We start from the raw sequence: 54,915 nt of genomic DNA on the forward strand, positions 1-54,915 counted from the left end.
CCGCGACGCGGCTCGGCCTCCGGGTCCGCGGCCCGCGCGCCGGGCCGCGTCCGGTGCGGCCCGGGGCGCAGCTCCAGCGCGGCGAGGGGCGCGGCGGCGAGGCTCGCGGCGGCGCCGGCGACCTTTTCGGCCGGCAGCGCGCGCATCATCTCCGGGAGGTCGTACACGAGCGGGGCCCGCCCGAAGAGCAGCTCCATGCGGCCGAGGGAGCGGGCGAGCCGCATGGGGTCGCCGTGCCGCCTGTGGTGGCGCAGGCCGAAGCGGTCGGCCGCCTCCGCCGCCAGGACGGCCGTCTCCGGCGAGGCCGCGCGTCCGGCCAGGAAGCCCCGGACCGCGTCGCGCACCCGGACCGCCTCGATGCCGTCCGGCAGCAGTGCGGTGGTCACGAGGGTGTCGGGATCGAGCGCGTCCAGCGGTTCGAAGAACCCGCATCCGCTCTCCAGCACCACCTCCGCGCCCGGGATCGGCCGGTGCCCGCCGAGCAGGTCGGCGAGGACCATGTGGGCGAGATAGCCGTCGAGGTCCGCACGCGGGTCGGGCAGCCGGTGGGCGAACGCCACCGCGGTGCGGCCGATGCCCGGCTCGGTGCCGGCGGCCCACCGGTCGCGCGTCCAGGCGCCCTCGGTCTCCGCGGGCCCCGCCGCGTGCGGCCGCGCGGGGATGTCCCCGAAGAGGCGCTCGACCCATGCCCGGGCCTGTTCCGCCCCGAACCCGCCCGCCACCGTGAGCACGGCGTTCCCGGGGGCGTAGTGGCGGTCGAAGAAGTCCGCGCATTCCTCGGGGGTCGTGGCGAGGAGGTCCTCGGTCCGGCCGTAGCCGTCGTGGGCATCGGCCCAGGTCCCGTAGGCGACGCCGGGGAGCGCCGGCCAGGGGAATCCGCCCAGCACCCGGCCCACGGTGGCCTCGGCGATCTCCCGTGCCACCCCCGCCACCTGCTCGCGCACAGCGGACTCGGTGAACAGCGGAGCCCGCATCCGGTCCGCTTCGCTGAACAGCGCGGGGCCGAGCTGCGCGGCGGGCACCTTCTGGAAGTACTCGGTGTAGTCCTGGCGGGTCGTCCCGTTGGCCTCGCCCCCGTTGCCGAGGATGTGGTCGTAGAAGCGGCCGTCGGGCAGGTTCTCACTGCCGCGGAACATCAGGTGCTCGAAGAGGTGGGCGAAGCCCGCCCGGCCCGGGGGCTCCGACCGGAACCCCACGCCGTAGTGGACGCTGACGCCGACGACGGGCACGCGGCCGTCCGGGGCGAGGACCACCCGCAGTCCGTTGCCGAGGGTCATCCGGTGGACGGGCGGTCGGGCCATGGGCGTCCCCTGGGGTCGCGGGTGAGCGGGCGGTGCGCAGGTCACAGGCCCGCCAGCACGGTGAGGAAGGCGCCGTAACGGGTGATCTCGCCGGGATCCCATGTCGCGGACGCGGTGTAGTCGTGCACGTGCAGCGCGATCCGCAGGGTGGCCGCTCGGTGGGCGGCGGCGCCGAGTTCGGCGCCGTACCCCTCTTCCAGGGCGTCGGCGAGCCGCTGCCACGCGCCGGCCTCGCCGCCGTGGCGCCAGCGCATCTCGATCAGCTCGCCGAGGACGAACCCGAGGTCGTATGCGCGCGCGGCGGTGCCGAGGTCGGCACCCGTCAGCAGCGCGGCGGAGGCGCGGTCCCCGTCGGGCACGAGGGTGCCGAGCATGGGCGCGCCGTGCACCCGCACCGGGTCCGCGGCCTCCAGCTCCTCGGCCGTCCACGACCGCAGTGCAGCCCACGCCTTCTCGCCCATCGTTCCGCGGAGCAGCCGCTCGGCAGCGGCGGCCTCGGGGATGGCGGCCCGCCCCGCCAGCCAGCGCTCCAGCCGGGCCAGCCCGGGAGGAGCCGATCCCGTGCGCGGGACCGGCGCGTTGTCGTGCAGGTGGCGCAGTGCCGCGCCGAGGCCGTTCAGCAGCCCGTCCAGGCCGGTGTCGGGCCCGTTCTCGATCAGCAGGCCGGCGACCGAGTCCCGGCCGGGAACGGTGTAGTCGCGCCGGGTGGGATCGGCGCCGCCGAAGGCGAAGCGCACGGGCCCGGGGGCGTCCGCGACCGCGTCCGCCAGGGCCGGGTCGGCCGGGGTGAACCCCGCGGGCAGGAGCGGGCCCGGCCGGTGCGTCCAGACGAACGCGTCTCCGGGGGCGCGCCGGATGGCGGTCCGCCGCAGCGCGGTGCCGAACGCCTCGACCGCGCCCCGGTCCGCGGGGTCCGGGGCGTCGGCCGCCAGGAGGGCGCGGCGCTCCTCCAGCCGGCGCAGCACGTCGTCCAGCGCCCCCGCGCCACCCATGTGGGTCCGTCCGGTCGTCGCGCTCGTGCCGTCCAGCGGGGGCACCATGACGATGCCGGGCCGGTCGACCAGCCGCGCCCAGTGCTCACGGTAGGCGTGGCCCTGAACGGCCCCCGGCGGAAGGGACGGGGCGATCGCCACCGGCGCCGCCGTGCATTGGAGGGACAGCAGTGCCGGCGTGTCCGCCAGCCCAAGCGAGAACCGGGCCATGAAGTTCAGCGTGGCGGGGAAGACGACGGCCGCCTGCGCCCATTCGCCGAGCCGCGCGTGCACCGCGTCGTGGGTGCCGTCGGCCCATTCGTCGGCGATGACCTCGCCGCCGGTGGCGGTCGCCAGCGCCGCGGGCGTCACGAACCGGCCGGCGCTGCGCGTCATCACCACCTTGACCTCCAGCCCGGGGGCCGCGCCGCGCAGCCAGGACAGCCAGCCCGGTGTGGCGCTCGCCGCCACGGCTCCGGTGACCACGAACAGCAGCCGGGTGAATCCCAAGTCGGGCATTCGCGGGGGTTCCTGGAGGGGCCGTTCGCTCACCGGGACACCGCCGATACGACGGCCTCGATCTCGGCGAGCGCGGCCGCGGCGCCGCTGAGCTGATGGACGCCCGTCATGTTGATCACCACTTCATCGACGCCGGCCGCGTGGAACGCGGCGATCTGCCCGGCGATCCCCTCGGCGTCGCCGACGAGGAACGCCCCTCCGCTGATGAGCCGGTCCGCGCTGCCCGGCAGGTCCTCGGGGTCGACCTCGATGCCGGCCCGGCGGAACATGTCGCGGTAGTGCGGCCCCATCAGGTGCGCGCCGTTGCCGGCCATGGCGACGCGCACCGGGTCGCGGTCACCGGCGTCCAGGCACCCGGAGACCACGGCCGCGAGGCGCGGGACGGGCCGTCCGGCGGCGGCCGCGCCCGCTTCCAGCTGGGGAGCCAGCACGTCGCCGATGTAGGACGCGGGCGCCAGCCAGGTGATCGCGACGTCGGCGACCTCGCCCGCCAGGCGCGCCATCCGCGGCCGGAGGACGCCCAAACCCACCTCGACACCCGGGTTGGGCACCGGGAACAGCGACATGTCGCACCGGATGTAGTCGCCGTCGAGGCCGACGTGCTCACCGGCCAGCAGCCGGCGGACGGTCGAGACGTACTCGCGCGACGCCGTGAGCGGGCTCGCGTACGGCCTGCCGAGCATCGCCCTCTGCAGCTCTATCTCGCCCGGCCCGAACCCGGCGACCACGGGGTGCCCGGTGGCGAGGGCGAGCGACCTGGCCTGGAGGGCCGCCTGGAGGGGATGGCGGAAGGGCATGAGCGTCACGCCGATCCCCGCGGGCACCCGGAAGCCGCTCCCCGCGGCGTGGGTGAACGAATCCAGCGGGTCCAGCAGCTGCGTCTGCCCCTGCCACAGGCGCCGCGCCGCCGTCCACTGGACCAGGGCCGCGTACGGCAGCATCTGCTCGTGACGCACAGGGACGAACGGCATCAGAACGGACACGGTACCCACGGCCTACACCTCCTGCCCCTCGGGCGCCGGCTCGTCGCGCGGACGCAGCATCTGCCCGTCGAGCAGGGCGGCGTAGGCGGCCGATGTGGCGGTGAGGTGCGGGTGGGTGCCCTGGCCGATGACGCGCCCCTCGTCGAGGACGACGATGTGGTCGGCGTCTTGGACGGTGGAGAGCCGGTGGGCGACGACGACGACCGCGCGGTCGCGTGCGAGCCGCTCGACCAGCCCCCGCAGGCGGTGCTCGTTGACGCTGTCGAGCTGCGACGAGGGCTCGTCCAACAGCACCAAAGGCGTGTCGGCCGCGAACGCGCGCGCCAGGGCGAGCCGCTGGCGCTGTCCGCCGGACAGGTCGGTCTCGCCGCCCAGCGGGGTGTCCAGCCCGGCGGGGAGCGCGCGCACGGCGTCGTCGAGTCCGACCTCCGCGAGAACGGCGTACAGCTCGTCGTCCCCGGGTACGCGGTCCACGCCCAGGGTGAGGTTGCTGCGCACGGTGTCGGCGAGCAGGGTGAACGTCTGGTCCACGAAGGTGATCCGGCCGCGCAGCTCCTCCAGCGGCAGCTCCGCGGCGGGTGTGCCCAGGATGCTCACCCGCCCCGACGAGGGGACCGCGAACCGCTCGATCAGGCTCAGCACCGTGCTCTTGCCCGCGCCGGAGCGGCCCACGATCGCGGTCAGCCCCCGGCGCGGCACGACCAGGTCGACCCCGTCCAGCGCCGGGCGGTCGTCGTAAGAGAAGGCGACGCGGTCGAACCGGACCGCCGGGGCGTCCGCGGCGCCCGGCCCCGGCACGTCGGCCGCCGCCGCAGCGGGGCCGGCGGACTCCAGGGGCAGCGCGAAGACCTCGTTGAAGCGCTGCTGAGCGACGACGCCGGCCTGGATCGACGCCAGGCTGGAGGCGGCCATCAGCAGCGGCGCGGCGAGCTGGAGCAGGTAGAGCAGGAAGGCGGCGAAGACCGCCAGGTCCAGCCGGCCGTCGATGACCCGCGCACCGCCGCCGATGATCACGGCCACCAGTGCGATCTGCTGGCCGAGCGTGATGGCGGGCACGACCAGCGATTCGAGGCGGGCCGCCTTGAGCTCCAGCCCGTAGACGCGTTCCGCGACGGCGCCCAGGTCGTCGCCGATGCGCTTCTCGGCGCGGTAGGCCTTGATGATGGTGATGGCGCCGAGCGCGGCCACGAACCGCTCGGCCAGGTGGGCGACGTCGTACTGCACGCTCAGGTAGGTGCCGCGCAGCGACCGCATGACCGCGACCACGATCATCGCCGCCACGGCGAAGGCGGCCGCGGTGATGAGCAGCAGCTGCCAGTCGAGGAACGCCATGACGGTGATGGTGCCGATCAGCGTGACGGCGGCGAGCGGCAGCTGCAATCCGGTCTCCACCGCGGCCTTCACCCGCGCCGCGTCCGCCGTGAGGCTCGCCGACAGGTCGCCGGCCCCCTTGCGGCGGGTCTCCTCGACCCAGGTGCCGAGGCTGTGCCGCATCACCCGGTCGCGCAGCCGGTAGATGAGCCCGTTGCCCATGCGCTGCAGCTGGTAGGTGGCCAGGGCGCCGGCGACCGCGCCCCCGAGGGCCGCCCCGACCATCCCGGCGACCCACCAGAAGACGGGATCGCCGGCCTGGACAGCGCTGATCACCTGGGCCATCAGCATGGGCAGCGCCAGCGTCCCGCCCGAGGAGAGCAGCGCGAGGACCACGACGACGCCCACCCGGCCCCGCTGGCGGACGAGGTCCCTGAACAGGTTCAGGCGTTCCGCAGGCGCGTCCGGGCCGTGGGCGGCGGGCGCGGAGGCGGTCGGGCGGCTCATGGGCGCACCGCGAACTCGATCAGCGACCGGGCGGCGGTCGCGGGCCCTTCCCAGGTCGGCCGCAGCCCCGCCGCGGCGGCGATCGCCTTCACCTCGTCGGCCCCGCGCACCGGAGCGGTGACGGTCGCGGCGACGTGGAGGTCGGCGCCGGTGGACGCCAGGTCCGCGGCGGCGCCGCCGACGGGGTGCAGGCTCACCTCGGCGAGCAGCACCCTGCCCTGCGGCCCGGCCGCGTCGGCGACCCTGCGCAGGATCGCCGCGGCCTGCTCGTCGGTCCAATCCGCCAGGACCGCCGACAGCACGTAGACGTCGGAGCCGCCGGGCAGCTCGTCGAAGAAGCTGGCGACGGCGGCCTCACAGCGATCGGCCAGCCCCGCTGCGGCGATCCGCCCTCGGGCGATGGAGACGGAGTTGGGCAGGTCGACGAGGCGGCCGCGCAGGTGCGCGTGCGCGCGCAGCAGCTCGATGAGCAGGGCCCCGTTGCCGCCGCCGACGTCGGTCACGTGGCGGACCCGCTCCCACGGGTACGCGTCGACGACGATGTCGGCGTCCCAGGCGATCCCGTCGCCCAGGACGAACTCCAGCGACGGGGCGTAGCGCGGATCGTGCTGGACATCGGTCCAGAAGTCGACGCCGAACACGCTCGCGTGGCTCGACCGCCCGGTGCGGAGGGTATCGAGCAGGTCGACCATCCCCAGCTCGGCGCGGCCGATCACGCCGTCGGAGTCCAGGAACGCGGCGACGCTCCCGGGGACGTCGCGGCGCAGCGGCTCGCCGAGCCCGGTCAGCGTGAACGTGTCGTCGCCGGCGCGGTCGAAGAGGCCGGCCGCGGCGAGGTAGCGCAGCAGCCGCAACAGCGCGTCGGGATCGGCCCCGACCGCCGCGGCCAGCTCGGCCGCCGAGGTCGTGCCGGCGGCGATGTGGTCGGCCACCCCCAGCGTCGCCGCCGCTCGGATCGCGGCCGGCCGCAGGATGCCGGCCATCTCGATGAGGGCTTGCCCCTGCATCACGTTCTCAGTCGCTGGTTCACTCGACACTGCGTCGCAACTCCTAGATCACCGAAGGGGGTGGCGGGCCGCGCCGCCCGGACCGCGGCGGTCCGGGCGGCGCGGAGCGGGATCAGCAGGTGAAGCGCAGCGTGTAGAGAGCGGAGTTGAAGCACGGGACCGAGCTGGCCGACGCACAGGGAATAGTGGTGGCGGGCGCGGCGGTCGCGGAGTCGACGCTCAGCTCCTCAGGGGTCGCATAGGCGTCGTAGCCTCCGACGAGCTCCATGATCGCGGCGGTCTTGTTGTCCATGACGGTCTCCTCATTCTTCGTCGCCCGGCTTGAGGTGCTGGGCTGGGGACGCAACGGTTTGCGCCCCCAGCGAGTACCTCAGCGCCGCTTCGTCCCTTGCGGACGCCGTGCGCGCGGCCGGCGGCGCCCGATCCCCGCGCTGGGGGTTCGGCCGCCGGCGGCCCGCTGGTCAGGGGTTGGGGTTCGGGGGTGAGTCGAGGTTGCGCGACGGGTCGGCGGGATCGATACCGGCGGCGGTCAGCGCGTCCGCCAGCGCTCGTTCCCGCGCAAGGCCGTCAACCGCGCTGGTGACGACGGCGCGGGCGACGGCCACCGCCCGGTGCTGGCCGAAGCTGAGGCCGCGCATCTCCGGACGCGGGTCAGCGGGCTCCCACGCGACCGCCGCGCCGGGCGCGATCCGGTGCGCGAAGGCCGACGTCTCCGCCCCCAGCCCGGGCAGCCCGCTGACGCGCTCGGCCAGCAGAGCGGGCACGTCGCGCTCCGCGCCCGCGAGGTAGACCACGATCGCGTCGCGCCGCGGGTAGAGCGCCGCTGACGACAGCACCTTGGCGCGGTAGCCGGCCGTTCCGGCCTCCAGCGCCTCCAGTACGGCCCGCCACACCTCCGTCGCCGATTCCGGGTCCGCGACGTGCAGGTAGAGGCGCAGGCGGTGCGGATCGGCCGTCTCGGGGCGGGAGCCGGTGACCATGAAGAAGCCCGGCGACACCGCCGGGCGCAGCGCCGGCACGGCGAGTCTCACGCGCGCTCCCGGCTCGGCGCCCCGCGCGTCCACGATGTCCTCCGCCGGTACCCAGGTCCGCACCCCGCCGCGCAGCACGAGCACCCGGGACGCGTCGGCGGGGTCCGCGACGTCCGCGGTGTCGCAGACCGTGACCTCCTCGTAGGACCTGCGGTGCGGGACCGCCCGCGCGAATCCGCGGTCGAGTTCCGGGGTGCGCAGCCGGAAGGGGACGTCGCCGTCGTCGGCCGCACCGCCCGAATGCAGGCTGCTGTAGAGCGCGCCCGAGAGCCGGCCGGGCAGCTCTCCGGGATGGCCGGCCGTGACCGACCGCCCCAAGACTTCGGCGCCGGTCCCCGCGGGGTCCACGCGCACCGCGTCGAGCGCCGCGAGTAGCGCCGGGCTGACCAGGGAGCCCGCCCCGACCGCGCTCACGACGGCTCCCCCAGACCCAGGGCCGCGGCGAACCGCTCGGGGCGCACCAGCGCCGCGCGGCCGACGCCGGCCGCGGCGCGCTCGATGCCGGCCACCCGCGACGAGCGGCCCGCGGCGGCGAGCAGCCGATCGAGCAGGTGCCAGCCCGCGAACGCGGTCGCGCGCTCGGCGAGCCCGGGATCGGCCCCGCCTCGCTGATCGCGGTAGGCCGCCCAGAAGCGTTCGATCAAGGGGCGCTGCCGCCGGAGAGCGGCCGCACCCCGTTCCATGATCACCTCGTGGGTGAGGTCGACACCGCGGAACACGGAATCGCCGTTGCCGGAGACGATGTCCAGCATCGCCTGCTGAAGCCACTGGCCGACGAAGTTCCCGATATCCCGCGCCGGGTCGGCCAGACGGAATTCCTCCCAGTCGGTGACGTAAAGCTTTTCTCCGACCACGAGGAATTGGTCGAGCCGCAGATCACAATGCGAAGGTACTTTGGGTGCGGCGCCCTCCGCGGCGCAGAGGGCGTCGATCGCCAGGCACACCTCCCTGTCCTGCTGGAGCATCCGCCAACTGTCCAGTTCGGCCATTGTCAGGTTTTCGTAGACACCCTCCGGAAGGCCCACGAGGAACCGCGGATCGGGCATGTGCGGCGGCGAATTGTCGAGCACCGCGAGCTCGGCGGCGGAGCTCGCGTGGACGGCCCCCAGCGCCCGCCCCGCCGCCCCCGTGAGCGCGGGGCCGAACCGGCCCTCCTCGGCCAGCCGATAGCCCGGCACGGCGTCGTCGACGTGCGCGAACGCGCACAGCGCGGTCGCCTCCTCAAGGGCGAGCAGCTCAGGAACGCGCAGGTGGAGGGGTGATATGGCCGGGCGGGCGCGCTCGAAGGCGGCCAGCCGGTCCAACCGCTCCCGCACGTTGCCGGGGCTGCCGACCAGCCGCTTCACGAAGGCGTGCCGCCCCGATTCGGTGGGCCCGATCCAGATGTCGTTGCGCCCCGGCGGCGCGGTGACCTCGGTGCGGCGGAAGGGCCCCATGCCCAGTCGCGTGAGCAGGGCGTCGACCTCGGGAACGAGATCCAGATCGACCGGCGCGAATTGCGGCGCACGGCGTTCTTCCATTCCCGCAAGAGCAGCCAAAACGGATCCCCTTTTCACGCTTTCCGCGCAATGATCATTCCCCGATTACGCATTCACAGGAGAACATCCCGCGCAATTTCCGGTCAAGCGTGATGTCCACATCAGGACATGGACGGGGGCTTTACGTCGCCGAATGGGCACGCAGAGTCCGGATTATCCGTGCAATTCGGCGCAGCGGCGCACGCTCGCCCGCGGATATTCGCCCGCCCGGCCCCGCGAGGAGGGGTTCCGGCATGCCGGCGCCGCCACCCCGCGATCACCCCCGGCCACCAGAGGGCCCCTTGGGCCGCGGGCGCCCTGAGGGGCACCAGGAGAGTCTGTCGCGCCCCTGAGTGTCCCGGGACCCACCGGCCCCGGGAAGGAGTTCACGCGCCGCCGTGTGGCCGCAGGAGGCCGTTGGCGCCCACGTGACGACCGTCGTGCAGCACCCCCCATGGGCACCCCGGGGCGTGTGCCGCGGTCGGGAACCGCCCGGGCCACCGCGAACCGATGACACCGCTCGTCGGGCGCACCCGGTCGGCAGCGGGAGATCCGGGGTGCCGCGGCACACCAGTGGGCGTGCCGCCCCTTGCGCACGTCGGCCGAGGACGAGCGCGAGCTGACGCTCGGGCCCCGTGTACGGCGTCGCGTTTCACGTGAAACATGCGGCGTTCTCTCAGGAGTCCAGGGCCGCAGGATTCCGTGCCCCGGGACTCCAGGACTCCAGAACTCCAGGACTCCAGGACTCCAGGCCCGGAAACGCCGCGACCCGGTCCGCGGTGCCCGTGCGAGGGGCCACCGCGGACCGGGTCGTCCCGGCAGGAAAGCCGGTCAGTTCTTCCCGGACTCCGGCGCCATTGCGGAGATGATGCGCTCCAGGTCCTCCATCGTCGCGAACTCCACGACGATCTTGCCCTTGTTGCGTCCCTGGTTGATCTTCACCCGGGTATCGAAAACGTCGGAAAGTCGACTTGCCCATTCGTCGATCTCCGGCGACGCCGCCGGGCGAGCGGCGCTGCGGCGAGCCGCCGTACGCTCATCGCCGGTCTCGCCCAGGGTGATGATCTCCTCCAGCGCCCGAACCGAGAGCCCTTCCTCGACGATGCGGCGCGCGAGGCGGTCCTGGGCCTCGGAGTCGTCCACCGACAGCAGGGCCCGTGCGTGCCCCGCGCTCAGCACCCCCGCGGCCACGCGGCGCTGTACCGAAGGCGAGAGGTTGAGCAGCCGGAGGGTGTTGGTGATGTGCGGGCGCGAGCGGCCGATCCTCCGGGCGAGCTCGTCGTGGGTCGCGCCGAAGTCGTCCAGCAGCTGCTGGTAGGCGGCGGCCTCCTCCAACGGGTTGAGCTGCTGGCGGTGCAGGTTCTCCAGGAGGGCATCGCGCAGCAGGTCGTCGTCGCCGGTCTCGCGCACGATCGCGGGGATGCGGTCGAGGCCGACCTCCTTGCTGGCGCGCCACCGCCGCTCCCCCATGATCAGCTCGTAGCGGTCAGGGCCGTTCTTGCGCACCACGATCGGCTGGAGCAGGCCGACTTCGGAGATGGAGGCGCGCAGCTCCTCCAGCGCCTCTTCGTCGAAGTACTGGCGCGGCTGCCGGGGGTTGGGGGCGACCGACCCGACGTCGATCTCCTCAAGGTAGGCGCCACCGACCGGCTCAGGGACGGATTCCGCTGTCGCGGGCGCCCCCTCGACACCGCTCATGCTGGGCCCCTGCGGGATAAGGGCGCCCAGCCCCTTGCCCAGCCCGCGCCGCTGCTGGCTCACCGACGTCTCCCTTCGCATCCCGTGTTCAGGTCCGGACACCCGTCTTCGCCCGGTAGGCGATCTCGCGGGCCGACTCCATGTAGGCGACGGCGCCGGTGGACCCGGGATCGTAGGTCATGACGGACTGCCCGTAGCTCGGCGCCTCGGACACACGGACGCTCCGCGGCACCAATGTCTTGAGTACCAGATCCCCGAAGTGCTGGCGCACTTCATCCGCAACCTGTGACGCCAGCCGGGTACGGCCGTCGTACATCGTCAGCAGGATGGTGGAGATGTCCAGCGTCGGGTTGAGGTGGGACTTCACGAGGTCGACGTTGCGGAGCAACTGACCCAGGCCCTCCAGCGCGTAGTACTCGCACTGGATCGGGATCAGCACCTCGTCGCAGGCGACCATCGCGTTGACGGTGAGCAGCCCAAGGGACGGGGGGCAGTCGATGAAGATGTAGTCCAGGCCGCTGACGTCGTAGGCCGCGAAAGCGCGCTTGAGCCGGGATTCGCGTGCCACGAGGGAGACGAGTTCGATCTCCGCGCCGGCGAGGTCGATGGTGGCGGGGACGCACCACAGGTTCTCGATATCGGGAACCGGCCGCGCGAGGTCGCGGATCTCCTCGTCCTCCACCAGGCAGTGGTAGATGGAACGGGCATCGGTACCGCGCTCCATCCCCAGGGCCGTGGACGCGTTGCCCTGGGGGTCCAGGTCCACGACGAGGACCCGGTTGCCGTGCATCGCCAGCGACGCGGCGATGTTGACGGTGGTGGTCGTCTTGCCCACCCCGCCCTTCTGGTTGGCGACGCTGATGATCCGGCACTCAGCGGGGCGTGGCCATACGTCGTCGCCGTGGCCGCGCACCGACATCGCCGCGCGTGCCGCGCGTGCGATCGGCGTATCGAGTCCGACATCGAGATCCGCAGGCGGTGCCATCACGTCGATATCGGTGTCCGACCACGACGATGTTTCACGTGAAACCGAAACACGGTCGCTGTCGGTGTGATTCTGGGACACGAATGAGTTCACCTCTTCCGTCCGCGCTTCTTCCTGCCGCCCGGCGCACGTCGCGTCCTGGGCTGAGTGGCATGGTCGCTCTCGGATGTGACCGTGACGCGAACAACCGTGGTAGCGGGTTCGACCTTACCGCGCCCAACCCGGATCACATCGGCAACGCAGGGACGTAGTGCCGACAAATCATCTTGCGATTCCGCCAACTCGGTCTCCGCCTGCTCTCCCTTGAGGGCGAGGAGGCTCCCTCCCTTGCGCAGCAACGGAAGGGCCCACCCGGCGAGCCGCGGGAGGGGGGCGACCGCCCGCGCGGTCACGATGTCCGCGCGCAACTCCCTCTTCACTTCTTCGGCGCGCCCGCGGAGCACCGTGACGTTCTCCAACTCCAGCAGGTCGACGCATTCCCGCAGGAACACCGTACGGCGCAACAGCGGCTCCAGCAGCGTCACCCTGATGTCGGGGCGGAGCAGCCCCAAGACGACGCCGGGGAGGCCGGCGCCCGAACCGATGTCCACGACATCGGAGCCCTCAGGGATCAATTCCTCGACGACGGCACAGTTCATCAGGTGCCGCTCCCACAGGCGCGGCACCTCCCGCGGACCGATCAGTCCGCGCTCCACACCGGCGTCGGCCAGCAGGTCCGCGTAGCGGACGACTCGGGGCAGGGCATCGGCGAACAGCACCCTCGCCTGCTCGGGCGGTGCCACACGCCGGTCAGCACCCGCGGTCATCAGTCACCACCTTGGCCAATTCATCCACGTATCTCTAGGTCGACTTCTCGATGAGTCGCTCAAACCACTCAGGGAAGTCGGGGGGAGGGAACACGAAAGCGCCCCCCACGATCCTATGTGTGGGGGGCGCCGATTGGTTCGTGCGCCGCCGTTTCACGTGAAACATGAGCCACAGTTTCAATCGGAAACGGACTTCTCCGTGATCTGGCGCGCTATCGCACGCCGACCCGGTCAGTCGACCGGGTGGACCACGACGTAGCGGTTGGGCTCCTCGCCCTCGGACTCACTCCGCAATCCGGCCGCCGCCACGGCGTCGTGCACGACCTTGCGCTCGAAGGGGGTCATCGGAGCGAGGGGCTTCACCTCACCGGACTTCTTCACCTCGTCGGCCGCCTCGGCACCGATCCGGGTGAGCGTCTTGCGCCGGGAGTCCCGGTACCCGCCGACGTCGAGCATCAGCCGGCTGCGGTTGCCGGTGCTGCGATGCACCGCGAGACGGGTGAGTTCCTGAAGCGCCTCCAGCACCTCGCCCTTGTCTCCGATGAGATCGTCGAGGGTGTCGCCGACGACCGCCACCATCGCGCGGTCGCCCTCGACGTCCATGTCGATGTCGCCGTCGAAGTCGGCGATGTCGAGCAGACCCTCGATGTAGTCGGCCGCGATGTCGCCTTCCGCTTCCAGCGCCTCCACGTCGACGCCGCCCTCGGGCCCGCTGTCGCGGTCCTCCGGTGCCTCCGCGACCGCGACACTGCCGCGGGTGTCCTCCGCGTCCTCGGTGTTGCTGCTCACAGCGAGCTGTCTCCTAACGTCTGGAATGGTGCCCGGAGGTGCGCTTCCAGGGCTGGCGCCTGCGCACGCATCCGGTACCGAAAGCACTATTTCTGCGGGTTGCCGCCGGAACGCTTGGCCCGCGACTGCTTCTTCGGCTGCCTACGCTCGATCTTAGGCTGTTCGACCGGCTCTGGCGCGGACTCCTTGCGCTTGCCCAGCAGACCCTTCGCGGATCCGTTCGGCGACGTACGCGCGGCGGGCTCGCCGCCTTCACCGGGCACCGGGTGCTTGCGGTACAGGAAGTGCTGCTGTCCCATCGTCCAGACGTTGGAGGTCACCCAGTAGATCAACACGCCGATGGGCATCCCCAGACCGAAGAGGCCGAAGGCCGGCGCCATGTACATCATGATCTTCTGCGACTGCATCATCGGGTTGTCCGCCATCTGCACGGACTGCATGGAGCTGCGCTTGATGCTCTGCCGCATGGTCAGGAACGTGGTCGCACCCATGATCACGCAGGCGATGACGATGACGACCTTCGCCATGATCGGGTCGGCGCCGTACCGGTCGAGCTCCTGGGTGGAGGTGGTGAACTGCGCCGCCAGCGGGGCGTGGAAGATCAGCGCCCCTTGCGCGCTGGCCACCAGCTGCTCGGTGAAGCCGTACTGCGCCTGCCCCTGGGCCACGCTGCGCAGCACGCTGAAGAGGGCGAAGAAGACCGGCATCTGCAACAGGAGGGGCAGGCAGCCCATGAGCGGGTTGACCCCGCTCTCCTGCTGGACCTTCATCATCTCCTGCTGCTGGCGCTGCTTGTCGTGCTTGTAACGCTCGCGCACCTTCTGCAGCTGCGGCTGGAGATCCGCCATCTTCCGCTGCGTGTGCATCTGCTTCACGAACAGCGGGACCATGATGAGCCGCACGACAACGGTCAGGGTGACGATGGACAGGCCCCACGCCCAGCCGCTGTCAGGATCCAGCCCCACAGCGGTCAGACCCGTGTGGATCTGGATCAGCACCCAGCCGACGATGTTGTAAAGCCAGTCCAGCACCGGCCAACTCCCTCTTACTTCGATTCAGCTACAGGCCCTCGGACGGGGAAACGACATCGCCATCTGCCCCTCGGCCCGGGTCATTCGCTTGTCCGTCGCCCGCGCCCCGGCGGGGCGGGACCGGATCCAGTCCGCCCGGATGGAACGGGTGGCAGCGGGCGATCCTCCGGACGGTCAGCCACAGCCCCCGGGGCGCCCCGTGGACCGCGAGCGCCTGCACGGCGTACGCGCTGCACGAGGGGTAGAACCGGCACACCGGCGGGAACAGGGGGCTGATGAATCGCTGGTACCCGCGGATGGGCACCGTCAGCAGCCGCGCCGCCGGGGTGGGTCTGTCATCGCTCATCGATCCGCCTGCTCCCCGCCGGATCGCGCGCCATCGGATGCGCCGGGCCCCCGGCGACGGCGTGTCGCGTTCGTCCGGGGGCGCATCGCCGAAGCGAGAGCACCGTCGAGCTGCGCGGCCAGCGTGTCGTACCGCAGAGACGCGGCCAGGGGTTTGGCCCGCACTACCAGCAGGCTACCTTCAGGGAGAGCGGACAGCCGATCGCGCATCAGGTGGCGGAGCCGGCGCTGCACGCGCTTGCGGACCACCGCGTTGCCGACCGCTTTGCTCACCACGAACCCGACACGCGGCGCCCCTTCCCCGGGGCCCGCTCCGGCCGGCGGGGGCGGGGCGTAGACGACGCCCAGCGCGTCGCGCCCGGCACGCCGGCCCGTGCGCATGACGAGGCCGAATTCGGCGCTGCGCCGCATGCGGTTGTGAGGCGACAACATCGGACCGGTCCCCGAACATGAGAAGAGGGCCGGCTGCCGAAGCGGGCAGCCGGCCCAAACGTCAACGATCGACTCGCCGCGGCTACTGGCTCACGGTCAGCCGCACGCGCCCCTTGCTCCGGCGCGCGGCGATGATCGCGCGTCCAGCACGGGTCCGCATGCGCAGCCGGAACCCGTGGACCTTCGCGCGACGGCGGTTGTTCGGCTGGAAAGTACGCTTGCTCACTGCTCGGCTCCAGGGGCGTGTCAGAAAAAGTACGGCACGGCCCCGCCGGCGCGGGGCCCAGGTATGTCTGCGCTCGTCGACGTCACGGGAACGTCGGAGGACATCACCCGCCCGCCTCCCCGTACCGCGCCCGCTAGACCGGTGCGCAGACGGATAGCGACTTAAGCATAAAGAACATACGGGCTGCCCGGACAGCGGTCAAATCGCGACGGCCCCACCAGCAGGGACACCGGTGCCTCGGTCCACAGAAAAGCGTACCTGTGGACAACACGTCCTCCACAGGCTGTGTGCGGCCTCCGGCCACCCCTAAGCTGTGGATAACCTCGGAACCTCGTTCCCCTCCCCCATGTGTGCGCCCGCGGCGGCGAACGGCCCCGCCACACGACCTTCACACAGCCCCTGATCAGGGATTTGTGGATAAGTCGACCGTGGTCGCGCGATTCTGTCAGGCTGTGTACAAGCCCGTGCACAACATGTGGATGATGCCGGAAAGTTGTGGAAGCCCGTTGGGACCCAGGAAACCAGAGCCCGCATCCGGGCGCGACACCGTACACAGCGAGATCCACAATTACACCGCCGGTTACCCACAGGGCACCCGTGGTGAGCGCGGCTTCCCGGCGTGTCCCGCCCGCCCCGCCTCCCGGGACAATGGGAGGTCCGGCGCAGGGCGGGACCGGCCGCCGCGCCAAGAGCAGCAGACCGTGAGAAGGGGACGAACCATGGCAGGTCACCGTGTCTGAGGCACAGGTCAACCTCGCAATGGTGTGGTCGAGCGTGCTGGACAGCCTCGACAACAGCGCCCTGCCCCCGCAGCAGAGAGCGTGGCTGCCGCAGACCCGGCCGCTGGGGCTGATCGAGGACACCGCCCTGCTCGCCGCCCCCAACGAGTTCGCCAAGGAAATCCTCGAGACCCGGCTGCGCCCGGCCATCAGCCAGGCGCTCTCCGCCGAGCTGGGCCGCGACATCCGGGTCGCGGTCACCGTCGACCCCGCCGCCGTGCAGCCGGCCCCGCCGCCCGCCCCCCAGCCCGGCGGCTACGGCCCGCCCGCTCCCGCCCCCCCGCCGGGGCACACCTGGCAGCCGGCCGTCCCCGATGACCTGCCCGGAGCTCCCGCGGCCGTCGAACCGCCCCTCAGCGACCGGTTCGGCGAGGCGGCCCACTCCGCGCACCGGCAGCACCCGGGCGAGCCCGCCCCGGTCGACCGCGACCGGCACGGGTACCCGCCCCACCCCGGCCATCTCCCGCAGCACGCCGCTCGCGGCGGCGCCGGCGACGACCTGCTCGCCCCACGCGCCGGGCACGACCCCTACCGCGGCTGGCAGGAGCCCCGGCACTGGGACCCGCCCAACCGGTGGGAGACCCCGTCGTGGGAGACGCCCTCGTGGGACGCCGCTCCGCCCCCGCACGCCGGGGCCGGCCGCCACGGCGTCCCCGACCACGGCGAACCCGGCCCGGGCCCCGGCGCCCCGCCCGACTCCCCCGGGGCCGGGGCGCCGCCGGGGCCTCCGCCCGGCGGCCCCGACCCGTCGGGCGCGGCCGCGGCCCGGCCGCACGCCGCCACGGAGCCGGCCCGGCTGAACCCGAAGTACACCTTCGACACGTTCGTCATCGGGTCCAGCAACCGGTTCGCGCACGCCGCGGCGGTCGCGGTCGCCGAGGCGCCGGCCAAGGCCTACAACCCGCTGTTCATCTACGGCGGCTCGGGGCTGGGCAAGACCCACCTGCTGCACGCCATCGGCCACTACGCCCAGCGCCTCTACGACGGCGCGCGGGTGCGCTACGTCAGCTCCGAGGAGTTCACCAACGAGTTCATCAACTCGATCCGCGACGGCAAGGCCGACGGCTTCCGCCGCCGCTACCGCGACATCGACGTCCTCCTGGTCGACGACATCCAGTTCCTGGAGAACAAGGAGCAGACCCAGGAGGAGTTCTTCCACACCTTCAACACGCTCCACAACTCCAATAAGCAGATCGTGATCTCCAGCGACCGGCCGCCCAAGCAGCTGGTCACGCTGGAGGACCGGCTGCGCAACCGGTTCGAGTGGGGGCTCATCACCGATGTGCAGCCCCCCGAACTCGAGACCCGGATCGCCATCCTGCGCAAGAAGGCAGCCCAGGAGGGGCTGGCCGCACCGCCCGAGGTCCTGGAGTTCATCGCGAGCAAGATCTCCACGAACATCCGCGAGCTGGAGGGCGCGCTCATCCGCGTGACCGCGTTCGCCAGCCTGAACCGGCAGTCGGTGGACCTGCACCTCACGGGGATCGTGCTGAAGGACCTCATCCCCGACGACGAGGGGCCCGAGATCACCGCCTCGGCGATCATGGCCCAGACCGCCTCCTACTTCGGGCTGAGCACCGAGGACCTGTGCGGGACGTCGCGCTCGCGGGTCCTGGTGACCGCGCGGCAGATCGCGATGTACCTGTGCCGCGAGCTCACCGACCTGTCGCTGCCCAAGATCGGGCAGCAATTCGGTGGCAGGGACCACACCACGGTGATGCACGCCGACCGCAAGATCCGGTCCCTCATGGCCGAGCGCCGGTCCATCTACAACCAAGTGACCGAGCTGACCAACCGGATCAAACAGCAGTCGCGAAATATCTGAGGACCTTTTTTCGGCCCGGCCAGGCGGAGTTATCCCCAGGCCGGGCCGATTTTCTGTGGACAACCCGTGGATAACCCTGCGGATAACCGCCCGGAGACGGTGGACAACCTGTGGGTGCCCTGTGGGTGGCCGCCCCGGCCCGTCCGCACACCGTCTCCCGCGCCTGTGGGCGAACCGTGGATAACCGGTGGATGAGCGGTGGATAACCCGTGGACGGTCTGTGGATGCAGAACCGGCGTCCACAGCGCACGTCGTTTCTCCCCAGCCCCACCCACAGGCCCGGTGGACAAAAATTCGCGGTCCGACCTGCGAAAACAATGGTTATCCACACTATCCACAGCCCCTACTACTACTGCGCCTCTATTGATGAGCATGTGGCGTGAAAAATCGGCTGGACCCCCAATCTGTGGACGACCGGGCTCCGGCAGGTCCGCGGCGTACCGGCGAGGCGGCGAACGCGTGTGGTGGGCAGCGCCGCCAGTGGAATCCGGGTACCGTGTGAACCCGCCCCCTTGACGCGCCCGGCGACCCCCGTGCCGCCGCCCCCGCCGCAGTGAGGGCTCCCAGGTTCCGAGGAAAGTGAGTCGGATTGTGAAGTTCCGGGTCGAACGCGACGTACTGGCCGACGCCGTGGCCTGGACCGCCCGCAGCCTTCCGGCGCGGCCATCGGTCCCCGTACTGGCGGGGATGCTGCTCGACGCCGGCGAGGGCGACGGACGGCAGAGGCTGAAGCTCTCCAGCTTCGACTACGAGGTCTCCGCGCAGGTCGCGGTCGACATCGACATCGAGGAGCCGGGCACCACCCTGGTCTCGGGTCGGTTGCTCGCCGAGATCACCCGCAACCTCCCTCCACAGACTGTGGAGATCGCCACCGACGGCGCCAAGGTCGTGGTCTCCTGCGGCAGCGCGAAGTTCACCCTCCTCACCCTGCCGGTCGAGGACTACCCCACGCTGCCGGAGATGCCCCGCCTCACCGGATCGGTCGGCAGTGACGCCTTCGCCGCCGCCGTGAGCCAGGTGGCCGTCGCCGCCGGGCGCGACGACACCCTGCCGATGCTCACCGGCGTGCGCGTCGAGATCGAGGGCGAGACCGTCACCCTGGCCTCCACCGACCGCTACCGCCTCGCGGTGCGCGAGCTGGCGTGGAAGCCCGAGAACCCCGACCTCTCCGCGGTCGCCCTGGTGCCCGCCAAGACCCTCGCCGACACCGCCAAGTCGCTCACCAGCGGCGCCGAGGTCTCCATCGCGCTCTCCGGCGCCGGAAGCGGCGAGGGCATGATCGGCTTCGAGGGCGGCGGACGCCGCACCACCACCCGCCTCCTCGACGGCGAGTTCCCGAAGTACCGCGCGCTGCTGCCCGATTCGTTCAACTCCGTGGCCGAGGTGCAGAAGTCGGAGTTCATCGAGGCCGTCAAGCGCGTCTCGCTGGTCGCCGAGCGCAACACGCCCCTGCGGCTGGCGTTCGGCTCCGGGCAGCTCGTCCTGGAGGCCGGGACCGGCGACGAAGCACAGGCGGTCGAGGTCCTCGACTCCTCGCTCGACGGCGACGACATCCAGATCGCCTTCAACTCCGCCTTCCTGCTCGACGGCCTCAACGCCATCGACTCCGACATCGCCCGGCTCCAGTTCACGACGTCGACCAAGCCGGCCATCATCACCGGCAAGCCCGCCGATGACGACGCGACCTCCGACTACCGGTACCTGATCATGCCGGTCCGGCTTTCGAGCTGACGACGACCGCGCCATCCACGTATCAAGTCGTTTGGGGGAATCACGGACATGCAACTAGGTATGGTCGGCCTGGGCAGAATGGGCGGCAACATGGCCCAGCGGCTGCGCGACAAGGGCCACGAGGTCGTGGGGTTCGACTTCAACCCCGAGGGCCGCGATGTCGAGTCCCTGGCCGACCTCGTCGACCGCCTCGACGCGCCGCGCGTCGTGTGGCTGATGGTCCCGGCCGGTGAAGCCACCGCGGCCACCATCACGTCGCTGGCGGAGCTGCTCTCCACCGGCGACCTCATCGTCGAGGGCGGCAACTCCCACTACGTCGACGACCGCCGCCGGGCCGACGACCTCAAGGCGCGCGGCATCGGCTACGTCGACGCCGGCGTCAGCGGCGGTGTCTGGGGCCGGCAGAACGGCTACGGGATCATGGTCGGCGGTACCGCCGAGGACATCGCCCGCGTCAAGCCCGTCCTCGACTCCCTGACCCCCGACGCCGGGGGCGGCTATGTGCACGCCGGCGGCGTCGGCGCGGGCCACTTCGTCAAGATGGTCCACAACGGCATCGAGTACGGCATGATGCAGGCGTTCGCCGAGGGCTATGAGCTCATGGCGGCCTCCGACATCGTCGACGACGTCCCCGGCACCTTCGACAGCTGGCGCGAGGGCACGGTCGTGCGCTCCTGGCTGCTCGACCTGCTCGTGCGCGCGCTGGAGGACGACCCCGACCTCGAAGGCATCCGCGGCTACGCCCAGGACTCCGGCGAGGGCCGCTGGACCGTCAAGGCCGCCGTCGACCACGCCGTCCCGGCTCCGGTCATCACCGCGGCGCTGTTCGCCCGGTTCGCCTCGCGCCAGGACGACAGCCCGGCAATGAAGGTCGTCGCCGCACTGCGCAACCAGTTCGGCGGGCACGCCGTCAGCAAGAGCACCGACGAGCCGGCGCACACGCCCCGTAGCTGACCACCCCCGGTCCCGTTTCACGTGAAACCGAGTCTCCTCGGTGTGCGGCGGGACCGGTCGTGTCGGTACCGCGTGTCCGGGCAGATCCGTAGGACAGGAGAGGCCGGATGTACGTTTCCCACCTGCAACTGGCCGACTACCGCTCCTATGAGGCCGCCGACCTCGCGCTGGAACCCGGCATCAGCACCTTCGTCGGCCCCAACGGCCAGGGCAAGACCAACCTCGTCGAAGCCATCGGCTACGTCGCGACGCTCGGCAGCCACCGGGTCGCCAACGACGCCCCCCTGGTCCGCAAGGGCGCCGAGCGCGCCATCGTGCGCGCCGCCGTCGTCAAGGACGACCGCCGGGCGATCATCGAGCTGGAGATCAACCCGGGCCGGGCCAACCGCGCGCGGCTCAACCGGGCCCCCGCCACCCGCCCCCGCGAGATCCTCGGCATCCTGCGCACGGTGCTCTTCGCCCCCGAGGACCTCGCCCTCGTCAAGGGCGACCCCGGCGAGCGCCGCCGCTTCCTCGACGAGCTCCTGGTCGCCCGGACCCCGCGCTACGCCGGCGTCCGGTCCGACTACGACCGCGTCCTCAAGCAGCGCAACGCCCTGTTGAAATCGGCGTCGGTCCAGCTGTTCAAGCGCCGCGAACCCGACCTCGCGACCCTGGACGTGTGGGACGACCACCTGGCCACCGCGGGCGCCGAGCTGCTCGCCGCCCGGCTGGCCCTGGTCTCGGAGCTCCAGCCGCTGGTCGCCAAGGCGTACGGCGAACTCACCTCCGCCGGCGGCCCCCCGGTACTCGGGTACCGCTGCTCGGCCTCTCCCGCGGGCGACGACGGCGTCCCGGCCGTCCCCGCCGACCGCGGCGGGATCGCCGACCTGATGCGCACCGCCATGGCCGAGGCGCGCCCCCAGGAGCTGCGGCGCGGCGTGAGCCTGGTGGGCCCGCACCGCGACGACCTCCAGCTCACCCTCGACGACCTGCCCGCCAAGGGCTACGCCAGCCAGGGCGAGGCGTGGTCCTACGCCCTCGCGCTCCGGCTCGCCGGGTTCGAGCTGCTGCGGGCCGACGGCGACGACCCGGTGCTGATCCTCGACGACGTCTTCGCCGAACTCGACGCCGAGCGCCGGCGCCGGCTCGCCGAACACGTGCGCCACGCCGAGCAGGTCCTCGTCAGCGCCGCGGTCCCCGATGACATCCCCGCCGAACTCCGGGGCACCCGGTTCCGGGTGGCCGAGGGGGCGGTCGCCCGTGACTGACGAGCACGACCCCGGCCGGCCGGCCGATCCGGCGGCGGCCGCGCCCACCGGCGCCGACCTCGCCCGCCAGGCCCTCGCCCAGGCCCGGGCCGCCGCGCGCGAGCGCGGGGCCGTCCCCGACTCCCGCCCCCGGCGGGTCCGCCGGGGCCCGCTCCGGTCGCGCAACGAGCCCCAGCTCTTCGGTGAGGCCGCGCGCGCCTGGCTGATCGACCACGGCTGGCAGGAGCAGGTGGCGATCGGCGGCGTCTTCGGCCGCTGGGCCGACATCGTGGGCGAGTTCAACGCCCAGCACCTGCGGCCGGTCACCTACGACGCCGGTGAGCTGGTCATCGCCGCCGATTCCGCGACCATGGCGGCGCACGCCCGCGCGATGACCCGCGATCTGCTGCGCCGGATCAACGAGGAACTGGGGCACGGCACCGTGCAGCGGATCAGGGTGCAGGGGCCGGGCCGCGGACGGGGCCCCGGCCCGCGCAGGGCGGGCTGACCGGCCGGAGAACCGCGCATTACCTCCGGCTGTCGTGCGCATCACCGGTCGTACCGCCTGAGCGGCGCTGAACGGCGCGGGGAATTGCTCGCGGGGGTGTCCGTGTGTGGGGAGTCATCTCCCCGCCCACTCACGCGTTCTGGGGCGGCACAGCGCCGCGAATGCCACTTTCCGGCTACGCGCGCGGTATCATGGAGACGGTTCTTCGGACGCTTCCGCCGGTATAGCCCGCCCCAAGAGTGGGCGGCGGGATTCGGAGCCGTGAGCGGTGTCCGGGCGGGTGCGCGCCTTCGGCCACATCACGCCTGTCACCGCTGCTCGGTCCCGGTTCCCCTCCCCACTCGGGGGCCGTCTGGCAGGCGTTCCCCAGCAGGAGGGTGTTTCCACTTGGCCTACGATGCTCGATCCATCACAGTCCTCGAAGGGCTCGAAGCGGTACGCAAGCGCCCGGGCATGTACATCGGCTCCACCGGCGAGCGGGGCCTGCACCACCTCGTGTCCGAGGTCGTCGACAACTCCGTCGACGAAGCGCTCGCCGGCCACGCCGACGCCATCGATGTCACCCTCATGGCCGACGGCGGCGTCCGCGTCGCCGACAACGGCCGCGGCATCCCGGTCGACCTCCACCCGGTCGAGAAGCGTCCGGGGGTCGAGCTGGTGCTCACCACCCTGCACGCGGGCGGCAAGTTCGACTCCAAGTCCTACGCCGTCTCCGGCGGCCTGCACGGTGTCGGCGTGTCCGTGGTCAACGCGCTGTCCACCGCGCTGGAGGTCGAGATCCGCCGCGACGGCCACGTCTGGCGGCAGCGCTATGAAATGACCCGGCCGGTCGCCGACCTCGACAAGGGCGAGGAGACCGCCGACACCGGCACCCAGACCACCTTCTGGGCCGACCCCTCGATCTTCGAGACCACCACCTACAGCTTCGAGACCCTCTCGCGGCGGATGCAGGAGATGGCGTTCCTGAACAAGGGGCTGTCCATCACCATCCGCGACGAGCGGCCGGAGTTCATCGGCGACTCCCCCGTGGTGCACACGTACCACTACGAGGAGGGGCTGGCGGACTTCGTCCGCCACATCAACAAGTCGAAGGAGCCGGCGCACGCGTCGATCATCTCCTTCGAGGAGGACGGCGACGGGATCTCCGCCGAGATCGCGCTCCAGTGGAACCAGTCCTACACCTCCTCGGTGCACACCTTCGCCAACACGATCAACACCACCGACGGCGGCACCCACGAAGAGGGCTTCCGGGCGGCGCTCACCTCGATCGTGAACCGCTACGCGCGCGAGCAGAAGCTGCTGCGGGAGAAAGAGGACAACCTCACGGGTGACGACATCCGCGAGGGCCTCACGGCGATCATCTCCGCCAAGCTCGCCGACCCCCAGTTCGAGGGGCAGACCAAGGCCAAGCTCGGCAACACCGAGGCGAAGTCGTTCGTGCAGCGGGTGACCAACGAGCACCTGCGCGACTGGTTCGAGCGCAACCCCGGCGAGGCCAAGGACATCGTCACCAAGGCCAGCTCGGCGGCGCGCGCCCGGATCGCGGCCCGCCAGGCGCGCGACCTCACCCGGCGCAAGACCCTCCTGGAGTCCACCTCCCTGCCGGGCAAGCTGTCGGACTGCCAGTCGACCGAGCCCGAGCGGTGCGAGGTCTACATCGTCGAGGGCGACTCCGCCGGCGGCTCCGCCAAGGGCGGCCGCGACCCGCACTACCAGGCGATCCTGCCCATCCGCGGCAAGATCCTCAACGTCGAGAAGTCGCGCATCGACCGGATCCTGCGCAACAACGAGGTCCAGGCGATCATCACCGCCCTGGGCACCGGGATCCACGACGACTTCGACCTGGCCAAGCTGCGGTACCACAAGATCATCCTGATGGCCGACGCCGACGTCGACGGCCAGCACATCCGCACGCTGCTGCTCACCCTGCTGTTCCGGTTCATGAAGCCGCTGATCGAGGCCGGCCACGTCTACCTCGCCCAGCCGCCCCTCTACAAGATCAAGTGGGACCAGCGCGGCAGCGACGCCGACTACGCCTACTCCGACCGCGAGCGCGACCAGGTCATCGCCGACGGCATCGCTGGCGGCAAGCGCGACCCCCGGCCCCGCGACCTCATCCAGCGCTTCAAGGGCCTGGGCGAGATGAACGCCGGAGAGCTGTGGGACACCACCATGGACCCGGCCCGGCGGGTGCTGCTCCAGGTGACACTCGACGATGCGGCACAGGCCGACGAGATGTTCAGCGTGCTCATGGGCGAGGACGTCGAATCCCGGCGCTCCTTCATCCAGCGCAACGCGCGGGATGTCCGCTTCCTGGACATCTGACCCCGCACATCCCGAGGCCAGCAAACGACTCAAGCGAAAAGGATCGACATCCAGTGACGGATGCGAACACTCCGGAAGCCCCAGAGAACACCGGCGGCGACCGCGTCGAACCCGTCGACATCCAGGTCGAGATGCAGCGCAGTTATCTCGACTACGCGATGTCGGTCATCGTCGGCCGGGCCCTGCCCGACGTCCGCGACGGCCTCAAGCCCGTCCACCAGCGCGTGATGTACGCCATGTACGACGGCGGGTACCGGCCCGACCGCGGCTACTTCAAGTGCGCCCGCGTGGTCGGTGACGTCATGGGTAACTACCATCCCCACGGCGACAGCCCGATCTACGACACCCTCGTGCGCCTCGCGCAGGGGTGGACGATGCGCATGCCGCTCGTCGACGGCAACGGCAACTTCGGCTCGCCGGGCAACGACCCCGCGGCGGCCATGCGGTACACCGAGTGCAAGCTCGCGCCGCTGGCCATGGAGATGCTCCGCGACATCGACAAGGACACGGTCGACTTCCGGCCCAACTACGACGGCCGCTCCCAGGAGCCCGTCGTCCTTCCGGCGCGGTTCCCCAACCTGCTGGTCAACGGGTCCGCCGGCATCGCGGTCGGCATGGCCACCAACATCCCGCCGCACAACCTGCGCGAGGTCGCCGCCGGCGTCAACTGGTACCTCGCGAACCCCGAGACCTCCGACGAAGATCTCCTCGAGGCGCTCATCGAGCGGATCAAGGGCCCCGACTTCCCCACCAACGGGCTGATCGTGGGCCGCCGCGGCATCGAGGACGCCTACCGCACCGGGCGCGGCTCCATCACGATGCGCGCGGTCGTCGAGGTCGAGGAGGACACCCGCGGCCGGCAGGCGCTGGTCGTCACGGAGCTGCCCTACCAGGTCAACCCCGACAACCTCGCGCAGAAGATCGCCGAGCTCGTCAAGGACGGCAAGGTCACCGGGATCGCCGACGTCAAGGACGAGACCAGCGGCCGCACCGGACAGCGCCTGATCATCGTCCTCAAGCGCGACGCCGTCGCCAAGGTCGTCCTGAACAACCTGTACAAGCACACGCAGCTCCAGGACACGTTCGGCGCCAACATGCTCGCCCTGGTCGACGGGGTGCCCCGCACCCTCCGCCTCGACCAGCTCATCCGGCACTGGGTCGCGCACCAGATCGAGGTCATCGTCCGGCGCACCCGGTACCTGCTGCGCAAGGCCGAGGAGCGTGCGCACATCCTGCGCGCCCTGCTCAAGGCGATCGACCGCATCGACGAGGTCATCGCGCTCATCCGCGGCAGCGCCTCCGCCGACGACGCCAAGACCGGGCTCATGGGGCTCCTGGAGATCGACGACATCCAGGCCCGCGCGATCCTCGACATGCAGCTCCGCAAGCTCGCCGCCCTGGAGCGCCAGCAGCTCACCGACGAGTACGACGAGCTGATGGCGCAGATCGAGGACTACAACGACATCCTCGGCTCGCCCGAGCGGCAGCGCACCATCGTCCGCGACGAACTCACCGAGATCGTCGAGAAGTACGGCGACGAGCGCCGCACCCACATCATCCCCTTCGAGGGCGACATGCGCATGGAGGACTTCATCGCCGAGGAGGACGTCGTCGTGACGATCTCCCGCGGTGGCTACGCCAAGCGCACCCGCCTCGACAACTACCGCGCCCAGAAGCGCGGCGGCAAGGGGGTGCGCGGCGCCCAGCTCAAGCAGGACGACATCGTCCAGCACTTCTTCGTGACCACCACCCACAACTGGATCCTGTGCTTCACGAACAAGGGCCGGGTGTACCGCACGAAGGCCTATGAGCTGCCTGAGGCCGCGCGCGACGCCCGCGGGCAGCACGTCGCCAACCTGCTGGAGTTCCAGCCGGACGAAGAGATCGCCCAGGTCATGGCGTTGCGCGACTACGACGACGCGCCGTACATGGTGCTCGCCACCCGCGAGGGCCTGGTGAAGAAGTCGCGGCTGGAGGACTTCGACTCCTCCCGGTCGGCCGGCATCATCGCCATCAACCTGCGGGAGAACGACGAGCTGATCGCCGCGCGGCTGGTGTTCCCCACCGACGACCTGCTGCTCATCAGCAGCGACGCCCAGGCGATCCGGTTCACGGCCTCGGACGAGTCGCTGCGTCCCATGGGGCGCGCGACCAGCGGGGTCATCGGCATGCGGTTCCTCGAGGGCGACTACCTGCTGAGCATGGACGTCATCCGTGAGACCGACGGCCCCACCGACGTCCTGGTGGCCACCGAGGGCGGCTACGCCAAGCGCACCCCGGCCGACCAGTACCCGCTGCAGAACCGGGGCGGCAAGGGCGTGCTGACCGCGAAGGTCGTCGAGGCCCGCGGGAAGCTCGTCGGCGCGCTGATGGTCTCGCCGGAGGAGGACGAGGTCTTCGCGATCACGTCCGTCGGCGGCGTCATCCGCACCCGCAGCTCCGAGATCAAGCAGTCGGGCCGCGCCACCATGGGCGTCCGGCTCATGAACCTCGGCAAGAACAACCACGTCGTCGCCATCGCGCGCAACGCCGAGGCCGCGGCCGAGGAGGTCGTGGACGAGGCCGGCGACACCGCCGAGGGCGGCCCCGCGGGTGACGAGGCCGTCACCGGCGCGGCCGTGCCGGGTTCGGGCGACACCGAAGACACCCGGGAGTGACCCCCGGCGCCGGGGAACCGCCTGGGACACGGAGCCGCGCTCCCCACCCCAGAACGGTCCCCCGGCGCCGCGCTCCACGCCTCCGGGCGCGCTCCGTGGGGCGCGAAGCCCCTCGGGCGCGGTCCGGGGGGGTGTGAAGCCCTTCGGGCACGAGCGGTTCCCCGGCAGCCGAACTCCACGCCCCTGGGCAGGGCCCGGGGGTGTGAAGCCCCTCGGGCACGGTCCGGCTCCCCGATAGCCGCCTTCCACACCCCTGGGCACGGTTCCGTCCTCCTGCGCCGCACTCGACGCCTCAGGACCGCCCCCGGCGCCCACGGTCGGCCCCAGGGCCCGCTGGGCCGACCGCTCTTCCCAAGGAACCGGCTGACCCTTCCAGGGCCTCTCGCGGTCCTTGGGCGCCCGCCCAAGGGGCCCGAGGCGGCCCGCACGGGCCTGGAGGGAGCCGCGGTCGTCCATCGACCCGTCGGCGCCCGCTTCGGGCTCCGGACGCACCCGCGGACCCGGCCGTGCACCACCGTCCGCGGGTCGTGGCGCCGGCCGTACGATGGGGGTCGGCCGACCTCGGCGCAGACCGGTATCATCCGCACCACCCGCACCATTTCCACCGGTGCGGCGCACGGCGGTGCGGCCGTCCCCGGCCGCCGCCACGCGCCACACCCGCCGATCCCCGCACCGCGCGGTAGGGGTGCCCGGCAGAGCGCCAGGGCACTGCGGCGCACCGCCGCCCGCGCCGGCCGGGGGCGGCCGTCATCCCCCTTGACCGGATCCACCGTCACACGGAAAGTCCAGCGGTAACGTGGCCATGTCTGACAACACGCAACGGGAATCCGCTGCTTCGGAGTCGACCACGGCGGTCGACGACGCCAACGATGCGGCGGTCGAGGACGCGCCCGCGTCCGCGTCCGCCGACGACCCCACCCCGAGCACCACCGAGTCCGCTCCCGGACCCGCCACCCCGGCGGGCGACGGGCCCGAGGGCACGACCGACACCAGCGGCGAAGGCGGCGCCGACGGTACCGACGCCACCGAGGCCGAGGACACCGCCGCGCCGACCACGACCGCCAAGGACGTCGGGACCAAGGCCGAGGTCACGGCCGAAACCGAGGCCGAGACCACGGCTGAGGCGAGGGCCGGAACCGGGGCCGCCGAGACCGAGGTTCGCGGGGCCGACGACGGAACCGGTACCGCGGACAAGGCCGAGGCCGGCAACGTGGACAAGGCCAGGGCCGGTACGGCGGACGAGGCCGGGACCGGCAAGGCGGACGAGGCCGGGACCGGCAAGGCGGAACCGGCGGATCCGGTGGAGGCGGCCGGTCGCGCCGAGAGGGCCGGCACGTCGGGTGTGCCAGGGGTGACGGCACGGGCAGCGGCGGAGGAAGCGGTGGAATCCGCGAGTCAACAAGGGGGCGTTCGGATGACGGTGCCGCAGGAGCAGCAGGCACAGCAGGCGCCGACGGTCAGAGCGACGAAGGCGAGCCGCAAGGCGCACCTGACCGTCGGCCGCGTGGAGCCGTGGTCGGTGATGAAGTTCAGCTTCGTCATCGCCCTGGTGTGTTTCATCATCCTGTTCGTCGCCATCGCCGTGATGTACGCGATCCTGTCGAGCCTCGGCGTCTTCGACGCCTTGACCGACCTGATCGCCTCGCTCACCGACGGCGGCGAGGGCGACGAGCTCGCGCTCAACCCTGAGAGCTGGTTCTCCCCCACCCGGGTGCTCGGCTACACGGGTCTCATCGGCGCGCTGAACATCATCCTGATCACCGCGCTCTCGACGGTCGGGGCGATGCTCTACAACCTCGCCGCGGACCTCGTGGGCGGCATCGACGTCACCCTGACCGAGTCCGAGTAACGGTCCCGACCACCGCCGAAAGGCGCTAAAATAGCGGAGGAAGAGGGCCGCGGTCCCCGCGTCCCTCCTCCCCGCAGCGCAGGTCAACCGGTTCGCCCCGACCCCCCGCATGCGGTAGAGTTCCCTCGGAACGAGGGCGTATAGCTCAGTCGGTTAGAGCGCATCCCTGATAAGGATGAGGCCCCAGGTTCAAGTCCTGGTACGCCCACCAGCGAAAAGACCTCCCGCAGGGGGTCTTTTTCTTTTTCGTGTTCATCGTATGTGCGTCGGGACCGGTCGTCCGGCGGGTGTGGGTGTCAGTGGTGTGCTGGAGCGGAATCGTCGGTGGCCCGGTCAGTGTGTCGCCGGTGCGGTTTCCGGTGAAACGCGTTGCAGGGGTATCTCCAGCGCCGGTACCCCTTCGGAGGACGGTGCTCCTGGCCGTTCTTTCCCGGATATATCCGGGACACCTGTCCAGGACTCGATCACCTGCGCGTCGCCCTGCGAGTCGATGTGCTCCACGTCGACGCGCGCTTCGACGCCGAATTTCGCGGACACCTTTCCCCGCAGCGTTCCCACCGCCGTCTCGTGTTCACCCTCCACCAGCGCTCGGGTGTCCCAATCCGCCGTGTTGATGGTGTACCCCTCGATATTCGCACCGTCCACCCAGGAGAAGACGTATGCCCAGTCCCCGTTCTGCATCGGCGACCATGTGCGGTCGTCATTCATGTATTTGTATCTGATCGCGGGTCCCGTTAATTGGACCTCGGCCGCCCAGTCTACTTCTTGGCTTTTCGTTCTGATCTTCATCGTCGCGCGGTAGTGCCGGTGCGGTGGAACCGTTATCTCCTGCCGCAGGCCCCATTCCACCTCGCGTGTGCTGGTGTGGGGGTCCGTCGTGCCCGCCCCGACCTTGATGGTGGCCTTGGCGCCCCCTTTGGTTCCGGGGATCGGGGCGGGGCCGCCCACCTCGCCCCCCACCCACAGTTCTCCGCCGAGTTCTTTCGGTTCGATGACCGACGTGCGTATGGAGTCGGTGACCTTCTCCGTGTGGGTGAAGGTCACCACCGCTTCCCCTTCGCTCGCCCGGTTGTCGTACTCCTGTGTGCGGACGGCAACCCATGCTTCGGTTTCCTTGAACGTGCCGCCGTCGTAGGTGAAGCTCCCGACCTGTTTGAGATCGGGCTCAGTCGGCAGTTTTTCCGCCTTTTGGAATTCCAGGGAATTCATGTAGTTCACGACGTCGGTGCGCACTTCGTCAGGAGGTGACCCGGGCATACGCGTCGGTCCTCTCGTTCGGTTTCACTTCGGTGGCGTCCGAAGAGGCGTCATATCCGAGCTTTCGGTGCCATGCCCATGTGCCGGGTAACCCGCCTGCGAGGGTTTACTCGCGGCTTTCCGAAGATCTACCGGCCGCTACTGATAATTCACACGTAGTTGACGACGCTTCGCATGGCCGGCCGCGTGCCCCGCCGTCCCTCAGGCGGCGGCCTGGTCGGTGACGCGCTGGATGGCCTCGATGGCGATGTCGGGCTGGTCGACGTGGATGTAGTGGCCGCTCTCGCCGGCCGTGCTGAGCCGGCTGTCACTGGAGACCTCCAGCCACTTCTCCTGGCCTTCGGCCCAGACGCGCTCCAGGTCGTCACCGTACTCGGGGACCTCGCCGAGGTATTGGACGCCGTGCTGGATGACCTCGGTCGGGATGTCGCCGGCGGAGCCGACCTCCGGGTCGCTCTCGATGGTGATGTTCTCCGGGTTCTCCCCCTGGAACAGGGCGAGGTTCTGCGCACGCACCTCAGCGCCAGGGCCGGTGGCCGACTCGGGGATCACGTCGGTGATGTCGTCGATCATCGTCGGGGACGTGGCGTCCAGCAGGACCAGCCCCGCGACCCTGTCCGGGTGGTCGGGAGCGTAGCGGGCGGCGATCAGTCCGCCGAGTGAGTGGCCGGACAGGACGACCGGGCCGTCAGGGGCGATGTCGTCGAGGACGGCCGTCAGGGTCTCCCCGCTGTCGGCGATGCTCTGCGGGCCGTCCGGCCGGTCGCTCTCGCCTTCGCCGAACCGGTCGTAGGAGCAGACCCGGTCGGTTTCGCTCAGGGTCTCCTGAAGGCCGGCCATGGTGTCCAGCCCGTCGCCCATCCCCGCCATGAGCACGATGACCGGCCGGTCGTCCGCCGGCGCGCCGGAGCAGGAGACGTTCACGGAACCGCCGTCGACACTGAGCATCTTCGTCCCGGTGAACAGCTCCCCCTCGGTCATGACCTCCTCCGCGGCGGATTCCAGGTCGGTCTGCACCTCGTCGAGGCCGGCACCCACCTCGGAGACCACCGTGCACCCGGCGAGCCCCATGCCGGCGACGGTGCAGCACAGTGCGGTCAAAGCGGTCGTCCGGATGATGCGGGACATGATTGCCTCCAGAAAGTGGATCGGGATGAGGGGGCGCGAGCGCCGCCGGCGGGCGGGGGAAGGTGCCGTCCCTGCCCCGCGAACCGGGCGCCGCGACTGGGGAAAACGCTACGGATCCGGAGAACCGGGGTCATCACCGCACAGTGGACACCTGCGCGTCCCCCGCATGGGGGACGGACGCCCTCTCCGTCGGATGGCGCGGCCCGCGTTCCCCGCGCCGATGTGCCTGCTTCCGGACGCCCGAGGCGCTCCGACGGCGCGGCCGGACGTGTCCACCCCCATGGAAGGACGAAGAAGGCGCGACGCTCGGCGCCGTTCCACCCCGTGACCCGTGCCCGGCGTGTCCCCCGGACGAGCTACGCGCAGGTGTCCACCTCGCGGTGACGACCCCGCACCACCTTGATCCGTAGCGTTCTCCCCAGTCGCACCGCCCCAATGAAGGAACCCCCATGAGACTCCTTTGGCAGCTCTCGGCCGTCGCCGCGGTCGCCTTCCTCGGCGGACAAGGACTCTTCGCGGTCGAGGACGACCCCTGGCTCACCCTGGCGCTGGGCGTCCTCGTCGCGGTCGCCTCGGTGTTCGTCTACCGGTGGGTGGTGCGCCGCACCGAGCACCGCACCGTGACGGAAATGGCCTGGAAGGGCGCCGCCGCCTCCACCGGCTGGGGCACCCTCCTGGGGGTCGGGCTGTTCGCCTTGGTCATCGTCGACATCGCCTTCCTCGGCGGCTACCGGCTCCACGGCCCGGGCTCCGCGATGAGCGCCCTTGCGCTGGTCGGCTTCATGGCCGCCGCCGCGGTGACCGAAGAGGTGATGTGGCGCGGCGTGCTGTTCCGGATCATCCAGGAGCGCACCGGCACGTGGGTCGCACTGGTCCTGACCGGCCTGGCCTTCGGCCTGGTGCACATGCTCAACCCCAACGCCGGTCTGTGGGGGGCCATCGCCATCGCGATCGAGGCCGGCGGCATGCTGACCGCCGCCTACGTCGCTACCCGCAGCCTGTGGCCGCCCATCGGCCTGCACTTCGGCTGGAACATCGCCGGATCCGCCATCTCCAGCACCGAGGTCTCCGGCAACGACACCCCTCAGGGGCTGCTGGACGCCACCATGTCGGGCCCGGCCCTGCTCACAGGTGGCGGCTTCGGCCCCGAAGGCAGCATGTACTCCGTGGTGTTCTGCGTCGTCACCACCCTGGTGTTCATGTGGATCGCCGGCCGCCGCGGCCGCATCGTCCCCGCCCGCCGGCGCGCCGGGCGGCCCGCCGCCACCGCTCCGCTTTCCCGGTGACCGGGCTCGGGCGGCTCGGCGACCTGTGGCGGCGACTCGACGTCACCCTCCGAGACCTGCCCCTGGGACTGCTGCTCCTGGCCGCCTCGCTCGTCCCGGCGCTGCACGGCAATGGGACCCAGGTCGGCGGGGTGGCGGACCGCCCCCTCGACGCTCTGGGCCTCGCCGCGGCCGCCCTGCAGTGCCTGCCACTGGCCGGGCGGCGGCGGTGGCCGGCCCTGTCCCCGGCCCTGGTGGCGAGCGGCTTCGCCCTCGACCAGCTGTTCGGCTACCACCTGTTCGCGGGCACCGCGATCGTCGTCGCTGTGATGAGCGCCGGTGCCCACCTCCACCGGTACCGGCGCACCGCCGTGCTGGCGGGTTCGGCGGCCTACGTGGTGCTGGCGGTCGCGCTGTCCCAGGCCGGTCCGGGCGAGACCCTGGCCGGGTACGTGCTGTTCTACTCGGCGATGGCCTTGTCCTGGGGAATCGGGTCGTGGCTGCGCTCCACGCGCATCGCCGAGGCCGAGTACCGCCTCCTCGTCGCCGCGGAGACCCGGGCCGCCGAACGCACGCGCATCGCGGGCGAGCTCCACGACGTCGTGACCCACCACGTGACCGCGATGGTCGTCCAGGCGGAGGCGGCACGCTACCTGACCGCCGCGCCCGATCGCCTGGACCAGACACTGGCCGCCGTCACCGACACCGGGCGGCGGGCCATCACCGACCTGCGCCACGTGCTCGACGTGCTCGACCCCGGCCGCACCGCCCCCGCTCCCGCGTCCGACGAAGGGCTGCTCTTCGTGGTGGAGCGGGCCCGCCGCGCCGGGCAGCCGGTGGAGTTCACCGAGGAGGGCACACCGGCCGCCTCGCGCGGCAGTGCCGATCTCGTCGCGCACCGCGTTGTGCAGGAGGCCCTGGCCAACGCCCTCAAGTACGCCAACGGCGGCCGCACCACCGTCCGCGTGCGCCACCGCCCCGAGGAGATCACCGTGCGGGTCGGCACCGACCGCGCCGGCCCTTCGGGCGTCTCCCCCGGCGGCAGCGGGCGCGGCCTGGCCGGCCTGCGCGAACGCGTCGAGGTCTTGGGCGGCGACTTCACCGCGGGCCCGCACGAAGGCGGCGGCTTCGCCGTGCACGCGCGCATCCCCGCACGCGCGCCGGTGGCCGGCCGGGCGTGAGCGTGCCGGTCCGGTCCGGCCGCGACAGCCGGGCGCTGGTCCGAACCGGTCAGCCGGCGCCGTAGCGGTGCATCCGACCGAGCGCGATCAGGTCCTGCACGAGGCTGTACGGAAGCTCGTCGTCGTCGGGCCACCACTGCGCCGCCGCGAATCCCTCGGGGTCGTCGACGGGGTCCGGCGTGAACACGGCGTGGTAGAGCGCGCGGCGGGCGGTGGGGACCAGCTTCCGCGTGTAGGCGCGGTGGAGGTCGCCGTACTCGATGCCGCGGCGGATCACGATGAGGTGCCCGCCGGGGACCTTCTGGCGGACGAAGGGCCGCCGTGGCGGAAGGTCGTCCATCGTGATGAAGATGCGGTCGCCCTTGGCGAGGAAAGGGTTCCGGGAGACCTGCGGGGTTGTGGTCTGCCCGAGAACGGGGATTGAGGATGGGTCGGAATAGGGGACGGGTTGCACGGCGGCTCCCCCCTGAGTGCTGCGTCCTACGGTGGTGAAGGGGAGACTATGTCGATCGGGCGGGCTTTGACCAGGAAAAACCACGCGTTGATCGCAATCACGACGATCTGTGGCGAATGAACCTGCGGCCCGGCGCGAACCGCATGATCCGGGATCGCCGGCCCACACGGCGTGAAAACGTTTTGCGCGGTTAAGGCGTCTTTTTCGCCGTTCGTCGTTTTTGTTGCTGGTCGCGTTCCCACTTGGCGCGTTCCGCGTGGATCTGCATGACGACCTGCGCACGCACGTTGGCGAGGACGCGGTCCAGCATCGCCCGCTCCTCCTCGGGGGACATCCCCTCGGCCGCCGCGTGCGTGTCCGTGATGATCTCGCCGACCAGTTCGCCCACCTCAGTGTCCAGCACGACGCCTTCGGCCGTGAACCGGCCTTCATCGGCGTCGGCATCGGCATCGGGTACGGCGGTCGGTCCGCCGGGCCGTGAGGTGGGGAATCCGGGATAGCCGGCCGCGTCGCCGATCCCCTGGACCAGGGCGAGGCGTTCGGGGGCCGTGCTGAGGATCGCGCGCTGGAGCCGCCTGATCGAGTCGTATCCGGGGCGGCTCCGGCCGCCGAGCCACCGTGAGACCTGCGGCGGCGACACCCCGGCCCACTCGGCCAGTTGTGTCTGGCGCACGTCCAGCCCGTCCCGGATGGCGTGGAGCGCCGTCCGGAAGCGGTCCGGATCCCATGCGTCGCCGGATCCCTTGTGTTGCATACACGCAAAATTAGCATGCCCTTTCTTGCGTGCGGCCGGGCGGTGGGTCCCCGGCCGGGCGGCGCTTTCACGCTCTCCGTGCCGTATCGCCTCTGGATAAGTCGACATCGCGGCCCTTGTCGTCGCAGGTGATGCGGCGGTCGCGCCCTTGCGCTCCCCTATCCCGCCTCCTAGCATTGCGTGCATGCAAGGCAAGAATTGCGGTCGGTTCACCCCACATGCGGCAGTCCGGCCGCGACGCCGGCGGTGCCCGGCGTATGCGCGCGGACGGCACCCCGCCGCGGACGTCGCCGCGACGGCGGCGGCCGCGGCGCCCGATCGCGCCGGCTTCACCCGGGCGGTGGGGCCCGGATCGCGGGTCGGCCCCGAAGGCGGATGAGCGTGGACGAGATGACCAGCGGGGAGATCTCCCGTGCGCTGGACCGCATCGAGAAGGGGTTCGCCGACCACCGCCGCGAGGTGGCCGAACACCTGGGGCAGATGGTGTCCGAGCAGGTGTACGACCTGGAGGTCGGCGCCCTCCGGAATGAGGTCGTCGCGCTGAAGGGGGAGCTGGCGCAGGCCCTCCAGGACGCCAAGGACTCCGACCACCAGAGGGTCGTCGACCGCAGGTGGTGGATCGCCGCCATCGCCGTCCCGATCCTCCTGTTCCTGCTGAACACGGCCCTGCCGATCCTCACCGGCGAGGGTCCGCCGTGACACGCCGCCGGAGGCCGCGCCCCGGCGCCGAAACCGTCCCGGCGGCCGGACCGCCCGCCGCCCCATGACCCGGACGCCCCGGGCCGGTCCCGACCCGGGCTCCCGGCCCCTCCGGCGTCGGGGCGCCTTGTCGCGTCGTCGCCGTATCGCCGTGTCGACATATCCACAAGCTGTGGACGGGCGGGATCCGGTGTCCGGCGGGGCGCGGGTCGCGCGGGGGCTTATACGCTGGGGGCGAGGCGTCCGCCCGGGGTGCGGCGCGGGTGTGTCACGTGGTGGGGAGATCATGGCGTCCGGAGTCGTCCAGCGGCGCGGCGGGGGCCGACGCTCCGCCGGCGACCTGTCGACCTCCATCGCCACCCAGATCATCGACCTCGCCCGGCGCAACGCCCTTCCCGAGGGGGCGCACCTGCGCGAGCAGTGGGTGGCCGACTCCCTGCGGGTCTCGCGGTCGCCCGTCCGGCGGGCCATGGCGTTCCTCGCCGAACTCGGCATCGTGGAGCAGGTCCCCAACCGCGGCTTCTTCCTCACCCGGGCGGCCGTGGACATCCCCGGCATCGACGTCGGCGAATCCGCCGACGCCGAGGAGGACGCCTACTTCCAGATCGCCGACGACCACCTCGGGGGCCGGTTCGGCGGCGAGTTCACCACCGCCGAGGTCGCCCGCCGCTACGGGCTGAGCCCGCGCGCCGCGCAGCGCGTGCTGACCCGGATGGAGGGCGAGGACCTGCTGCGCCGCCGGCCGGGCCGCGGCTGGGAGTTCCTGGGGGTCCTGTCCACCACCGAGGCCCACGACCAGAGCTACCGCTTCCGGATGATCGTCGAGCCGGCCGCCCTGCTGGAGCCGGGCTACCGCGTCGACCCGCAGGCGTTCGCCGAGCACCGCGCACGCCAGGAGTCCCTGCTCGGCGGCGACATCCTGACCTCGCCCCGCGCCCGGCTCTACCGGACGGGGGCGGAGTTCCACGAGATGCTCGTCGGATGCGCCGGCAACTCCTTCGTCTCCGAGGCGCTGCGCCGGCAGAACCGGGTGCGCCGGCTGATCGAGTACCGCCACCAGTTCGACCGGGCGCGCCTGCTCGACCAGGCGCGCGAGCACCTCGCGCTGCTCGACCTGGTCGAGGCCGGCCGGCTGGACGAGGCGTCGGCCCTGCTGCACGCGCACCTGGACCGCGTGCGGTGGCTGAAGACCGGCCACGGCCCCGAGCCCGAGGCACCGCGCCTGCCCGCCTGAGCTCCGCCGGCCGCCTTCCCGGGACCGGTTCCCGGCGGCCGCCCACCCGCATCAGACCCCGGCGAGCTCGCCTTGGTCCGTTGCGGGGTAGACCATGCAGTGCTCCGGCCTGATCGCCACCGATGCCGCCTCGGCGACGTCCGCCGACACGCTCTCGGCCTGGACCGTGCTCGCGCCGACGCGCAGGCGGTGCTCGTAGCGCGCACCCACGTAGGCGCTGGCCAGGACCTCCGCGTCCAGGCGGTTGTAGGCGTCGGAGGGGGCGGCGCCCGCCGCGTCCACGAGCACGTTCTCCGAGCGGACGGCGACGGTCACCCGGTCGCCGACAGCGGCCCATGCCGCGCGGGCGGTGCGGAGGCGGCCGTCGCCGGCGAGGGCGACGACCGTGTGCCGGTCCGTCTGCTCGTGCACGGTGCCGGCCAGGAAGTTGCAGCGGCCGATGAAGGCGGCGACTTCGGGGGTGGCCGGGGTCTCGTAGATCTCCCGGGGGGTGCCGACCTGGAGCATGTCGCCGTCCTTCATCACCGCGATGCGGTCGCTGAGGGCCAGCGCCTCGATCTGGTCGTGGGTGACGTAGACCGTGGTGATGCCGACCTGGGCCTGGAGGCGTTTGAGCCACGCGCGCGCCTGGTCGCGGAGCTGGGCGTCGAGGTTGGACAGCGGTTCGTCCAAGAGGAGGATGCTCGGCGCGTAGACGAGCGCGCGGGCGAGCGCGACGCGCTGCTGCTGGCCGCCGGAGAGCTGGTGGGGGTAGCGGCCCCGCAGGTGCTTCATCCCCACGTTGTCGAGCGCGTCGTCGATGAGCTCCCGCTGCCGCGCCCTGCCGACCCTGCGGATCTTCAGCGGGTAGGCGAGGTTGCCGGCGATGGTCATGTGCGGCCATAGCGCGTAGGACTGGAACACCAGCCCCAGGTTGCGGGCCTCGGGTTCGAGGAAGGCCCCGGTGGCGTGGTCGACGAAGGTGGTGTCGGCGACCCTGATGCTGCCTCCATCGGGGCGCTCCAGGCCGGCGACGCAGTTCAGGGTGGTCGACTTCCCGCACCCGCTGGGCCCCAGGAGGGTGAAGAACTCGCCGTCCCGCACCGTCAGCGAGATGCCGTTGAGGATCGTGTTCCCGCCGAACCGCTTGCGGAGTCCGTCGATGACGAGTTCAGGCATTGGTGCGTCCCTTCTCGATACGCCCGGCGATTGCGACGCACACGGCGGTGATGGCGATCTGGATGGTGGCCATGGCCGCCACGGGCCCGGTGGTGCCCTGCATCCACAGTTCGAAGGTGGTGGTGCCGATGACCTGGGTGGCCGCCGTGGCGATGAAGACGGCGGGGGCGAACTCCTTGATCATCTGCACGAAGACGAGCACGAAGGAGGAGAGGTACGCGGGGGTGAGCAGCCGCGCGAAGACGTGCACGACGGTGCGCCACCAGTCGGCTCCGGCGACGCGGGCGGCGCTGTCCAGCTCCGTCCCGATCTGCATGACGATCGGCGCGACCGCTCCGAAGGCCACCGGCAGCGAGCGGACGCTGAACACGATGACGATCGCGACCAGGCTCGCGCGGACCGCCGCCGTTCCCTCCGGCAGCAGGGTGAAGGCCCAGAAGAAGCCGACGCCCAGGACGACCCCGGGGATGGCCTGGGGCGCCAGGGCGAGCAGTTCCAGGGTCCGGGCGAAGCGGAAGCCCGAGCGGCGGGAGACCAGCACGACCAGCGTGGCGAAGACGGTGAGCAGCACGGCGCCGGCCAGCGAGACGATCAGGCTGTTGACGATCGACGTGGAGTAGACGGGATAGGTGAAGATCACCGCGAAGTTGTCCAGCGACAGGAACTCCAGCGGGGAGACCAGCGGGGTCAGGAGCGTGGTGAAGGCGCGCAGCAGCAGCCCCATGACCGGCAGGAACGGCCCGATCAGGACGTAGACCACGATCACCGCGAGCGCCGCCCAGCGGACCGCGCCGAGGTCGAGCGGGCGCTGCCGCACCGCCTTGCCCCGGACCGATACGAAGCGCTGGGAGTCGCGCAGCAGCCGGGTCTGCACCCACACGAGCGCCGCGGTGACGCCCAGGATGATGACCGACGCGGCGCCGAGGATCCCGTAGTCGGGGTCGATCGAGGCGATGCCGTTGGTGTAGAGGAAGCTGGAGAACATGTCGATGCCCGCGGGCTGGCCGTAGAGCAGCGGGACGCTCAGCGACTCCAGCGACGAGGTGAAGATCAGCAGGCCGCTGTAGACGAGGGGCGGGCGCAGGGTCGGCAGGATCACCGACCCCAGGATGCGCAGCGGGCCGGATCCGCAGGTGCGGGCGGCGCTCTCCAGCGAGGTGTCGGAGTAGCGCAGGGCGCTCGCGCAGTACAGGTAGGCCAGCGGGATCGCGGCGACGGCCTCGGTCAGCGCCATCCCGGGGATCGTGTACAGGTTCCAGGGGGTGAAGCCGACGGCATCGGCCACGACCAGGGTGATGAAGCCGGCCGGACCGTAGAGGATGATCCAGCCGAAGGCCAGCACCAGCGGTGAGATGTAGATCGGCCAGCGCAGGACCGCGGTGAGCACGCCGCCGCCGGGGATGCGGGTGCGCACCAGCAGGATCGCGAGCGCGGCGCCGCCGACCAGGGCGATGGCGGTGGTCAAGACCGCGAACACGAGGCTGTTGAGGACGACGCGCCCGAACCCCGCCTCCGTGAACAGCCGCACATAGTTGTCGGCGGTGAGCAGCCCGCCGGCCTCGTACAGCGGGCGGTCGGCGAAGGACTGGTAGAGAACGGGCAGGACCGGGGCGAGGACGAGGACGGCGGTGAGCAGCAGGACCCCGTAGTGGACGGCGGTCTCCCGGCCGACGCCCGCCGGGCGCCGGTAGTGGGGGACGCCGAGTTCGCCTGGTCGGAGCTGCCGCCGCGGCGGAGTGAGGGTCATCGAGGGGTCTCCAGGTGTGCCGGTGGGAGGGGGCGGAGGCGGGGCGGGCGGCGGGCTTATGCGCTCCGTGCCTGCTCCCACCGCTGCGTCAGTGCGTCGACGTCGGTGTCGTCGAGCTCCTCGTAGCCGACGAGGATGGCGTTGTCGGCGCCGACGGCCTCGACGATGGCGTCGTAGTGGCCGGGGGCGTCGTCGTCGCGCAGGTCGCCGCGGTGCGGGGTGAGCCCGCCCTCGCTGAGCTGGACCTGTCCCGCATACGACAGCGCGTGGTCGATGAAGAGCTTCGCGGTGTTGGCGTTGGGCGCGTCGCGCAGGATGGCGGCGCTGCGCGGGACCAGCGGGGTGCCGTCCTCGATGTAGGACCAGTCGATGAGCCCCTTGCTCTGCTCCGCGGTGAGGGCGATGACCCCGCCCGACTGGAAGTAGCTGATGGCGTACTCGCCCGAGACGAGCTTGTCGACCATCGCGCCGGCGGAGGTCTCGGCGCGCACGAACGGGATGAGCCGGTCCAGGGTCGCCCAGGGGTCGGCCGCCGTGGCGACGTAGGTGTGGTTGATGGCGAACCCGTAGGCGTTGCTCAGGGCGTAGGTGGTGATGTTGTCGCGGAATCGGCCGGGGTCGGATTCGCACAGCCGGGCGATGTCGGCGAGGCTGCGCGGCGGCGGCACGTCCTCCAGCAGCAGCGCGTTGTAGCCGATCACGACCGGGTCGACGGTGAGGGCGAAGACGCCCGGCAGTCCTTCGAGCTTGTCGTCGAAGAAGGGCCGCTCCGGGGTGTCGTAGGCCAGCGCGGCGTCGCGGTGGGCGAACCTCGCCCATTCCTGGGGGGCGTTGGCCACGAGCAGGTCCGCGGCGGAGCCGTGGCCGGCGTCCTCGCTGTAGAAGCGCTGGAAGACCTCGGTGCTGCCGAGCGCGGTGACCGCGAGGTTGTCGGCCCAGGGGTAGCGCTCCTGGAACCCGGCGAACAGCGGAGCCCAGTTCTCCTGGGAGGTGTTGGAGTAGATGGTCAGGCCGTTCTCGGCCCGGGACGTCTCGATGATCCGGTCGTAGTCGGCGGGGTAGTGGTCGGCGATGCGGCCCTGGAACCCCTCGGCCGCTCCCGTTCCCGGGGCGCACGCGGTGACGAGCGGCGCACCGGCGATCGCGGCCGATAGCGCGGCCGCGCCGCGGAGGAAGTCGCGGCGGCTTCCGGTGCGGTTTCCGGTGCCTGGGCTGTGCGGGCTCACGATTCTCCATCCGTCGGTCCTGCGGTGGCCGCGGCCCGGGGGTCGCGCCCGGTCGGCACCACTGCCGCCCGGGACGGCCGGCCGCATGACGCGGGCCGCACACCCCGGTGACGCAGGCCATATTGTCTCAATCGACACATGGATGCAATACATCGTCCGCAGGTTCTCTTGGTGTCCGAGGGTGCTCGCCGTTGCCGTCGGTGGACCCCGGGTGCGGGGCGACGGGTTCGATGTTCATCCACGTAGAAGCGTTTCCGGCGCACTGTGGACAGCGATGGGGGAGGTGCGGGGGCGGGGTCTGATCCGCCGCATCACAGTCGGACCCCGATGTTGTACTAATGTGCAACGGGAAACAAAAATCCGTGGTCCGGTCGCTCCGGCCGCACCACGCGCCGTAAGGGGAGCCGATGGCCCACCACCCCAGCCCCGCCGAAGCCCCGCTCCATGTCGCCGGGCGGACCTATCGCCATGTCGACTTGCGGTCACTGATGACCCGGGAGGAGCTGGACGCCACCCCCTATGTGCTCCGCGTGCTGATCGAGAACGTCGCGCGCCGCGCGCCGGAGGCGCTCGGGCGCGTGCTGGACCGCGCCCGCGGCAACGGGCCCGCCTGCGAGGTCCCGCTGCACCCGGGCCGGGTGATGCTGCACGACACCACGTGCCTGCCGACCCTCGCCGACTTCGCGGCGCTGCGCGACACCGTCCACGAACTCGGCGGCAGCGCCGGGGACATCAACCCCGTCATCCCCGCCGACCTGGTCGTGGACCACTCGGTGATCGTGGAGAGCCACGGGCGGCCCGATGCGCTCGAACGCAACCTCGACATCGACTTCCGCCGCAACGCGGAGCGCTACGCCTTCATCCGGTGGGCCGAGCGCGCCATCGCCGGTTTCCGGGTGGTGCCGCCGGGCAAGGGCATCATCCACCAGGTCAACATGGAGTCCCTGGCGCGCGTCGTGGAGGTCGACGACACCGGCGCCGAGCCCCGGCTGTACCCGGACACCCTCGTCGCGACCGACAGCCACACCCCCATGATCAACGCCATCGGCGTCCTGGGCTGGGGCGTCGGCGGCCTGGAGGCGCAGGCCGCCCTGCTCGGCGAGCCGGTCGCCATCGCCTTCCCCCGCACGGTCGGGGTGCGGCTGCTCGGCCGGCTGCGCGAGGGCGTGACAGGAACGGACCTCGTGCTCACCCTCACCCGGATCCTGCGCGGGATGGGGGTGGTCGACGAGTTCGTGGAGTTCACCGGCCCCGGAGCCGCCGCCCTGGGCTGGGCCGAGCGCGCCGCGGTCGCCAACATGGCCCCGGAGTACGGGGCGACCTGCGCGTTCTTCCCCTACGACGACGTGACGGCCGAGTACCTCCGGCTGACCGGCCGCCCGCCCGGCCACCGCGCCGTCGTCGACGCCTACCTCGCCGCCCAGGGGCTCAAGCGCGTGGCAGGCTCCCCCGAGCCGCACTACGACCGCACCGTCGAGGTCGACCTCGCGGCCGTCGAGGCGAGCGTGGCCGGCCCGCTCCGCCCCGACCAGCACCTGAGGCTCTCCGACGTCCCCCGTTCCTTCCGGGAGCACGCCCCGGCGCGATCCCCCGTTCCGGTCGGCCGGACGCCGGGCGACGCCGTTCCGGAGGCGGCGGTCGCGATCGCCGCGATCACGAGCTGCACCAACACCGCCAACCCGCGGCTGATGGTCCAGGCGGGGCTGCTGGCGCGCAACGCCGCGGCCGCCGGGCTCACCCCGAAACCGTGGGTGAAGACGTCCCTCTCGCCGGGGTCCCGTGTGGTCACCCGCTACCTGGAGGCCGCCGGCCTGCTGCCCGCTCTTGAGGAGATCGGCTTCCACACCGCGGGGTACGGCTGCATGACCTGCATCGGCAACTCCGGGCCGCTGCTCCCGCACATGGAGGACCTGGCCGGGCAGGGCCGCACCCTGGTCGCCGTGCTCTCCGGGAACCGGAACTTCCCCGGCCGCGTCAACCCCCGGACTCCGCTGGGCTACCTGGCCTCCCCGCCCCTGGTGGTGGCCTACGCGCTCGCCGGAACGGTGCTGCACGACTTCGCCGCCACCCCCCTGGGCACCGATGGCCGGGGCCGGCCGGTGTACCTCGCCGACCTGTGGCCCGATGACGCCGAGGTGGAACGGACGGTCGGCGCCGCCCTGGACCCCGGCGCCTTCGTGGCCAACACCGCGGCGATCCGCGAGGGCGACGCCCGCTGGACCTCGCTGCCGGCGCCCGAGGGCACGCGCTTCCCGTGGGCGGAGGCGTCCACCTACATCCGGCGCCCGCCCTACCTCCGCGACCTCTCCCGGATGCCCCCCGAAGAGCCGGACGTCCGCGGCGCCCGCCCGCTGCTGCGGCTCGGCGACTTCGTCACCACCGACCACATCTCGCCGGCCGGCGCCATCCCCCGGACCGGAGCCGCCGGCCGCTACCTCCGCGACCTCGGCACCGATCCGCGCGACCTCAACCAGTACGCCACGCGGCGCAGCAACCACGAGGTCATGCTGCGCGGCGCGTTCACCAACCCGGCGGTCGCCAACCTGCTCCTGCCCGAGCACGACCGCGGCCGCGGCGGCCACGCGATCTCCGCGGACGGCGCCGTCCGGCCGGTCTACGACGCCGCGCTGACCCATGCCCGTGCCGGAACCCCGCTGGTCGTCTTCGCCGGAAAGGGCTACGGGGCCGGCTCCAGCCGCGACTGGGCCGCCAAGGCGCAGGCGCTGCTGGGGGTCCGCGCGGTCGTCGCCGAGGGCTTCGAGCGCATCCACCGCAGCAACCTCATCGGCATGGGCGTGTACCCGTTGTGCTTCGCGGCCGGCGCCGACGCCGGGTCGCTGGAGCTGGACGGCACCGAGACCATCGACCTGGAGGGGCTGCGGGACCTGCGCGTAGGGACCAACCCGGTCGTCCTGCGGATCTCCCGCAACGGCGCGCCGCGGGAGTTCGCGGTGACCCTGCGGGTGGACTCGCGCAACGAGCTGGCCTACCTGCGCAACGGCGGGCTGCTGCCCTATGTGGTGCGGCGCGTGCTCGATCCCGCCGGGGCCGGCTGATCCGGGCGGCCGTGCGCGGCGGCCGGCCGGCCGGCGGTGTCACTCGCCGAGGGGCGAGGGAGACCAGTCGCCGGGGCGGACCCAGCCGTCCGGGACGATCTCGACCTCCATCTGCACGGTGCCCGAGTCGTCGATGCGGGCCTCGTGCACGACGTAGCGGGCCCCGCGGTCGATCAGGAACTCGGCCTCGCCGACGTGCGGGGTCAGGCTCTCGTCGCCGATGAAGGCCGCCGGGTAGCCCTCCGGCACCCGGACGCGCATGTGCACGGCGGCGGCCTGGTCCATCCGCTTGGCCGTTGTCGACATGTAGCCGCGCTCGTCCATGGTCGTGCCGACCAGCCCGCCGACGGAGGAGGGGTCGGTCTCGTCGATCCCCAGACTGCGCAGGAAGTCGGTGTTGAGGCTGCGGGAGAGGACCGCCGCGCGGGGAAGCCGGGTGCGGGCCATGACGCTGTCGATGTCGTCGATCGCGCGGGGGACGGCGGCCTCGTCCTCGGGGGTCATGTCCGCGTCCGGGAAGTGACCCCGCAGGCTGCCGTTGATGAACTCGTGCCCCCGCCCGTAGACGCCGGTGCCGTCGGGGCCGGTCCCCGTGTAATAGCGGATCGACGCCTCCTCGCCCGTGGAGACGTACCTGGGCAGGGGGAAGGCGTCGCGGGCCCACTCCTGGGCGTCGAACTCGTCCCGCGGCGGGACGTCGGCGTCGCCCATCCCCGTGCCGGGGACGTGGCCGTTGGGTTCCGGCCGGTGCGACCCGTCCCCTTCGCCGCCGCCGTCCTCGCCGTCGCCGCCGTCATCGGGCCGGCCGTCGCGGTCCGGCGTCCCGTCGCGGTCGGGCAGGGCCCGGAAGGGCCGCAGCAGGCCGCCGAAGACCCCGGCGATCGAGTAGCCGCCGTTCTGCCAGAACCCGCCCCGCTGCCCCGTCTCCTCGAACGGCTCGGTGAAGCCGTCCCACATCTCCCGTGCCGTGGTCAGCGGGTTCTGGGTGAACACGTGGGCGACACCGTCGAACGTGGCCGACCAGTTGTTCCGGAACCCGGAATGGCTGCACAGGTGCAGCAGGCAGGCCCCGTCGGCCACGCCCTCGAACGTCTCGAGCCCGCCGCGGGTCAGCCCCCCGCCGAGCTTGCACGCGAAGTCGACGATCCGCCCGCAGTCCCACGTGTAGCCGCCGCGGTCCTGGAAGCCGAACAGCGGCATGTCCTCCGACGGCGTGCCCCACGAGCCCTCGTCGTCCCACCAGGCCGGGTGGTCGCCGTTGCCCTCCCACGGGCCGCCGACGACCTCCGCGACGTCGCCGTGGGCCGGGCCGGTCCCGGTCCCGGCGGGGTCCTGATCGCCGGCCCCCGGATCGGCGGCACCACCGGAGGCGGCGGAGGGAACGGACGGGCCCCGCTCCGCATCGGCGGCGTCCGGTCCGGCCGCGGCGCCGACCGCGTCCACGGCACCGCCGAGGAGCGTGCCGGCCCTCGACGGGATCCCCGAGAAGACGACCCCGGCGGTGATCGCGGCGACCAGGAAGATCACGGCGGCGTATTCGGTGTACCCGGCACCGCGTTCGGGGTCGTGGATGGTGCGCAACACGGGGGGCGACCTTTCGGGGGCTGTGCGCGGACCGCGCGACGCCGATCGTAACCATGCTCTGACCAGGGCGGCCATAGGTCCACGGGCCCGGAAGGACGGTCCGGTGCAGGGCCCGGCGGCCCGTCGGCAGCCCCGGCGGTCAGCGCGTCCGGCTCCGTCGGGGGGTGCCGCGGTGTGGTGGGCGGAGCTCAGGGCGCCGGCCGGAAGTGCGCGCGGGTCCCCTTCAGGCAGAGGAGGACGAGCCCGACGACCGGGAAGAGGAGGCCGATGAGGGCCAGGGGATCGCCGCTCTGGAGCCGGCCGAGTTCGCCGAGGAGCATCGCGGTGTGCACCAGCACCACGGCGATGCGGACCCACCGCCGGCCGCCGCGGAGCGCGCGGGCGAGGACGGCGCAGAAGGCACCGGCCAACACAAGGGGCAGGCCGGCGCCGATGCCGAAGAATCCGCCGGCCGCGGCGACCGTCGTCACCGCGTTGAGCCACATCAGCACCGCGACGGCCCAGAGGAGGACGCGCTGGGCGCGCAGTGACGCGGGTAGCGGGGCGTGCGGGGAGCTCATATGGCCTCGATCGCGTGTCATCCCCCCATCGACACACGGGAGGGCACGGAACGTCATGAATGACGCAAATCGCGTCATGATAGTGATCAACGATGTCGGGCGGCAATAGGCCCCGGGGCCCATACCGTCGGCCCTCGCGGGGGTCCGGGCGCCCGTACCGGCGGAGATCTGGGAGCCGGAACCGCGGGATGCCGCCCGCGCGGCGGGGGTGCGGGCCGGGGCCGACATGTCGCCTCGGCGCTGTAGCGCGGGGTCGACATGTCACCGTGTCGCCGTATCGTCGTGTGCCGCGCGTCCCTGGTGGGGGCGGGCGGCGGAACGGAGGCGGCCCCGGGGAGCCGGCCCCGGGGAGCCGGCGGCGAGTGTCCGGCCGTCCCCAGGCCGGGTGCGCCCGCGGCGTTCGCGGGGGCCGGGCGGCGGGCCCGGCCCGGGCAGGCGGAAGGGTGGGGGCGATGACCGTCTATGTGGGGCTGCTGCGCGGGGTCAACGTGGGGGTCAGGCGGAAGATTGCAATGGCCGACCTTCGGGCCGTGCTCGCCGGGCTCGGCCATACCCGCGTCACGACCCTCCTCCAGAGCGGGAACGCGGTCTTCACCGCGCCCGACTCGGCCGGCGGCGAGGACGCGGTCGCCGCCGCCGTCGAGGAGCGGCTCCGCGCCGAGTTGGATCTCGACGCCGACGTCATCGTGCGCACGGCGGCCCACCTGCGCCGCGTCGTCGACGGTATCCCGTTCGACGTCCGCGACCCCGCCAAGTGCGCCGTCTGCTTCCTCAAGGAGCCGCCCGATCCCGATCGGCTCGCCGCGATCGACCCCGATGCCTTCGCCCCCGAGGAGATGGTGCCGGGCGAGCGCGAGCTGTACCTCTACTTCCCCGACGGGCTGGGGCGGGCGAAGCTGACCCCGCTCCTGGCACGCCGGCTCGGCACACCGGCGACCGTCCGCAACTGGAACACGACCACCCGCCTGCTCGCCCTGGCCGAGGGCTGAGAGCCGCCACCCCTCGTTCTTCTTCCGATCCGCCGGCCGCGCGCTCCGCTCCGCCGCGGCGGACGCCGTCGCCGGCATGAGCGGCCCGGCCCTTCCTGCGCGGCCAGGGGCGTCGCCGTGTCGACATAGTGTCCCGCGCCGTTGTCGACAAGCCGACCAAGCGCCTTGGGCCGCGGCGCGCATTCAGTCCGCCGCGGCCAAGGACCCTGACAGCGAGATTGCCCGATCAGGGTTCGATGAGCCGGCGCAGTCGGCAGCCGGCCGCCGAGAAGATGCCGACGACGAGGACGAGTGACCGACTCTCGCAGAGCAGGGGCCGTCTCGGGTATCAATGGAGCCGCTCGACTGTGTGACCAGCGATGACAAGGGGCGTACAGAAGCTTCCCAGCGTTGGTGAGCGCTACGATCCCGCCCGCACCCGCTATCCGGAGATGGCCTCCTGGCGGCTGTCCCCGGAACACGGAGCCGGGCTGATGGTGTCGGTGGCAGTCCCGGACCGATGACTGATCGACGCCGCACACGCCTCACCGGCCCGGTGCGCTTCGCGCTGATCACCCGGGCCGGCGTGCTCGTGCTCGCCGTGCGCTTCGGTGAGGCCGGCACCTGGATGGAGGGCGTGTGGCGGGACATGCGCCAGGACCCGGGCTACCCGGGGGCCGAGTAGGAACGGAACGGTGAGTCCCGGCGACTATCACATCAGTTGACGCTCTCTTGGTCACGTGTGCGCAGGACCGTCCTGCCGCGCGGCTGAACCGGCGGGCCGCCGGGGACGTCCTGACGTCGTCGGCTTACCAGGCGGGCGGCCCGTGGACCCCGTAGATGCTTTCCGTATACAGATCGCGTTGATGGATCTTCGAGAGGATTCGTCGGGACCGCCGACCGCGAGCTCGACGCCGGCGGGGTTTGCACATGACGTAGCGGCATGTGGTCCAGTGGACGGTGAGCACGACGCTGAGAGGCTTCCTTCATGCACCTGCCTGCGATTCCCCGCTGGGTCAAGATCGGCGACGCTGCCGCATTCACCGGGACCACCCCCCGAGCCATCCGCCACTACCACGCCATCGGGCTGCTCGCCGAACCGCAGCGGGGCGCCGACAACCGCCGCCGCTACGGCTACGACGACATGATCCGCCTGTTGTGGATCCGCAAAATGGCGGACGCCGGTATTCCCTTGGACGACATCCGTACCGCCGTCGCGGGTGACATCGACATCGAGCAGTCGCTCGCCCGGCTGGAGGAATCCCTCACCGCCAAGGCAGCCGCTATCGAACAGCAGCGGACCGCCGTGCGCCACCTGCGCGAGTCCGGCAACCCCCTTGGCCTGCTCTCCCCGTTGGTCACCGGTCGACTGCGCCACGTGCCGCCCGGGGCCCTGCGCCCTTCTGATCTCGAGACCCTCCTGGTCACCGAGCGCATCTTCGGCCCGCTCGGCGCCGCCGTTCAGGCCGACCGGTTCATCGTCCTGGCCACCCGGCCCGACCTGCGGGCCGAGGAGGACCGCCTGGCGGAGGCCGAGGCGGCCCTGGACGACAGTGTCTCTCCCGACGACCCCCGCGTGGACACCCTCGCCGGCCGGCGGTGCGCACACGAGACCGCGTTGCTCTCCGCCATCGAGGACGCCGAACGAGAAGAAGCGTACGACGACCCCTTTGAGCAGTACGACGAGACTGCGGACGAGAGCGAGACGACGATGAGCGTGTCGGATGCCATCGGCAAGATGCCGTACGACTTCTCCGCGGCCCGCATCCGCTACGAAGAACGCGCCTTCGAACTGCTGCACGGGGTGCCGTCAACGAACATGTCACCGGCCGCGAACGAGGCCGGTTCGGCCAATTGACCCCCGCGAACCGGGAGCGTTCGGCATGATGCGGTCATGGCGCGCCGATCCGTGGGGATGGACGAACCGGTCGATGCGCTCCCCCCGCCCTGTCGCCGCGTCGGTGACGGCCGCCGCCCACGCCTTGGGCACCACCCTCTCCACGGGCACGTCCTCGCCGCGGCCGTAGAACTTCTCCGACACGCTCCCGAACGGCTTCTCAGGGATTCCCCAGCGCCCGCACGGTCTTGAGCTCGTCGATCTCGGCCAGCAGGGTCTCCAGCCCCAGCGGCCCCGGGTCGGCCTTGACCACGGCCAGGGCGCCCTCGACGCCCAGCACCCGCTTCTGGAGCCGCGCGCCCCCGGCCCCGACCGCCGGCCCACCTCAGCGGTGAACGCCTGATCGAACCGGCGCAGCCCCGAGGTCACCACACGCTCGACCTGGCCCGGTGACGGCGGCTCGACGGCCTTGGTGCGGCACCGCCGCACCACCGCCTCGGCCGGCGCGTCGCGGCCGGCCTCCACCGGGCACCCCGTGGCCGCCAGCCATGCGGCGAGCTGTTCCTCGTCGTCCTCGGTGGGCGGACGGGTGCCGTAGTGGTCGCGGATCTGCCGGCGGTGGTACTTCACCGCCCGCGTGCCCCAGGGGTACTCGGCGAACAGTGCGGCGTCGACCCCGACCTCGGAGGCGACGTGATCGACGGCGGCCGCGGGGATCTCCTTGGCGTAGGCGGGGACGCGACCCTCGATCTGGAAGAACTTCAGCAGCAGCGCGAAGCCCAGCCGGGTCGCCCCGGACTTGTTCCCCAGCGGCTTGCGGTCGCCTTCTTCCAGGGCCCACGCGTCGACGGGTTCTTCGGGGGTCCACTCCTGCCGCATGCCCACTCCAGTGTGTCCGGTCCTGTTCGACACGCACACCCTGACCGGCGGTGTCCTCGTCACCGGCCAGTCCTCACGACTTGTGACCTCATGGGCACCGCTCGGGAGCCACCCGCGGGTTACTTCGCCCCTCGCCGTAGCTTCGGGAGAACCGGGCCTACACGGGGTCGGCGGCGGGCATCGCCCGGGCCGGCGATCGGAACACTTCCCGGGTGTGCCAGTCGACGTGCCCGGCGTCGACCGCGGAGAACCCCGGCTGCGGCCGGGCGGAGGGGCGCCCGCTGAGAGCGAGCACCACGTCGCGGGCGCTGCCGCCGCGGCCGACGAATCGCTGCGAGACCGTCACGGTGCGGTCGGCGGCCAGCCCCAGGACGCCCTTGTCGAACAGCTTGTGGTGCAGCGAGCACAGGCACAGCCCGTTGGCGGGATCGTCGGGGCCGCCATACGCCCGCCACCGCACGTGCGCCGCCTCCAACGCGACCGCGCTCCCGTCGAGCCAGCCGTCGAAGCCGCAGAAGGCGCACCGGTACTCGTAGGCCATCAGCAGCTGCTCGCGGAAGCGCGGGTCGCGCCTCCCGGCCGCCTCGTCCTCGCCGACGGCGTCCGCGGCGTCCAGGGCCAGCCCGGCCAGCACGCAGATGTCGGTGTGCAGGGACGGTGCGAAGTTCGCGTCCAGCAGAGACCGGGCGATCCGGCCGAGCAGCCGGGGATCGTCCGCGAGGGCGTCGGCCAGGTCCGGTGCCAGGCGCCCGCGGGCGTCGGTGGCGCGGAGCCGTCCGACGCGGGGGCCCGGAGACCCCGCTCCGTCCGCAGAGCGGACCGTCCACACCCCGTCCGCGGTGAGGTGGTGGAAGGGGTAGGCGGGCGTGGTGGGCCGCGGCGGTCCGAACTCCTTGAGCAGCCGGCCCAGCTGCTCTTCGGCGGCGCTGTAGACGATCGGCGCCGGGCCGTGGCGCTGGTAGTGCCCGAGCGCGTACAGGAGGAGGAGCGGTTTGTGCGGTGCCCGGTAGCCCGATCGGCTCCATTGCCGGATCCCGGCGATCCGCTCCACCCAGTCCACAACGGGAGTCTACGATCCGCCGCGATCGCCGTGCGGGCCGTGTGTTCCGGTTCCCGCGGGGAGGGCGGAGGGCGGACGCGAGGGGACCGCGCGGACGCGGTCCCCTCTCCCCTCCTCCGGGCACACCCGGGACGGCGGCGGCCTAGAGGCTGCCGTCGGTCTTCAGCGCGCGGGCGACGCGCACGACGCGCTTGGCCTGCACCCGGGCCGCGGCGCGGGTCGTCTCGTCGACCGGGAGGGAGCCTTGGGCGTCGACGTGCGAGGTGCCGTAGGGGTTGCCGTCGGCGAACTTGCTGCCGTCGGTGTAACCGGGCGGCACGATGATCCCGCCGAAGTGGTAGAAGGTGTTGCTCAGCGCGAGCAGGGTGGACTCCTGGCCGCCGTGCTGGGTGGCCGAGGAGGTGAAGCCGCTGTACACCTTGTCCGCGAGCAGCCCTTGCGCCCACTGCGGGCCGAGTGTGTCGATGAACTGCTTGAGCTGGGCGGCGACGTTGCCGTAGCGGGTCGGCGACCCGAAGACGACCCCGTCGGCCCACAGGATGTCGTCCGGGACCGCCTCGGCGATGTCCTTGGTGGCCTCGGCGTTGGCGACCCAGGCCGGGTTGCTCGCGATCGCGGCCGCGGGCGCCAGCTCGGCGACCTTGCGCAGGCGCACCTCCGCGCCCTCCTTCTCCGCGGTCTCGGCGATCTCGCGCGCGATCTCGTAGCCGGTGCCGGTGGCGGAGTAGTAGATGACGCTGAGCTTGACGCTTTCACTCATGGGGCGGTCCTCGTCCAGTCGGAAAATTTATCTTCCACGAAAGATAATACGAACGTATCTATTCCGCGATGGATCCCCGGTGTGAGGCCGACCACCCGGCCGGGCGGGCGTTCGCCGAGGTCGGCGACCCCGGGGCCCGGGCCGCGCTCCGCGGGCCGCCGCCGGCGACGCACCCGCACACATCGGCGCGGGCGCACCCGTGCCTGTTCGCCCCCTTGTCCCTCGGCGAAGGGCGCTCTACGTTCGTGGCGAACGAGCAGTGGTCCGCCGGGCAGCCCATAGCGACCTACGCCCCCGAGGTGCGCCATCGATCCCGTCCTCGCCACCATCGCCCTCCCCGCCGTCCTCGCCGTGATCATGCTCGGCCTCGGTATGTCGCTCACCGCGGCCGACTTCGCCCGGCTGCTCTCCCATCCGCGGGTCGTCCTGCTCTGCCTGGGCTGCCAGATCGTCGTCCTGCCCCTGGCCTGCCTCGGCCTGGTCCTGCTGTTCGACCCCGCTCCCCCGCTGGCCGTGGGCATGCTGCTGCTGGCCGCCTCACCCGGCGGGACCATGGCGAGCCTCTACAGCCACCTGTTCGGCGGAAACGTCGCCCTCAACGTCGCGCTCACCGCGGCGAACTCGCTGATCGCCGTCGTCACGCTGCCGATCATCACCAACCTGGCGCTGGCCCACTTCCTCGGCGACGACGGCACGCTCGGCCTTCAGGGCGACAAGGTCGTGCAGGTCTTCGCGGTGGTCCTCGTGCCGGTGGCCGTCGGCATGCTGATCCGCGCGCGCCGCGCGGGCTTCGCGGCCCGCATGGAGCGGCCGGTGAAGGCCGCCTCGGTCCTCGCGCTCGCCGCCCTCATCACGGGGGCCATCGCGCAGGAGTGGGCCCGCATCGGCGACTACATCGTCGCCGTGGGCGCCATGGTGCTGATCTTCAACGTCCTCAGCCTCGCCACCGGGTACTGGGTACCGCGCTGGGCGGGCGCCGGGCGGCCCGAGGCCATCGCGTCGAGCATGGAGATCGGGGTGCACAACAGCACGCTCGCGCTGGCCATCGCCCTCAGCCCGGCCCTGCTCGACAACACCGAGGTGGCCGTCCCGGTCGCGGTCTACGGCATCGTGATGCTGTTCACGGCGGCGGCCAACGGATTCATCCTCGACCGCCGGCACACGCGGCGCAGGGACCGACCAGGGAAGGAAGGCGCATCGTCTCACGATTCGGGAATGTGATCTCATGAAACGAAACGCATGAGTAGAGTGGCGCCATCGTGCCCTGCTGATTCGTGAGGAGCCCCGATGGCAGCCCCCGCACCTCCGTCCGCAGACCGGATCGCCGATGTCCGCAGCTCCCCGGTCCGCGAACTACTGGCCCTGGTGTCCCGGCCCGGGGTCATCTCCTTCGCCGGCGGGCTGCCCTCCCCCGACCTGTTCGACCACGAAGGGCTGCGCGCCGCATTCGACGAGGCCATCACCGCCGAGCCGCGACGCGTGCTCCAGTACTCCCCCACCGAGGGCGATCCCCGGCTGCGCCGGATCATCGCCGAGCGACGCGCGCGCCAAGGGCTCTCCGGCGACGAGTCGGGCATCATCGTCACCACCGGGTCCCAGCAGGGCCTGTCGCTGGTGGCCACCGTTCTGCTGGACCCGGGCGACACCGTCCTCGTCGAAGAGCCCGGGTACCTCGCAGCGCTGCAATGCTTCCGCCTCGCCGGCGCCCGGGTCGTCGCGGTGCCCACCGACGACGACGGGATCCTGCCGGATGCCCTCGCCGAAGCCGTTCGGCGAGAACGCCCGAAGCTGCTCTACCTGGTGCCGACCTTCCAGAACCCCACCGGACGCACGCTCACCGACAAGCGCCGCGACGCCGTCGCCGCGGTGGCGGCCGACGAGGGCCTGTGGATCGTCGAAGACGACCCCTATAGCGACCTCCGCTACAGCGGCGACCCGATCGTCCCCATCGCCGCCCGCGACGGGGTCCGGGACCGTGCCCTGCTGCTCGGGAGCTTCTCCAAGATCATGGCCCCCGGGCTGCGCCTCGGCTGGCTGCACGCCCCGGAGCCGGTGCGGCGGCAGTTCGCCATCGCCAAGCAGGCCGCGGACCTCCACACATCGACCATCGACCAGGCGGCGGCCGCCGCCTACCTCGCCTCCACCGACCTCGACGCCCACCTGAGCCGGCTGCGCGCCGCCTACCGCCCGCGCCGCGACGCCATGCTCGCCGGCCTGCCCGATGCCCTGCCCGAAGGCAGCACCTGGAACGAGCCCGATGGCGGCATGTTCGTGTGGGCCAGGCTCCCCGGGGGCACGGACACCGCACCCCTGCTGCGCACCGCCCTCGACCACGACGTCGCCTACGTGCCCGGGGCACCGTTCTTCGCGCAGACCCCGGACCCGGCGACCATGCGGCTCTCGTTCGCCACCCCCTCCCCGGAGGAGATCGGAGAGGGCCTGCGCCGACTGGGGCGGGCACTGCGCTCGTCCTGAAGGGGCGGGCGGGCCGGGCGGCGTGGGCCGGCCCGCGCCGGAGACGTCCCGCACGCGCGTGGACGGACTCAGGAGTACAGGGAAGAGGGAAGGTGGCAGGGGCGCAGGGGGCGGAGAGGACGCAGGGGACCGGGGGAACGCGGTGTCGGTCAGCTCACGTCCGGGCGAGTTGGTGCTTGCGTGGGTACCGGCTATAGTCGGTCGAGTCGCCTGGCGCGGGCTTGTGGGCCTGCGGGCCGGGCGGTGGTCTTCTCTCGGCCGATCCGCACACCGTCTGGTGGGCGGGGCCGCATCCGGTTGGTCGTTCTGGTCTTCGA

General features: G+C 71.8%; 46 protein-coding genes and 1 tRNA gene. 19 read left to right on the plus strand and 28 right to left on the minus strand.

All coding sequences use genetic code 11. The features are described 5' to 3' along the window. From ACFO4E_RS26840 to rpmH, 16 genes are all read right to left on the minus strand, one after another. The coding region (locus ACFO4E_RS26840; RefSeq protein WP_378579500.1) for a M16 family metallopeptidase at positions 1 to 1,301 on the minus strand (1,301 nt) is incomplete at its 3' end. 41 nt (positions 1,302 to 1,342) lie between these two features. Beyond that, positions 1,343 to 2,791, minus strand: coding sequence for a flavoprotein (locus ACFO4E_RS26845; RefSeq protein ID WP_378579502.1), 1,449 nt, complete (start codon positions 2,789 to 2,791; stop codon positions 1,343 to 1,345). A 29-nt stretch (positions 2,792 to 2,820) separates the two neighbouring features. Beyond that, a complete protein-coding gene (locus tag ACFO4E_RS26850; protein WP_378579505.1) occupies positions 2,821 to 3,762 on the minus strand; it encodes an LLM class flavin-dependent oxidoreductase in 942 nt (313 codons plus the stop codon). 24 nt (positions 3,763 to 3,786) lie between these two features. Next, positions 3,787 to 5,592: an ABC transporter ATP-binding protein gene (locus ACFO4E_RS26855; protein WP_378579507.1), complete on the minus strand. Its 1,806-nt coding sequence runs from the start codon at positions 5,590 to 5,592 to the stop codon at positions 3,787 to 3,789. Continuing rightward, positions 5,589 to 6,599: a methyltransferase gene (locus tag ACFO4E_RS26860; protein WP_378579511.1), complete on the minus strand. Its 1,011-nt coding sequence runs from the start codon at positions 6,597 to 6,599 to the stop codon at positions 5,589 to 5,591. Before ACFO4E_RS26860 ends, ACFO4E_RS26855 begins: the two co-directional genes overlap by 4 nt. 112 nt (positions 6,600 to 6,711) lie before the next feature. After that, complete coding sequence (locus ACFO4E_RS26865) at positions 6,712 to 6,891, minus strand: LxmA leader domain family RiPP (protein WP_378579513.1); 180 nt, start codon at positions 6,889 to 6,891, stop codon at positions 6,712 to 6,714. A gap of 169 nt (positions 6,892 to 7,060) precedes the next feature. Further along, positions 7,061 to 8,044: a T3SS effector HopA1 family protein gene (locus tag ACFO4E_RS26870; RefSeq protein ID WP_378579515.1), complete on the minus strand. Its 984-nt coding sequence runs from the start codon at positions 8,042 to 8,044 to the stop codon at positions 7,061 to 7,063. Next, a complete protein-coding gene (gene lxmK, locus ACFO4E_RS26875; protein ID WP_378579517.1) occupies positions 8,041 to 9,150 on the minus strand; it encodes a class V lanthionine synthetase subunit LxmK in 1,110 nt (369 codons plus the stop codon). Before lxmK ends, ACFO4E_RS26870 begins: the two co-directional genes overlap by 4 nt. An 828-nt stretch (positions 9,151 to 9,978) precedes the next feature. Beyond that, entirely contained in the window at positions 9,979 to 10,908 is a 930-nt protein-coding gene (locus tag ACFO4E_RS26880; protein ID WP_378579519.1) for a ParB/RepB/Spo0J family partition protein, read from the minus strand. 25 nt (positions 10,909 to 10,933) lie between these two features. Continuing rightward, positions 10,934 to 11,764 (minus strand): ParA family protein, encoded by an 831-nt coding sequence (locus ACFO4E_RS26885; RefSeq protein WP_378579572.1) that lies wholly within the window; start codon positions 11,762 to 11,764, stop codon positions 10,934 to 10,936. Positions 11,765 to 11,919: 155 nt separating this feature from the next. After that, positions 11,920 to 12,636, minus strand: a complete 717-nt coding sequence (rsmG, locus tag ACFO4E_RS26890) for a 16S rRNA (guanine(527)-N(7))-methyltransferase RsmG (protein WP_378579521.1) — start codon at positions 12,634 to 12,636, stop codon at positions 11,920 to 11,922. A 231-nt stretch (positions 12,637 to 12,867) separates the two neighbouring features. After that, positions 12,868 to 13,425, minus strand: coding sequence for a Jag family protein (locus ACFO4E_RS26895; RefSeq protein ID WP_378579523.1), 558 nt, complete (start codon positions 13,423 to 13,425; stop codon positions 12,868 to 12,870). Positions 13,426 to 13,511: 86 nt separating this feature from the next. After that, positions 13,512 to 14,456 carry a membrane protein insertase YidC gene (gene yidC, locus ACFO4E_RS26900; protein WP_378579526.1) on the minus strand — a complete coding sequence of 315 codons (945 nt, stop codon included), beginning with the start codon at positions 14,454 to 14,456 and terminating at the stop codon, positions 13,512 to 13,514. A gap of 28 nt (positions 14,457 to 14,484) precedes the next feature. Next, a complete protein-coding gene (gene yidD, locus ACFO4E_RS26905) occupies positions 14,485 to 14,802 on the minus strand; it encodes a membrane protein insertion efficiency factor YidD (protein WP_378579530.1) in 318 nt (105 codons plus the stop codon). Then, positions 14,799 to 15,233: a ribonuclease P protein component gene (gene rnpA / locus ACFO4E_RS26910; RefSeq protein ID WP_378579532.1), complete on the minus strand. Its 435-nt coding sequence runs from the start codon at positions 15,231 to 15,233 to the stop codon at positions 14,799 to 14,801. The genes yidD and rnpA overlap by 4 nt, the downstream gene beginning before the upstream one ends. A gap of 82 nt (positions 15,234 to 15,315) precedes the next feature. Beyond that, the gene (rpmH, locus tag ACFO4E_RS26915) at positions 15,316 to 15,459 is read right to left on the minus strand and encodes a 50S ribosomal protein L34 (RefSeq protein ID WP_378579533.1); all 144 of its coding nucleotides are present in this window, start codon (positions 15,457 to 15,459) and stop codon (positions 15,316 to 15,318) included. 732 nt (positions 15,460 to 16,191) lie between these two features. Here rpmH and dnaA point away from each other — a divergent pair. The 9 genes from dnaA (at position 16,192) to ACFO4E_RS26960 (ending at position 29,527) form a co-directional block, all read left to right on the plus strand. Further along, positions 16,192 to 18,063: a chromosomal replication initiator protein DnaA gene (gene dnaA / locus ACFO4E_RS26920; protein ID WP_378579538.1), complete on the plus strand. Its 1,872-nt coding sequence runs from the start codon at positions 16,192 to 16,194 to the stop codon at positions 18,061 to 18,063. A 591-nt stretch (positions 18,064 to 18,654) separates the two neighbouring features. Beyond that, positions 18,655 to 19,794: a DNA polymerase III subunit beta gene (gene dnaN / locus ACFO4E_RS26925; protein WP_378579574.1), complete on the plus strand. Its 1,140-nt coding sequence runs from the start codon at positions 18,655 to 18,657 to the stop codon at positions 19,792 to 19,794. Positions 19,795 to 19,842: 48 nt separating this feature from the next. Then, positions 19,843 to 20,748, plus strand: a complete 906-nt coding sequence (gene gnd / locus ACFO4E_RS26930) for a phosphogluconate dehydrogenase (NAD(+)-dependent, decarboxylating) (protein WP_378579541.1) — start codon at positions 19,843 to 19,845, stop codon at positions 20,746 to 20,748. 107 nt (positions 20,749 to 20,855) lie between these two features. Then, positions 20,856 to 21,998 carry a DNA replication/repair protein RecF gene (recF, locus tag ACFO4E_RS26935; protein WP_378579542.1) on the plus strand — a complete coding sequence of 381 codons (1,143 nt, stop codon included), beginning with the start codon at positions 20,856 to 20,858 and terminating at the stop codon, positions 21,996 to 21,998. Beyond that, a complete protein-coding gene (locus ACFO4E_RS26940; protein ID WP_378579543.1) occupies positions 21,931 to 22,485 on the plus strand; it encodes a DciA family protein in 555 nt (184 codons plus the stop codon). The genes recF and ACFO4E_RS26940 overlap by 68 nt, the downstream gene beginning before the upstream one ends. Before the next feature lie 408 nt (positions 22,486 to 22,893). After that, on the plus strand, positions 22,894 to 24,810 hold the full coding sequence (gene gyrB, locus ACFO4E_RS26945) for a DNA topoisomerase (ATP-hydrolyzing) subunit B (protein ID WP_465263148.1): 1,917 nt from the start codon (positions 22,894 to 22,896) through the stop codon (positions 24,808 to 24,810). Positions 24,811 to 24,863: 53 nt separating this feature from the next. Then, positions 24,864 to 27,467, plus strand: coding sequence for a DNA gyrase subunit A (gene gyrA / locus ACFO4E_RS26950; RefSeq protein WP_378579545.1), 2,604 nt, complete (start codon positions 24,864 to 24,866; stop codon positions 27,465 to 27,467). 802 nt (positions 27,468 to 28,269) lie between these two features. After that, entirely contained in the window at positions 28,270 to 29,316 is a 1,047-nt protein-coding gene (locus ACFO4E_RS26955; RefSeq protein ID WP_378579546.1) for a DUF3566 domain-containing protein, read from the plus strand. Positions 29,317 to 29,450: 134 nt separating this feature from the next. After that, positions 29,451 to 29,527 (plus strand) — tRNA-Ile (locus ACFO4E_RS26960). A gap of 122 nt (positions 29,528 to 29,649) precedes the next feature. On the opposite strand, the gene ACFO4E_RS26965 is transcribed toward ACFO4E_RS26960, so the two are convergent. Both ACFO4E_RS26965 and ACFO4E_RS26970 read right to left on the minus strand, forming a co-directional pair. After that, positions 29,650 to 30,549: a hypothetical protein gene (locus ACFO4E_RS26965; protein WP_378579547.1), complete on the minus strand. Its 900-nt coding sequence runs from the start codon at positions 30,547 to 30,549 to the stop codon at positions 29,650 to 29,652. A gap of 225 nt (positions 30,550 to 30,774) precedes the next feature. Beyond that, positions 30,775 to 31,701, minus strand: coding sequence for an alpha/beta fold hydrolase (locus ACFO4E_RS26970; RefSeq protein WP_378579549.1), 927 nt, complete (start codon positions 31,699 to 31,701; stop codon positions 30,775 to 30,777). 449 nt (positions 31,702 to 32,150) lie between these two features. Between ACFO4E_RS26970 and ACFO4E_RS26975 the strand changes: the two genes are divergently transcribed. Together ACFO4E_RS26975 and ACFO4E_RS26980 are read left to right on the plus strand one after the other, a co-directional pair. Next, positions 32,151 to 32,987, plus strand: a complete 837-nt coding sequence (locus tag ACFO4E_RS26975) for a CPBP family intramembrane glutamic endopeptidase (RefSeq protein ID WP_378579550.1) — start codon at positions 32,151 to 32,153, stop codon at positions 32,985 to 32,987. Beyond that, the gene (locus ACFO4E_RS26980) at positions 32,984 to 34,147 is read left to right on the plus strand and encodes a sensor histidine kinase (protein ID WP_378579551.1); all 1,164 of its coding nucleotides are present in this window, start codon (positions 32,984 to 32,986) and stop codon (positions 34,145 to 34,147) included. The genes ACFO4E_RS26975 and ACFO4E_RS26980 overlap by 4 nt, the downstream gene beginning before the upstream one ends. A gap of 49 nt (positions 34,148 to 34,196) precedes the next feature. Here ACFO4E_RS26980 and ACFO4E_RS26985 read toward each other — a convergent pair whose 3' ends face one another. After that, a complete protein-coding gene (locus ACFO4E_RS26985; protein ID WP_378579552.1) occupies positions 34,197 to 34,487 on the minus strand; it encodes a hypothetical protein in 291 nt (96 codons plus the stop codon). A 304-nt stretch (positions 34,488 to 34,791) separates the two neighbouring features. Continuing rightward, positions 34,792 to 35,355, minus strand: coding sequence for a helix-turn-helix domain-containing protein (locus tag ACFO4E_RS26990; protein ID WP_378579553.1), 564 nt, complete (start codon positions 35,353 to 35,355; stop codon positions 34,792 to 34,794). Between the two features lie 381 nt (positions 35,356 to 35,736). Here ACFO4E_RS26990 and ACFO4E_RS26995 point away from each other — a divergent pair, with 381 nt between their 5' ends. Both ACFO4E_RS26995 and ACFO4E_RS27000 read left to right on the plus strand, forming a co-directional pair. After that, positions 35,737 to 36,054, plus strand: a complete 318-nt coding sequence (locus ACFO4E_RS26995; protein WP_378579554.1) for a hypothetical protein — start codon at positions 35,737 to 35,739, stop codon at positions 36,052 to 36,054. 286 nt (positions 36,055 to 36,340) lie between these two features. Then, a complete protein-coding gene (locus tag ACFO4E_RS27000; protein ID WP_378579555.1) occupies positions 36,341 to 37,288 on the plus strand; it encodes a GntR family transcriptional regulator in 948 nt (315 codons plus the stop codon). 51 nt (positions 37,289 to 37,339) lie between these two features. On the opposite strand, the gene ACFO4E_RS27005 is transcribed toward ACFO4E_RS27000, so the two are convergent. The 3 genes from ACFO4E_RS27005 to ACFO4E_RS27015 are packed head-to-tail and all read right to left on the minus strand — an operon-like array spanning position 37,340 to position 41,419. Continuing rightward, positions 37,340 to 38,446 carry an ABC transporter ATP-binding protein gene (locus ACFO4E_RS27005; RefSeq protein WP_378579556.1) on the minus strand — a complete coding sequence of 369 codons (1,107 nt, stop codon included), beginning with the start codon at positions 38,444 to 38,446 and terminating at the stop codon, positions 37,340 to 37,342. Continuing rightward, positions 38,439 to 40,193, minus strand: a complete 1,755-nt coding sequence (locus ACFO4E_RS27010; protein ID WP_378579557.1) for an ABC transporter permease — start codon at positions 40,191 to 40,193, stop codon at positions 38,439 to 38,441. The genes ACFO4E_RS27005 and ACFO4E_RS27010 overlap by 8 nt, the downstream gene beginning before the upstream one ends. A 56-nt stretch (positions 40,194 to 40,249) precedes the next feature. Beyond that, positions 40,250 to 41,419 carry an ABC transporter substrate-binding protein gene (locus ACFO4E_RS27015; protein ID WP_378579558.1) on the minus strand — a complete coding sequence of 390 codons (1,170 nt, stop codon included), beginning with the start codon at positions 41,417 to 41,419 and terminating at the stop codon, positions 40,250 to 40,252. A gap of 407 nt (positions 41,420 to 41,826) precedes the next feature. Here ACFO4E_RS27015 and acnA point away from each other — a divergent pair, with 407 nt between their 5' ends. Then, the gene (gene acnA / locus ACFO4E_RS27020; RefSeq protein WP_378579559.1) at positions 41,827 to 44,475 is read left to right on the plus strand and encodes an aconitate hydratase AcnA; all 2,649 of its coding nucleotides are present in this window, start codon (positions 41,827 to 41,829) and stop codon (positions 44,473 to 44,475) included. Between the two features lie 39 nt (positions 44,476 to 44,514). On the opposite strand, the gene ACFO4E_RS27025 is transcribed toward acnA, so the two are convergent. Next, on the minus strand, positions 44,515 to 46,059 hold the full coding sequence (locus ACFO4E_RS27025; RefSeq protein WP_378579560.1) for an ADP-ribosyltransferase: 1,545 nt from the start codon (positions 46,057 to 46,059) through the stop codon (positions 44,515 to 44,517). 188 nt (positions 46,060 to 46,247) lie between these two features. Beyond that, positions 46,248 to 46,619, minus strand: a complete 372-nt coding sequence (locus ACFO4E_RS27030) for a hypothetical protein (RefSeq protein ID WP_378579561.1) — start codon at positions 46,617 to 46,619, stop codon at positions 46,248 to 46,250. Positions 46,620 to 47,071: 452 nt separating this feature from the next. Here ACFO4E_RS27030 and ACFO4E_RS27035 point away from each other — a divergent pair, with 452 nt between their 5' ends. The 3 genes from ACFO4E_RS27035 (at position 47,072) to ACFO4E_RS27045 (ending at position 49,445) form a co-directional block, all read left to right on the plus strand. Beyond that, entirely contained in the window at positions 47,072 to 47,608 is a 537-nt protein-coding gene (locus ACFO4E_RS27035; protein ID WP_378579562.1) for a DUF1697 domain-containing protein, read from the plus strand. A gap of 499 nt (positions 47,609 to 48,107) precedes the next feature. Continuing rightward, the gene (locus ACFO4E_RS27040) at positions 48,108 to 48,272 is read left to right on the plus strand and encodes a hypothetical protein (RefSeq protein ID WP_378579563.1); all 165 of its coding nucleotides are present in this window, start codon (positions 48,108 to 48,110) and stop codon (positions 48,270 to 48,272) included. Between the two features lie 303 nt (positions 48,273 to 48,575). Beyond that, positions 48,576 to 49,445 carry a MerR family transcriptional regulator gene (locus tag ACFO4E_RS27045; RefSeq protein ID WP_378579565.1) on the plus strand — a complete coding sequence of 290 codons (870 nt, stop codon included), beginning with the start codon at positions 48,576 to 48,578 and terminating at the stop codon, positions 49,443 to 49,445. Here the strand turns inward: ACFO4E_RS27045 and ACFO4E_RS27050 are convergent. The 3 genes from ACFO4E_RS27050 to wrbA form a co-directional block, all read right to left on the minus strand. After that, positions 49,410 to 50,303, minus strand: coding sequence for a DUF4158 domain-containing protein (locus ACFO4E_RS27050; RefSeq protein WP_378579566.1), 894 nt, complete (start codon positions 50,301 to 50,303; stop codon positions 49,410 to 49,412). The genes ACFO4E_RS27045 and ACFO4E_RS27050 overlap by 36 nt on opposite strands. A 157-nt stretch (positions 50,304 to 50,460) precedes the next feature. Continuing rightward, complete coding sequence (locus tag ACFO4E_RS27055) at positions 50,461 to 51,363, minus strand: phosphorothioated DNA-binding restriction endonuclease (RefSeq protein WP_378579567.1); 903 nt, start codon at positions 51,361 to 51,363, stop codon at positions 50,461 to 50,463. A gap of 142 nt (positions 51,364 to 51,505) precedes the next feature. Continuing rightward, positions 51,506 to 52,123, minus strand: a complete 618-nt coding sequence (wrbA, locus tag ACFO4E_RS27060; RefSeq protein ID WP_378579568.1) for an NAD(P)H:quinone oxidoreductase — start codon at positions 52,121 to 52,123, stop codon at positions 51,506 to 51,508. Between the two features lie 306 nt (positions 52,124 to 52,429). On the opposite strand from wrbA, the gene ACFO4E_RS27065 reads away from it, so the two are divergent. Both ACFO4E_RS27065 and ACFO4E_RS27070 read left to right on the plus strand, forming a co-directional pair. After that, positions 52,430 to 53,344: a bile acid:sodium symporter family protein gene (locus tag ACFO4E_RS27065; protein WP_378579577.1), complete on the plus strand. Its 915-nt coding sequence runs from the start codon at positions 52,430 to 52,432 to the stop codon at positions 53,342 to 53,344. A gap of 66 nt (positions 53,345 to 53,410) precedes the next feature. Further along, positions 53,411 to 54,598 carry an aminotransferase-like domain-containing protein gene (locus ACFO4E_RS27070; RefSeq protein ID WP_378579570.1) on the plus strand — a complete coding sequence of 396 codons (1,188 nt, stop codon included), beginning with the start codon at positions 53,411 to 53,413 and terminating at the stop codon, positions 54,596 to 54,598. Positions 54,599 to 54,915 lie beyond the last annotated feature (317 nt).

Source organism: Nocardiopsis mangrovi (genome assembly GCF_042653925.1).
In the GTDB taxonomy this organism is placed as follows: Bacteria; Actinomycetota; Actinomycetes; order Streptosporangiales; family Streptosporangiaceae; genus Nocardiopsis_B; species Nocardiopsis_B mangrovi.

Excerpts from the sequence above, each read along its gene's own strand:
- ACFO4E_RS26990 (WP_378579553.1), bottom strand. The coding sequence starts at position 35,355 with ATGCAACACAAGGGATCCGGCGACGCATGGGATCCGGACCGCTTCCGG.
- wrbA (WP_378579568.1), bottom strand. The coding sequence starts at position 52,123 with ATGAGTGAAAGCGTCAAGCTCAGCGTCATCTACTACTCCGCCACCGGC.
- ACFO4E_RS27005 (WP_378579556.1), bottom strand. The coding sequence starts at position 38,446 with ATGCCTGAACTCGTCATCGACGGACTCCGCAAGCGGTTCGGCGGGAAC.
- ACFO4E_RS27045 (WP_378579565.1), top strand. The coding sequence starts at position 48,576 with ATGCACCTGCCTGCGATTCCCCGCTGGGTCAAGATCGGCGACGCTGCC.
- rsmG (WP_378579521.1), bottom strand. The coding sequence starts at position 12,636 with ATGACCGCGGGTGCTGACCGGCGTGTGGCACCGCCCGAGCAGGCGAGG.
- recF (WP_378579542.1), top strand. The coding sequence starts at position 20,856 with ATGTACGTTTCCCACCTGCAACTGGCCGACTACCGCTCCTATGAGGCC.
- ACFO4E_RS26855 (WP_378579507.1), bottom strand. The coding sequence starts at position 5,592 with ATGAGCCGCCCGACCGCCTCCGCGCCCGCCGCCCACGGCCCGGACGCG.
- ACFO4E_RS26885 (WP_378579572.1), bottom strand. The coding sequence starts at position 11,764 with ATGTCGGTGCGCGGCCACGGCGACGACGTATGGCCACGCCCCGCTGAG.
- ACFO4E_RS27050 (WP_378579566.1), bottom strand. The coding sequence starts at position 50,303 with ATGCGGCAGGAGTGGACCCCCGAAGAACCCGTCGACGCGTGGGCCCTG.
- gnd (WP_378579541.1), top strand. The coding sequence starts at position 19,843 with ATGCAACTAGGTATGGTCGGCCTGGGCAGAATGGGCGGCAACATGGCC.
- ACFO4E_RS26865 (WP_378579513.1), bottom strand. The coding sequence starts at position 6,891 with ATGGACAACAAGACCGCCGCGATCATGGAGCTCGTCGGAGGCTACGAC.
- ACFO4E_RS26860 (WP_378579511.1), bottom strand. The coding sequence starts at position 6,599 with ATGCAGGGGCAAGCCCTCATCGAGATGGCCGGCATCCTGCGGCCGGCC.
- ACFO4E_RS26975 (WP_378579550.1), top strand. The coding sequence starts at position 32,151 with ATGAGACTCCTTTGGCAGCTCTCGGCCGTCGCCGCGGTCGCCTTCCTC.
- ACFO4E_RS26970 (WP_378579549.1), bottom strand. The coding sequence starts at position 31,701 with ATGTCCCGCATCATCCGGACGACCGCTTTGACCGCACTGTGCTGCACC.
- lxmK (WP_378579517.1), bottom strand. The coding sequence starts at position 9,150 with ATGGAAGAACGCCGTGCGCCGCAATTCGCGCCGGTCGATCTGGATCTC.
- ACFO4E_RS26955 (WP_378579546.1), top strand. The coding sequence starts at position 28,270 with ATGTCTGACAACACGCAACGGGAATCCGCTGCTTCGGAGTCGACCACG.
- ACFO4E_RS26845 (WP_378579502.1), bottom strand. The coding sequence starts at position 2,791 with ATGCCCGACTTGGGATTCACCCGGCTGCTGTTCGTGGTCACCGGAGCC.
- ACFO4E_RS26850 (WP_378579505.1), bottom strand. The coding sequence starts at position 3,762 with ATGCCGTTCGTCCCTGTGCGTCACGAGCAGATGCTGCCGTACGCGGCC.
- ACFO4E_RS27040 (WP_378579563.1), top strand. The coding sequence starts at position 48,108 with ATGACTGATCGACGCCGCACACGCCTCACCGGCCCGGTGCGCTTCGCG.
- ACFO4E_RS27000 (WP_378579555.1), top strand. The coding sequence starts at position 36,341 with ATGGCGTCCGGAGTCGTCCAGCGGCGCGGCGGGGGCCGACGCTCCGCC.
- ACFO4E_RS27030 (WP_378579561.1), bottom strand. The coding sequence starts at position 46,619 with ATGAGCTCCCCGCACGCCCCGCTACCCGCGTCACTGCGCGCCCAGCGC.
- yidD (WP_378579530.1), bottom strand. The coding sequence starts at position 14,802 with ATGAGCGATGACAGACCCACCCCGGCGGCGCGGCTGCTGACGGTGCCC.
- rnpA (WP_378579532.1), bottom strand. The coding sequence starts at position 15,233 with ATGTTGTCGCCTCACAACCGCATGCGGCGCAGCGCCGAATTCGGCCTC.
- ACFO4E_RS27070 (WP_378579570.1), top strand. The coding sequence starts at position 53,411 with ATGGCAGCCCCCGCACCTCCGTCCGCAGACCGGATCGCCGATGTCCGC.
- ACFO4E_RS27035 (WP_378579562.1), top strand. The coding sequence starts at position 47,072 with ATGACCGTCTATGTGGGGCTGCTGCGCGGGGTCAACGTGGGGGTCAGG.
- acnA (WP_378579559.1), top strand. The coding sequence starts at position 41,827 with ATGGCCCACCACCCCAGCCCCGCCGAAGCCCCGCTCCATGTCGCCGGG.
- ACFO4E_RS26940 (WP_378579543.1), top strand. The coding sequence starts at position 21,931 with ATGACATCCCCGCCGAACTCCGGGGCACCCGGTTCCGGGTGGCCGAGG.
- ACFO4E_RS27010 (WP_378579557.1), bottom strand. The coding sequence starts at position 40,193 with ATGACCCTCACTCCGCCGCGGCGGCAGCTCCGACCAGGCGAACTCGGC.
- ACFO4E_RS26985 (WP_378579552.1), bottom strand. The coding sequence starts at position 34,487 with ATGGACGACCTTCCGCCACGGCGGCCCTTCGTCCGCCAGAAGGTCCCC.